We start from the raw sequence: 56694 nt of genomic DNA, 5'->3' as shown, positions 1-56694 counted from the left end.
CGTCACCAGGTTGGCGCGCAGCAGGACTTGGGTGTGCGGGGCGGAGAACACGGTGGCGTTCTCGACGAGTTCGGCCAGGAGATGGATGACGTCGGCGACGGCGTGGCCGCGCAGGGTGCCGGCGATCGGCGGCACCAGCTTGACCCGCGAGTACTGCTCGACCTCCGCGATGGCCGAGCGGAGCACCTCCGTCATGGGGACCGGCTTGCTCCACTGGCGGCGGGAGATGGCGCCGCCGAGCACGGCGAGGTTCTCGGCGTGCCTGCGGATGCGGGTGGCCAGGTGGTCGACGTGGAAGAGGCCCTTGAGCAGCTCCGGGTCCTCGACCTCGTTCTCCAGTTCGTCGAGGATCGAGATCTCGCGGTGTACGAGGGACTGCAGCCGCCGGGCCAGATTGACGAAGACCTCGACCTTCTGTTCGCTGCCCGCGTGGCTGGAGAGCTGCGAGGCCTGCACGACGGCGGTGACGGCGACGTCCTGGGCCCGGGACAGCTCGACGGCGAGCAGCCCGAACTCGTCGCCGTCCGGCGCCGTTGCGGCGGGGGCCTTGCGCGCGGGCGGGCCGTCGCCCCGGCGCAGCTTCTCGACGACTTCGCGCAGCTCGGCCTGTCCGCGCGCGGTGGTGCGGCGCAGGGTGCCGACGCGGTCGCGTACGGAGGTCGCGGTGCGGTCGGCCGCGACGGCGGCGATCACGACGCTGGCCAGGCTGATGGCACCGGCGGCGGCGAGCACGACGAGCAGCGCGGGGTCGAGCGGGCCGGGGGCCGACCGGACGAGGAACAGCACCGCGGCAGCGGCGCAGAGCACCACCGCCACGGCGGGCAGTACGGCGATGCGCAGGAGCTGGGGCCGTATCCGGGCCTCCGGCAGCGCCGTGCCGGGTCGGCTCCCGGGCCTGCCGTGCCGCCCGCCCTCACGGCGGTCTGCTCGGGCGGCCGGTGCACGGAGGTGAGACATCAGCGTCCTCGGTCGGGGAGCGGGCTCCGGCGGGCGCGCGATATGTGGCCTCGCGGCATCGCCGTGCCGGTCGGGAGGGCACAGACAAGATCGCTGCCCATGATCCCTGCGTCGACCGGCGGACACTCACGGTAGTCACCAACGCTTCATGTGCGGGAGGCAGTTGACAAAGTCGGGCACCCAGCGTCCCGCTCTGGTATGACACGTCGCACGGCCGCCCGAATTAAGCGCCGGGGAGGTGTCCGGCGGTCGGTGACAGCGATCCGGCAGGAGTCCGGCACTTCACGAACGTCCCCATGCGACACCTCACCCACCCGGGCTTCGCCGGGATAAGGACAACTGCGCATCCGTATCGGTGAAATACAGGTAAAACCCTGAGAGCCGCCCGTGTCGTACTGCAATATCCGTCAACACGAGAGTGACGAGCGACGTGGACCGCTCAGGTGCGGGGGAGTTGACTCTCTTGGCCCGGGTGCGGACGCGTCAGGTGAAGCGAGGCATCAGCGATGTCGGTGGAGAGGCTGCGGGACACCGGGAGCCAGCCGGGGTTCTTCCGGGAACTGGTCGAATCCTCACAGGACGCGATCCTCATGAAGACCCTGGACGGGCAGATCACCTTCTGGAACGCGGCAGCGCAACGGATGTACGGCTACACACCCGAAGAGGCCGTCGGCAGCCATGTCGGCGTGATCGTGCCCCCGGACCTGAAGGACGAGGAAGCGGGTCTGCTCGCGCGGATCGCCCGGGGCGTGCGGATCGAGCACTACGAGACCCGCCGGACGGCCGGCGACGGCCGGGTCCTGGACATCGACGTGACGCTGTGGCCGATCCGCGACCACGACGGGTCCATCACGGCCGCCTGCTCGATCATGCGCGACATCACCGCCCGCAAAAGAGGCGAGGCGGAGCTCACCAAGCTGCACGCGCAGCAGCGCCAGGTCGCGCTGGCCCTCAACCTCATGGGCAACGCCAAGCAGATTCCCGGCGCGTTGGCGGCCAGCCGCTATCTGCCCTCGACACAGGGGCAGGGGGTCGGCGGGGACTGGTTCGACCTGATCGACCTGGGCGCCGGCCGGGTCGGTGTCTTCGTCGGCGACGTGATGGGACGCGGTCTGGACGCGGCCGTGGTCATGGGGCAGCTGCGCTCCGCGGCCCGCGCCCTGGCCCTGGCGGGGCTCCCGCCGTGCGACCTGATGCGGACGCTGGACGCGTTCACGCGTGATCTGCCCGAGCCGTTCGTCACCTGCGTCTATCTGGAGGCCGATCCGGCCCAGGGCGAGGTGACCGTGTGCTCGGCCGGTCATCTGCCGGTGCTCCTCATCGAGCCGGACGCGACCGTCCGCGAGCTGCCGGTGCCGACCGGGATCCCCCTCGGGGTGGGTGGCGTGCCGCACCAGCAGGTCCGGCTGCCGTTGCGGGCCGGCACCACCCTGACCCTCTACACCGACGGCCTGGTGGAGACATCGAGCAGCGACATCGACCTGCGGCTGAAGCTGGTGACCAGCATGCTGGAGGACGTCTTCGCCACGGCCGCCGACCTGGAGAGCGCCGCCGACCGCGTCCTGCACGCGCTGCTGCCGGACACCGAGACGTACGCCGACGACGTGACCCTGTTGCTCGTCAGCTTTCCCACGGCGCCGCTGGACACCGCCGAGACGGGCCTCGCGTGCGAGACGGCCTCGATCCCGGCCGGGCGGCGGTTCCTGCGGGCGAAGCTGGCGGAGTGGGGGCTCACGGCACTGAGCGACACCGCTCTCCTGCTGGCCTCAGAACTGCTGACCAACGCGTACCGCCATGCGCGCGGGCCCATCGACCTCCGGGTGTGGCACAGCGTCCGTGAGCTGGGCGTGGAGGTCACCGACCACACCACGCCCCGGCCTCGGGCCCGGCTCGCGGAGAGCACCGAGGAGGACGGCCGCGGGCTGCTCCTGGTCGAGGCCCTCGCCGACGCGTGGGGCACCCGGCCCACCACCAGTGGCAAGACCGTCTGGTTCACCATGCTCGTGACGTCGGCCGACCAGGGGGCTTCCCCCGCGGCGGCGCTGGCGCCCGCGCCCGGCTGACGCGCCCGCGGGGCGGAACGTCAATGCGCAGCCGCCCCGCCTCCGGGGGTGTACCGCGAGCACCCGCGGCACCGCCCGACCGTTGTCCGTGTCAGCCGACCCGCGCCGCCTCGGGCTCTCCAGTGCCCTCCGTGGGCTCGGGGGGCTCGGAGGGCTTCGTGGGGGCGGAGAGCTCGGCGGCCGCGGCGGTGACATCTGGAAGCGACCAGCCGCCCGCCGGTTCGATCGCGACCCCGCGCCACCACGGCTGCGTCGGGATCGAGTCCGACGCGGGCTCGAACGGCTCGCCCGGGACCGGCAGCGCGATGCTCACGCCCGCGCGGCCCGCCGCGGCGACCGTGCCCTCGCCCGGCGCGGACCACGGGTGCGGCGCGAGATTGAACGTGCCCCAGTGGATCGGCAGCATCACGCCCGCGGGCTGCCCGCCCTGGAGGTCCAGGTGCGCGCGGACGCCCTCCTCGGGCGTCATGTGGATGTCAGGCCAGAACTCGCTGTACGCGCCGATCTGGATCATCGTGACGTCGAACGGTCCGTGCTCCGCGCCGATGTCCCGGAAACCGGTGAAGTAGCCGGTGTCCCCGCTGTGGTAGATCCGGTGCTCGGATCCCACGACGGCCCAGGAGGCCCACAGCGTGTGCTGCGGGTTGCGCAGGCCGCGGCCGCAGAAGTGGCGTGCGGGCGTCGCCGTCAGGGTCAGGCCGCCGACCTTCGTGGCTTCGTTCCAGTCGAGCTCGCGCAGCCGGTCGGCGGGGACACCCCAGCGCTCCAGATGCGCGCCGACGCCCAGCGGCACGGCGAAGACGGTGTCCGTGCCGGCCAGGGCCTGGATCGTCGGCATGTCGAGGTGGTCGTAGTGATCGTGCGAGATGACCACGATGTCCACCGGGCCGAGCGCGGCCAGCGGCACGGGCACGGGGTGCAGTCGCTTGGGCCCCACCCAGGAGAAGGGAGAGCACCGCTCGCCCCAGACCGGGTCGAAGAGCACGCGCTGTCCGTCGATCTCGGCGAGCACACTGGAGTGCCCCATCCAGGTGATGCGCAATCCGCCGACCGGAGGCTTGTCCAGGTCGGCGAGGGTCGTGGCATGCACGGGAACGGTGCTTCTGGGACCGCGCCGGACCCGCTCCTCCTTACGGAAGTAGATCTTCGCGAATTCGAGCGTCGAACCGGTGGGCCGGGTCCGCGCCCCCTCAGGGTTCTGAAAGGACCCGTCGGCGAAGTTCGGCGATCTGAGGATTCTCGCGAGCCGCTCGCCGGCCGGATCCGCGCCGAAGGCGGCGGTCCTGAGCGGACGGAGCCCGGAGCTCAGCGAACGGGACACAGCACCTCCTGGAAGGGGTAGGTCAGATCCCCATTATGTGCACCGCCGCCGACAGCGGCCGCCCGGAGGGGCCCGCGTCGGCCAATGCGGGCATCGGCGCGTGGTGTACTCCTACTGGTCCCCCATTCAGTAGGAGCGCGCTCCATGCCCCCGGTTCCCGCGATACCCGCCCCACCGGCCGTGCCCACCGCCCCCACGCCGCTCCTCTCCCTCACCTGGACCGACCACATCACCGGCCACCAGGGCTTCCTGGTCATCGACCGTCTCGTACGCGGTGTCTGCAGCGGCGGTCTGCGGATGCGCCCCGGCTGCACCCTCGACGAGGTCGCGGGGCTGGCCCGTGGCATGACGATGAAGGAGGCCCTGCACTACGACCCGAGGGCCCGCTGCATCCCGCTCGGCGGCGCCAAGGGCGGCATCGACTGCGATCCGCGCGCGCCGGAGGCGTACGACGTCCTGGTCCGCTATCTGCGGGCGATGCGCCCCTACGTCGAGAGCTCCTGGACGACGGGCGAGGACCTGGGGCTGACCCAGGACCTGGTCGACCAGGCGGTGGCCGAAGCAGGCCTGATCTCCTCCGTCCAGGCCGTCTACCCCCTCCTGGACGACGAGGCGGCGGCCCGCGGACGTCTGGCGGACGCGTTCGCCGTGGAGGTCGACGGAATCGGCCTCGCCGAGCTGGTCAGCGGCCACGGCGTCGCGGAAGCGGTGCTCGCGGCCCTGGACCGCGCGGGTCACGCGCACGCGGGCGCGCGCGTGGCCGTACAGGGCCTGGGCACCATGGGTGGCGCGACCGCCCGGTTCCTCACGCGTGCGGGGCTGACGACGGTGGCCGTCGCCGACATCAAGGGCACGATCGCCAACCCGGCGGGGCTCGACGTGGAGGCGCTGCTCGCCGCCCGCGACGCGCACGGCACGGTGGACCGCTCCGTCCTGCGCCCCGGCGACCGCGAGCTCCCGGGCGAGGCCTGGCTGTCCGCGGAGGCGGAGATCCTGGTCCCCGCGGCGGTGTCGTACGCCATCGACCAGACCAACCAGGCGCGGATCACGGCCCGTTGGATAGCGGAGGCGGCCAACATGCCAGTGCTGCCGGAGGCGGAGCGTCTCCTCGCGCGGCGCGGCATCACGGTCCTGCCGGACGTCGTCGTCAACTCCGGTACCAACGCCTGGTGGTGGTGGACGCTCTTCGGTGACATCGGGCCCGACGCGGACGAGGCCTTCGCGTACACGCGCCGCTCGATGCGGGCCTTGGTCGACGTGATGCTGGGGCGCGCGGAAGCGGACGGCACGACGCCGCGCGCGGCCGCCCACGCGCTCGCGGCCGATCGCCTGTCGGCTATCGGGGAGCGCTTTTGCTGGTACGCGAACGCGTAGCGGGCGTGGGTAGGCTGCCCGGCGTGGCGAGAGTGCGGTTGAGCGTGGCGGAACGGCGGGCGGAGATCCTTGCCGCCACCGTCGGACAGATCGAGGTGCGCGGGGTGGCGGCCGTACGCATCGCGGACGTGGCCGCGGCGCTGGGGGTGAGCAACGCGCTGGTCCTGTACCACTTCTCCACGAAGGAGAAGCTGGTGGCAGCGGCCTTCGCGCATGCCGCGGAGGCCGACCTGGCCCATCTGCGCGCCATCCTGAACCGCCGTACCACCGCCCTGCGCCGCCTGCGCGCCGCCGTCCGGTGGTACGCCCCCACCGGCCAGGCCAAGGGCTGGCGCCTCTGGATCGAGGGCTGGTCCGCCGCCCTGCGCGAACCCACCCTGCGCACGGTGACGCGCGACCTGGACCAGCAGTGGAAGGCCGCCCTCGCGGAGGTCATCGGCGAGGGCGTCGCCGCGGGCGAGTTCACCTGCGCGGACCCCCGGTCCACGGCCCTGCGCCTGACGGCCCTCCTTGACGGCCTGGCGGTGCAGATGACGGCCTACGAGGGCACGCTGCCCCGCGCCCGCATGCTGGCGTGGGTGGACGAGGCCCTGACCCGGGAGCTGAACCCGCCAAAGGCCCCGCCGCCGAGCTGACCGCGTCCTTCCGCGCTGAGCGCATCCTTCCGCGTGGGCGCCCCGTTCAGGACGCGGACTCGATGTGCATCCTGACGGTGTAGGGGTCCACGCTCCCCTTCGCCTCCACGTGGTCCCCCGACGACTCCCCCCGAAGCCGCCGCCCGAACCACGGAACCAGGTACTCGCGGGCCCAGTTGATGTCGTCGCGCCGCACCTCCAGGGTGCCGCGCGGCGGCTCCGGGGGCCACGGCTGGTCCGGGTCCGCGGGGATCTCCAGGCCCAGGACCTGCGCCGCGCGCAGTGCCACGCGGGTGTGGCCCTCGGCGGAGAGGTGCAGACGGTCGCCGTCCCAGGCGCGGCGGTCCTGGATGGTCTTGAGGGACCACAGGTCGAGGACCGGGCAGCCGTACCGGTCGGCGATCGCGCGGACATGTCCGTTGTACGTGGCGATCTTGCCCCGCAGGTGCTTGAGGACCGGGACCCCGCGGGTGTCGAACCCCGTGGTCACCATGACCGTGCCGACCGACGACGTGAGGTCGACGACGGCCCGCTCGAACCGCTCGGCGACCTCGTCCGGGTCGGTGCCGGGGCGGATGATGTCGTTGCCGCCCGCGCAGAACGTCACGAAGTCGGGGCCCAGCTCCTTGGCCAGGGGCACCTGGTCGGCGACGACCTGGTCCAGCAGCTTGCCCCGTACGGCGAGGTTGGCGTACCGGAAGGTGTGCTCCGGCATCCGGTCGTCGAGCAGCACGGCAAGGCGGTCGGCCCAGCCGACGAACGTTCCGTCGGGACCGGGGTCCCCCACGCCTTCGGTGAAGCTGTCGCCGACCGCTGCGTAGGAGGTGAATGTGTCAGGGATGAAGGATGTCGACTCTGCTCTCACGTCGTCACATCTTTCACCTCACCAAGTGACCTACGCCACCGTAGGGAGGGGTTGACGGGGGGTGAGATAAGCCACCGGTCAAGTTTCGTCCAAGCCAGGAATAGACGCCCAACGCGTAGCCGCGGCGGGGGGCTTCACCTGTGAGGCAGCCCTCATGCACGGGCAGTGATTGCCTCAGGTACCCATGTCGTATGGTCGAAGTCCCACCCCGACCGGCGAGTCGCGCCGGCGGCCGGACGGAGGAGCCCCCGTGACGCAGCAGGTGCCGCCGACAGCGCTGACGACGACCGAGCCGGCGGAGCCCGAGCTGACCGGGGTCCGCAACTTCCGTGACGTGGGCGGACTTCCGACCGTGGACGGCCGCCGGGTCCGCCACGGCAGGCTCTTTCGCAGCGGTCACCTCGCGCACGCCACCGCGTCCGACGCCGCGTTCCTCTCCACCCTGGGTCTGCACACGATCTACGACTTCCGCAACGCGGCCGACCAGCGGCTGGAGGGACCGGACGTCGAGCTGCCCGGCGTACGCAACGTGAACCTGCCGCTGACCGACCCCGCCCACGGCGCCGAGTTCTGGACGATGGTCCGGGACGGCGACCTGGACGAGCTGCGCGCGGCCCTCTCCGAGGGGCAGGCGGCGGGGCGCCTCTCCGACACGTACCGCGAGATCATCAGGGACCGTACGGCCGAACACAGCCGGGTGCTGCACGAGATGGCCGCGGACAGCGTGCCCGCCCTGATGCACTGCGCCGCGGGCAAGGACCGCGCGGGGCTCTCGATAGCGGTCACGCTCCTTGCCGTCGGCGTCGAGCGCGACGCCATCGAGGCCGACTATCTGGAGTCGAACGCCACGCACCGCCGCTACAAGGTGCGCCGCGGCGACAACTCCCCGGGCGCGATGTCCCCCGAGGTCATGGAGCTGCTCAGCCCGCTCTTCGAGGCCCGCGCCGAGTATCTGGCCGCGGCCTTCGAGACGATCGAGCAGACCTGGGGCGACACGGAGACCTACTTGACCGAGGGCCTCGAGCTGGCCCCCGAGACGCGCGAGCGGCTCCGCGAGCATCTCCTTGACTGACTCTTCACCGACTGGCTCTCCACCGGCCCCACGTCACTGGTTCTGCGCGCCCAGCGTGAACAGAAGGTAGATGAAGGCCGCGAACAGGTGGCCCACGGCGACATAGACGATCAGTCGGACCCAGAGCCCGCGGGGGAGCTTCTCCTCCATGGACATAACCTTCTTGGCGCGCGCGGGCGCGGGCTCCGCCTGGTCGGTCCGCTGCGCATCGGGTTCCGTCATCGCGTGTCTCCCATGGTGGGGCTGTGCGGGGTCCCGCCGAGGCACAGCGCGGTGGCGGGACTCTGCAGCAGGGTGTGGACGAAGAGAAGGTCGGTGCCGAGGTGGTCCGCGGCGGCGATCCGGTGCGGGGTCAGCGAGTCGAAATGCGCGCTGTCCCCGGGTTCGAGCGTGTACGTGGTGTCGCCGAGCCGCAGCCGAAGCCGCCCCTGGAGGACGTACAGCCACTCCTCGCCGGGGTGGACGCGCACGATGTCGCCCTGCGCCCCGTGCGGCACGTGCACCCGCAGTGCCTGCATGCCGCGGGCCTGCGCGCCCGCCTGCCAGTAGGTCCAGCCGCCGGCCCGCGTCGGTTCCATGTCCGGAGCGCGGACGATGGCGTCCCGGTCGGCGGGCTTCTCACCGAGGAGCTCCGAGACCGTCGTACCGTAGGTACGAGCGAGTGCGAGCAGCATCGGCAGCGACGGCTGGCGCTGCCCGGTCTCCAGACGGGACAGATGGGCGGGCGAGAGCCCCGCGGTGCGGGCCGCGGCCTCCAGCGTCAGCGCGGCACGGCGCCGCAGCTCACGCAGTTGCGGGGCGACGGCCGGCAGTGCTTCGGCTGCCTCCGGGTCGAGCGGTTCGGGCTCGGCATTGCTCATACCCTGATTGAGCCAGGCCCTTGCCCCCGAGGCAACTTTCTTGCCCCAGAGGCAAAAGCCCCCCGCCCTGTGGCGTACGCGGTGCTGCGGCCCCTCAGCGGTTCGCGACCGCCTGCTTCACCAGCGTCCTGCCGAAGTCCCACATCAGCGCGCCGCCGCTGTGCGCCTCGTCCATCACCTCGGTGAAGGCCTCCACGAACCGGTCGACCTCCCGCTCCCCCACGGTGAGGGGCGGAATCAGCTTGATGACCTCCAGATGGTCACCGGAGACCTGGGTGAGGATGCGGTGCTTCTGCAGCAGCGGCACGACGACCATCTGCGCGAAGAGCCCCTTGCGGGCCGCCTGCAGCATCGTCCAACGGCTGCGCAGCTTCAGTGACTTGGGGCGCCCGAACTCGATGCCGACCATCAGGCCCCGGCCGCGCACCTCGCTCAGGAGCTCGTAGCGGTCCACGAGCGCGCCGAGCCTCGACTTGAGGAGCTCACCGGTCAGGCGCGCGTTCGCGACGATCTCCTCGTTCTCCATGACGGACAGGACCGCGAGCCCGGCCGCCATGGCCTGCGCGTTCGACCCGAAGCTCGCCGAATGCACGAGCACCCGGTCCATGGACGAGTAGACCTTCTTGAAGATCCAGTCCTTGCCGAGGGTCGCGCCCACCGGCACATAGCCGCCGGACAGCGCCTTCGCGACGCAGACCAGGTCCGGCTCGACGCCTTCCTCGTGCTGGTAGGCGTAGAAGTCGCCGGTCCTGCCGAGACCCGTCTGCACCTCGTCCACGATGAGCAGCGCCTTGTGCCTGCGCAGCAGCTCCTGGGCGGCGAGCAGATAGCCGGGCGGGGTCTCGTGCACGCCCTTGCCCTGGATGGGCTCGACGATGAGCCCGGCCACGTCGCCCTTCGCCAGTTCCGCCCGCAGGGCGTTCAGGTCACCGAGGGGCACGGCGGTGTCGGGCAGCAGGGGTGCGAACCCGTCCCGGAAGCCCGACTCGCCGTTCACCGAGAGCGAGCCCGTGGTCAGGCCGTGGAAGGCGTGCGTGCAGTAGAGCACCCGCGGCCTGCCCGTCGCGTACCGGGCGAACTTCAGCGCGGTCTCGACGGCCTCCGTGCCGCTGTTGCCGAAGAAGACCCGGTCCAGGTGCGGGCTGTGGGCCAACAGTTTCTCGGCGAGGAGGCCGGGCAGCGGCTGGCAGTCGAAGCGCGTCAGATCCGCGAGCGAGGCGTCCAGGACGTCGTGCAGCGCCTTGCGCACGACAGGGTGGTGGCGGCCGAGGCCCATCACACCGAAGCCCGCGAGCATGTCGAGGTAGTCGTTGCCCTCCGCGTCCCAGAAGTACGCGCCCTCGGCCCGTTCGTAGACCTTGTCGAAGCCGATCGTGTGCAGCATGCGAGGCAGTTGGTGATTCAGATGCCGCGCGTGCAGTTCGTAGCGCTCGGCGCCCCGCTCGGCGAGGAGTCTGCCGAGGTCGAACTCCTTGGTCATGCTCCGTGCTCCTTGGTCATGCTCCATGCTCCTTGGCTGCCAGTGTGGCGCTGATCCGGCCCGCGATCTCGACGGGGGTGAGCCCGAGGTCCGCGAGCACCTCGGCCCGTTTGGCGTGCGCGAGGAACTGTTCGGGGATGCCGAACCGCCGTACGGGGACGTCGACTTCGGCATCACTCAGCGCGAGGGCGACTGCCGCGCCGACCCCGGACGCCCGGCTGTTGTCCTCGACGACCCCCACGACACGGTGCGCCGCGGCGAGGGCGGGCAGTTCGGCGTCGACCGGCTTGACCCAGCGCGGGTCGACCACGGTGCAGCCAAGGCCCCGCTCCCGCAGCAACTCCGCGGCCTGCAGGCAGACGGGCGCCATCACTCCCACGGCCACCAACAGCACGTCGGTGTCGGCGCCCTGCCGGTCCTGGCTCAGCACGTCCATCCCGCCGATCCGGTCCACCGCTGGAATCGAGGGCCCCACCGACTCCTTGGGGAAGCGCACGAGCGTCGGCGCGTCGTCCACGGCGACCGCCTCCCGCAGCTGCGCGCGCAGTTGGTCGGCGTCGCGTGGCGCGGCGATCCGCAGCCCTGGAACGACCTGGAGGATCGACATGTCCCACATGCCGTTGTGCGAGGCCCCGTCGACGCCCGTGATCCCGGCCCGGTCGAGGACGAAGGTGACACCGCACTCGTGCAGCGCGACATCCATCAGAAGCTGGTCGAAGGCGCGGTTGAGGAAGGTGGCGTAGACGGCGACGACGGGATGCAGGCCCCCTGTCGCGAGTCCGGCCGCGGACACCGTGGCGTGCTGTTCCGCGATCCCGACGTCCCACACCCGGTCGGGGTAGGACTGGGCGAACTTCGTCAGGCCGACCGGACCCGGCATGGCAGCGGTGATCGCGACCACGTCTTCGCGTTCGGCCCCGATGCGTACGATCTCGTCGCCGAACACCGAGGTCCAGGACGGGCCGTTGGAGGGCGCGAGCGGCTCGCAGGTCAGCGGGTCCATCACCCCGACGGTGTGGAAGCGGTCGGCCTCGTCGGCCAGGGCGGGCTCGTAACCGCGGCCCTTCTCGGTCAGGCAGTGGACGATGACGGGACCGTGGAAGCGTTTCGCACGTCGCAGTGCCGACTCGACGGCGCCGGTGTCGTGCCCGTCGATCGGCCCGACGTACTTCAGGCCCAGATCCTCGAACATGCCTTGCGGCGCGAAGGCGTCCTTGAACCCCTTCTTGGCGCCGTGCAGTGACTCGTACAGCGTGTGCCCGACGACGGGTGTGCGCTGGAGTATGTCCTTGCCCCAGGCCAGGACCTGTTCGTAGCTGTCGGTCGTGCGCAGCGTGGCGAGGTGGTTGGCGAGGCCGCCGATGGTGGGGGCGTACGAACGTTCGTTGTCGTTGACGACGATGATCAACGGCCGGTCCTTCGCGGCCGCGATGTTGTTGAGCGCCTCCCACGCCATGCCGCCGGTGAGCGCGCCGTCCCCGATGACGGCGATGACATGGCCCCGCTCCCGCAGGACCTGGCGCGCCTTGGCAAGGCCGTCGGCCCAGCCGAGCGCGGTCGACGCGTGGCTGTTCTCGACGATGTCGTGCTCGGACTCCGCGCGCGAGGGGTAACCGGACAGACCGCCCTTGCCGCGCAGCTTGGAGAAGTCCTGCCGGCCGGTCAGGAGTTTGTGTACGTAGCTCTGGTGTCCGGTGTCCCACACGATGCGGTCGACCGGCGACTCGAAGACCCGGTGGAGGGCGATGGAGAGTTCCACCACCCCCAGATTGGGGCCGAGATGGCCTCCGGTCCTGGCGACCGCGTGCACCAGGAACTCCCGGATCTCCTCGGCCAGTTCGTCGAGCTCGTCCTCGGTCAGCGCCTTCAGGTCACGCGGCCCCCGAATGGATTCCAGAATGGTCATGCTCGGCCCCCTCTCTGGTTGAACTCAGCTCACGGTGACGTCCGGCACCCCTGAGGCGACGCCGTCGTCCTGCATCTGCGCGGCGATCTTCAGCGCCTCTTCGATGAGGGTCTCCACGATCTTCGACTCGGGCACGGTCTTGATGACCTCGCCCTTGACGAAGATCTGCCCCTTGCCGTTGCCGGACGCGACGCCGAGGTCGGCCTCGCGGGCCTCCCCCGGCCCGTTCACGACACACCCCATGACGGCGACACGCAGCGGCACTTCCATGCCGTCCAGGCCTGCCGTGACCTCGTCGGCCAGCTTGTACACATCCACCTGGGCGCGGCCGCAGGACGGGCAGGAGACGATCTCCAGACGCCTCTGGCGCAGGTTCAGCGACTCCAGGATCTGTATCCCGACCTTGACCTCCTCCGCCGGAGGGGCCGAGAGCGAGACGCGGATCGTGTCGCCGATGCCCTCGGAGAGCAGCGCGCCGAAGGCGACCGCCGACTTGATCGTGCCCTGGAAGGCCGGACCGGCCTCCGTCACGCCGAGGTGCAGCGGGTAGTCGCACGCCGCGGCGAGCTGGCGGTAGGCGTTGACCATGACCACCGGGTCGTTGTGCTTGACCGAGATCTTGATGTCCCCGAAGCCGTGCTCCTCGAAGAGCGACGCCTCCCACAGCGCCGACTCGACCAGCGCTTCGGGGGTGGCCTTGCCGTACTTCTTGAGGAGACGCGCGTCCAGGGAGCCCGCGTTCACGCCGATCCGGATCGGCGTACCCGCCGCCGACGCGGCGCGCGCGATCTCGCGCACCTTGTCGTCGAACTGCTTGATGTTCCCGGGATTCACCCGCACCGCCGCACATCCGGCGTCGATCGCGGCGAAGACGTACTTCGGCTGGAAGTGGATGTCGGCGATGACGGGGATCTGCGACTTGCGCGCGATCGTCGCGAGGGCGTCCGCGTCGTCCTGCGTCGGACACGCCACCCGCACGATCTGGCAGCCGGACGCCGTGAGTTCGGCGATCTGCTGCAGCGTCGCCCCGATGTCGGACGTACGCGTCGTCGTCATCGACTGCACCGACACCGGTGCGCCGCCCCCCACGGCCACCGGACCGACCTCGATGCGCCGCGAGAGGCGGCGCTCCGCGATCGGCCGGACCGGCAGCTCAGGAAGGCCCAGTGCGACAGGCGTTCCAGGGGTCATGACGTCACCCCGCGCGGTTCGCGGAGACCGTCTCACGGGCGGCGCGGATGGACTCCTTCAGGGAGCCCATGGTGGCCAGGACGGCGGTCGGTTCGTAGCCGCAGTGCGCCATGCAGTTGGCGCACCGCGGGTCCTTGCCGCGGCCGTACTTGCTCCAGTCGGTCTCCTCGATGAGTTCCTTGTACGTCGGGACGTACCCGTCGCTCATCAGGTAGCAGGGGCGCTGCCAGCCGAAGAGCGAGTAGTTGGGGATCGCCCACGCGGTGCACGGGAAGTCCGCCTTGCCCTCCAGGAAGTCGAGGAACAGCGGCGAGTGGTTGAGGCGCCAGCGCCGCCTGTTGCCGCCCGCGAAGGCCTTCTTGAAGAGTTCGCGGGTCTGGTCGACGCCCAGGAAGTGTTCCTGGTCCGGTGCCTTCTCGTAGGCGTAGGCGGGCGACAGCATCATCTCGTCGACCTGCAACTCGTCGTTGAGGAAGTTGAGGACCTCGATGATGTTCTGCGGGGTGTCGTTGCTGAAGAAGGTCGAGTTGGTGGTGACCCGGAAACCGTGCTTCTTGGCTTCCTTGATGGCCTCCACCGCCTCGTCGAACACGCCTTCCTTCGCGACGGATTCGTCGTGCCGCTCCCGCATTCCGTCGATGTGCACGGCGAACGCGAAGTACGGGGAAGGGGTGAACTTCTCCAGCTTCTTGCGCAGCAGCATGGCGTTGGTGCAGAGGAAGACGTACTTCTTCTTCGCCACCAACTGCCGCACGATCTCATCGATGTGAGGGTGCATCAGCGGTTCGCCACCGGCGATGGACACCATCGGCGCACCGGATTCGAGCACGGCGCCCACGGCCTGGGCCACCGGCATGCGCTGCTTGAGCACTCCGGCCGGGTGCTGGATCTTTCCGCATCCCTCGCACGCGAGATTGCACGCGAAGAGCGGCTCCAACTCGACGATCAGCGGAAACTTCTCACGCTTGCGGAGCTTCTGTTCAAAGAGATACGTCGCGACCTTGATGGTCTGGCGCAGCGGCATGGCCATCTGGCTCACCTCCGAGGGAGCAAAGAAGAACGGTGCCATTCGAAAAATGCGGGAAGCACGGCACGAAGAACACGGAAAGCTGATATTCCACCGCGTACCGTGCCGATGCGGACGAGTTCGTGCTGTGGGGTGTCCACGACCACCCGGACGGCGGCAACGGGGCGGTCTCCCGCCCGCAGCGCGCTGTGCAGCGTCGCGGCGGACTCCATGTCCGCAGCGATCGCGCCCGTGGCGAGCAGGCCGGCGCGTTCATGTCCGCGGACGACATGGTCGGAGCCGGTGAGCGGTCCGGTGTGCACGGTGCGGCCTGGCATGGCCCGCTCCAGCTCCTTGACCAGGAGATCGGTGCCGACGCAGGGTGTGCTGCCGCGTGCGTCGCGGGTCTCGTCGGCCACGATCAGGTCGCCGGGGTGCATGCCGGGGGCGAGCCCGGCGCAGAAACCGGTGGCCACGACGGCGGCGTGGCGCAGCGGTTCCTCGCCGAGGGCGCCGGTGACGGCGCGCTCGGCGTTCTTGGGGCCCATGCCCGTACGGAGCAGGGCGACCCGCCCGTTCGCGCCCCCGCGGTCGCCCGTGCGCAGGGCGAGGCGCTCGATGCCGAGCGCGCAGGCGATCAGCAGCGGTGCGGGGTCCGGCACGGCCGGGGACCGGCCCATCAGCCCCCCTTGGTGGAGAGGCCGGCGAACGGCTCCCCGTTGACGTACCGGCCGAGGGCGGTGAGCGGGAACACTTGCCGGTAGAGGTGGTAGTTGATGGAGAAGTCCCAGGGGAAGCCGGTGCCGGTGAAGTACGGCTCGTCCCAGGAACCGTCGTCCCGCTGCGTCTCGGCGAGCCAGGCGACGCCCCGCTCCACGGCCTTGGAGTCCCGCTCCCCCGCGGCGAGCAGCGCGAGCAGCGCCCAGGCGGTCTGTGACGCGGTGGAGGCGCCGTGGCCCCGCCACTCCTCGTAGCGGTACGAGCGCAGGTCCTCGCCCCACCCTCCGTCGTCGTTCTGCACCGACTCCAGCCAGCCGACGGCGCGGCGCAGCGCGGGATGTGAGCCGGGCAGGCCCGCCGCTGCGAGCGCGGGCACCACGGACCCTGTCCCGTATACGTAGTTGACGCCCCAGCGGCCGAACCACGAGCCGTCCGGCTCCTGTTCCCCGAGCAGCCACTCGATGCCACGCCGGGTGCGCGGGTCGTGGGCCTTGCCCTCGATGGCGAGCATCTCTACGACGTGCCCGGTGACGTCGGCCGACGGCGGGTCGATGACCTCGCCGAAGTCGCAGAACGGCAGCCGGTTGGGAAACGGGCTCGTGTTGTCCGCGTCGAACGCCCCCCAGGCGCCGTTCTTCGACTGCATGCCGAGATTCCAGCGCACCCCGCGGCTGATGGCGTTCTCCAGGCGCGCGCGGTCCGGGTGGTCGACCCGGCGCAGGGCCAGGACGACCTCGGCGGTGTCGTCGATGTCCGGGTAGTTGTCGTTGTGGAACTCGAACGCCCAGCCGCCCGGGGCCAGTTGGGGCCTGCGGACGGACCAGTCGCCGGGTCGCGTGATCTCCTCGGCGAGCATCCAGTCCGCGGCCTTGATGAGCTGCGGGTGGTCGGCGGGCACACCCGCGTCGGCGAGCGCGATGGTCGCGAGGCAGGTGTCCCAGACCGGAGACTGGCATGCCTCGATCATCCGTGCGCCGTCCTCGCGCCACACCGCGAACCGGTCGAGCGAGGCCAGGCCCGCCTTGAGGACCGGGTGTTCCAGATCGTAGCCGAGCAGATGCAGCGCGATCACGGAGTAGACGGCGGGCGGCTGGATGCCGCCCCAGCAGCCGTCGTTCTCCTGGCGTTCGATGATCCAGCGAGCGGCACTGTTCATCGCGGCCTTGCGCACCTTGCGCGGGGCGACCTTGTGGTAGAGGTGCAGCGCCTTGTCCAGGCGCTGGAAGACGCCGTCCCAACTGCCCATAGGGGCCGGCGGCTTGTCGGGGTTCGGCAGGCGCGCGTCGCTGTGCAGCTCGTCCAGCGGGAAGGGGGCGGGGCGGACGGGGCGTTTGGCGGACACGATCGTGAGCGGCACGATCGTCTGCCGGGCCCAGCACCCGAAGTCGTAGATGTTGAGGGGCAGCCACTTGGGGAAGTAGATGAGTTCCGGCGGGAGTTCGGGCAGGTCTTCCCACTTCCACCAGCCGAACAGGGCGAGCCAGATGCGGGTGAAGACGCGGCTCTCGGCGATGCCGCCCTGGTCACGGATCCAGGCGGAGGCCTTCGCCATGTGCGGGTCGTCGGGGGCGTCGCCCGCCAAGCGCAGCGCGACGTATGCCTCGATGGTGGTGGAGAGTTCGCCGGGTCCCCCGAAGAAGGTGGCCCAGGTTCCGTCCTCAGACTGCTCGCCGCGGATGAAGAGCGCGGCGGCGCGCGTGGTCTCCTCGTCCCGGATTCCCAGGAACTGGCGGAGCAGCAGGTCTTCGGCGTCCATCGTCACGTTCGTGTCGAGGTCGCCCTTCCACCAGCCCTGGACGTCCTGCTGTCCGAGCAGGAACTCGGTGGAGCGTTGTATGGCGCGCGCGGCGGCGTCACGTGGCCCTGTGGTCGCGGCGGCGTGGTCGAGTGGCTTGCTGGCCGAGGTTGCGCGGGGCGTCGCCGCTCCGGTGCTTCCGTCGGTCGTCGCTGTCATGGCTTCCCCTTCGTGCAGTCGTCTTCTCTGCTGTGGGTCCGCCGTCGGCCGACGCGCTGGGCGCCGGCCGGCGACTGCGAGTCCTATATCTGCTCGATAGTGATCATCTCTTCCGTACGACGACGAAGTCGGCGAGCGCGACGAGCTGCGCCCGTACCCGGTCCGGCATCTGGACGGTGTCCAGGGCCTCGATGGCGATGGTGTGCTGGCGCCGGGCCTCCTCGGCGGTCCACTCACGGCCGCCCGCCTGCTCGATCAGGGCGGCGCGCGCGGCGAACTCCTCCTCGGAGAAGCTGTCGAAGTCATTGCTCTTGGCGTCGGCCGCGAGCAGTTCGCCGAGCTGCTCGGAGGCGGGCCCGCCCGCGGCGAGAGCGGCCACGACCGGCAGCGACTTCTTACGCTGGCGAAGGTCGCTCCAGGTCTGCTTGCCGGTGGCCTCCGGGTCGCCCCAGATGCCGAGCAGATCGTCCACGGCCTGGAAGGCGAGGCCGAGGTGGTAGCCGTACTTCTCCAGGACGTCGGCGGTGCGGTCGTCGGCACCGCCGAGTACCGCGCCGATGGAGACGGCGCAGGCGAGCAGAGCGCCCGTCTTGTTGCCCTCCATCTCCAGGCACTCCTCGACGGTGACCCGCTCGCGGTGCTCGTAGGAGATGTCCTGCGCCTGGCCGTCGATCAGGGCACGGGTCGCGGTGGTCAGACGGCGCGTGGCGCGGCCCGCCTCGACGGTGCCGATCTCCAGGAGGATCTCGTTGGCGAGCGCGAAGAGGGCGTCGCCGACGAGGATGGCCTGGGCCGGACCGTGCACCTTCCACACGGTGTCGCGATGCCGGCGCTGCTCGTCGCCGTCCATCAGATCGTCGTGCAGCAACGAGAAGTTGTGCACCAGTTCGACGGCGACAGCTCCGGGTACGCCGACTTCCGGCGCGGCGCCGGCCGCCTCCGCGGAGAGCAGGGCGAGCGCGGGGCGCACGGCCTTGCCGCCGTCGCCGTCCGACGGATTGCCCTCGGCGTCGATCCAGCCGAAGTGGTAGGCGGCGACGGTGTTCATGGGCGGCGCGAGGCGGTCCACGGCGGACCGCAGCACCGGGGTGGCCAGCGTCCTTCCGCGCTCGAGCAGCGAGGTCACGTCCACCGTGTCGGCAGCCGATTCGGCCGAGGGCACAGTCGGCACAGTCTCTCCTCTTGTTCCGGTGCTGGATTTCTGGGGACCTGACCCCAGAAGGTCTAGCGTCACGCGGCCTCCTCGACGTCGAAGAGGTGATCGCGTGGGCGGTCGAGTGTGGAGAGAGCTGCCCCGGCGGCACTGATGCCACTGCGGACGGCGCTCTCCATGGTCGCGGGCCACCCTGTGGCGGTCCACGCCCCGGCCAGGTAGAGGCCGGGAGCCTTGGTACGAGCACCGGGCCGCAGGCGGCCCACACCGGGAGTCGGCGCGAACGTCGCCGTGCGCTCCCGGGTCACGAAGAAGTCCCGCACCTCGGCGCCGTGCGCGGCGGGCAGCAGCCGCTCGAGTTCGGGCAGATAGCGCTCGCGCAGCGCGGCGACGGGAGCGTCGATCTCGTCCTGGGCGGCGGACTGGGACAGCGCGACGTACTGGCCCTCGGTGAGCCCGGAGGCGTCGGTCCGGTCGAAGACCCACTGCACCGGCGAGCCGATGGCCGCGAAGAAGGGCCGCTTGAGCACCTTGCGGTCGTACACGACGTGGATGTTGAGGATCGGCGCTGTGTCGATGTCGAGCAGCCGGTCGGGCTCGTCGAGGGCGCCGTCCGGGAGCAGATCGTGGGCCTCGTGCTGCGGCACGGCGAGCACGACGGTCTCCACCTCGATCGTCTCGCCGGGAACTTCGACCCGCCAACCACCGTTCCCCGTACGGGAGATGGAGGTGACTCGTGCCCTCAGTTCGGTTCGCACGCCCGCGGAGTCGAGCGCCTTGCGGGCGAGCGTGTCATGGAGATCACCGAGGGGCACATGGGCCCAGCCGATGTCGGCGGCGCCCGGCTGTGAGAGCAGCCCGGTCTTGAAGACCATCGCGGCGAGCCCCAGCGAGGAGTCCCCCGCGACGGCGTTCAACGTGGCCACACCGACCAGGTCCCACAGGGCCTCGATGGCGCGCGCCGACTGGCCGTGCGCGGCGAGCCAGCTCCCGAAGTCCTGTTTGTCCAGCTCGGGGTCGGCCGGGTCGAGTCCCTTCAGGGCGAGCGCGGCGCGCCCCACGTTGGCGCGCTCCGCGAGCGACAGATGCGGGTACGTGGCGAGGCTCGCCGCCAGGTGCAGTGGCACGGGCAGCGCGGTGCGGCGCAGGCGTCCGAGTCGGTTGCGGTCGGCGTCGAGTACGGGCACGTCGAGACGTTCCTGCAAGGGCGCGAGTTCCGCGCCCTCGACGCGGTCGAGGAACCAGCGGTAGGCGGTGCAGCAGCGCAGATAGACGTGCTGGCCGTTGTCGACGGTCAGTTCGCCGCGCTTGAAGGAGAAGGCGAGCCCGCCGAGGCGCGGCCGTCCTTCGAGCAGCGTCACACGCAGTCCCGCGTCGGCGAGGGACAGCGCCGCGGTGATGCCCGCGAGACCGCCGCCGACCACCACGGCGGCCCCCCGGCCCGCGTTCGCGTCGGACTCCGCGGCCGACCCGATGTCGTCCTGGCTCATGCGCTTTCCCCCTCGGCGGTTGCAGTCTGGGACGCCTGGGCACGGCGGAGGGTTGCCCACCGGTTGCAGGGGCTTGCCCTGCGTTCACCGCAATCGCCGTGGATGCCCATCACGTACGCCTCCTGACGGTCTGTCGGGAGATGGTGCGCGCGTCGAGACCGGAGAGCCCGCGCACGGCGACGTACGCCTTTTCGTGGCCCGGCAGCGAGACGCGACCGCGCAGCACCGCCTCGGGCTCCCGCTCGATGCGGTCGAGAAGCCGCCGGTAGATGCCCGCCATGGCGGCGACACAGGCCCCGCTGCGCCGGTCGAGCATGGGAAGGAGGCGGTACCCCTCGGCGAACAGCGCCCGCGCCCTGCGCACCTCGAAGTGCACGAGCCCGGCGAAGTCGGATCCGGCGGGCGGCTCGGAGCCCGAGAACCCGGCGGAGCAGCCGAACTTGGCGAGGTCGTCGGCGGGCAGATACGTACGGCCGCCCGCCGCGTCCTCGCGCACGTCACGGAGGATGTTGGTGAGTTGGAGCGCGAGCCCGAGCGTGTCGGCATACTCCGGCGCGCGCTCGGCATTCAGCGCCCCCCGCTCCGTGCCGAACACGCCGAGCGAGAGCCGCCCGATGGCCCCCGCCACACACCGGCAGTAGACCTTGAGGTCTTCCCAGGTCTCGTACGTCTCGCCGCGGACGTCCATCAGGACCCCGTCGATCAGTTCGTCGAGCCCGCCGAGCGGGATGGGGAAGTGGGTCGCGGCGTGCGCGAGCGCGACCGCCACGGGGTCGGTGTCGTCCTCGTCCACCTTGCCGTCGCGGATCCGGGCGAGGAGGGCCCGGGTCTCGTCGAGGCGGTCGGCCTTGACGTCCGGCGCGAGCGCGCCGTCGCCGATGTCGTCCACGCGCCGCGAGAGGGCGTAGAGCGCCGACATGGCGCGGCGCTTGGGCATCGGCAGCAGCCTGATGCCGTACGCGAAATTGCGTGCCTGCTGCCCTGTGACGGCCTCGCAGTAGCTGTATGCGGCGAGTACCGGCGCGGACACGTTCGGGCCTGACTCCACGGTCCGGCTCACCCCTCTCCTCGCAGAACCGCCCCCACCTCGCGCAGCAAACGCGCTTTGGTGGGCTTCGGCGGTCCAGGAAGTACGTCGTATCCGGCGGCGACGATCGCGGAGACCGCCGCCCTCCCCCCAGCCACGAAACCTGCAAGCAGCACCTTCAGCCTGCCGTGGACGCTACCCACCAGGGGGGTGCCTTCATTCAGGAGGCAGCGGGCGCGTTCTGCTTCATATGCAACCAGCGCGCGCACCGATGCGCCTGCTGTCGGTGCGGCCAGATCCCGCTCCGTGACATGGAATCGCTTCATGTCCTCGGCCGGCAGGTAGACGCGGCCTTGCGCCAGGTCCTCGGCGACGTCCTGCAAGTGCTCGATGATCTGGAGGGCGGTACACACCGCGTCCGAGCGGCGGATCCGCTCCGGCGTCGCGGTGCCGGTGATGCCGAGGACCAGCCGCCCCACGGGGTTCGCGGACAGCTCGCAGTAGGCGAGGAGGTCGTCGTACGTCTCGTAGCGCGCGACGAGCTGGTCCTGACGGTTGGCCTCGATCAATCCGAGGAAGGGTTCGGGCGTGAGGTGACAGCGCCGCACCGTGGGCTGCAGGGCGCGCATCAGCGGGTGCCGGGGCTGACCGGACGCCGAGTCGAAGACCCGGTGCAGATCGGCCTCGAAGGCGTCCAGGAGAGCCGACCGGTCCTCGGCGGCCTCGGGGTCCACGCCGAGATGGCGGGCGTCGGCGCCGCCGGGGGCCAGGTCGCCGTCGCCGATGTCGTCGACGAGACGGGCGTAGCCGTATACGGCCATGAGGTCGTCGCGCCAGGCGCGGGGCAGGAAGAAGGGCGCCACGGGGAAGTTCTCGTCCGCGGCCTTCGCTAGGACGGCGGATGCGTCGCGCAGCTGGAGATCCTCCGTAGCCATTGCCGTCACATCTCCCGTTCTACACTGCCGACCCAATACATCCCATTTCGGACACGCCGCCCGGAGCTCCGCGAGGCGGACCGTGCCACGAGCCGGGGCGCCGCGCGATATCGCCCCACTTGCCGCGAATCAGCACCGCTACAGCTTACGTTGTACAACGCAGCCTGCGTCGTCGGGGTGTTCCGCGCATCACAACAACACACCGATTGTCATCAAACTTCCCTCGGCGCAAGAGACTTGAGGCATCCAACGGGTCAGCCGAGTCTCAGGACGCGACAGGGCCCCGCCGGGTTGACTCCGGCGGGGCCCTGGTGCATTCGGGCGTACGGCAGGGGCCTACTTGCCCGTGAACTTCTCGTACTCCTTTATGACCTCGTCGGTCGGCCCGTCCATGCGCAGCTCGCCGCGTTCCAGCCACAGCACGCGGTCGCAGGTGTCACGGATGGACTTGTTGTTGTGGCTGACGAGGAAGACCGTGCCGGCCTCCTTGCGGAGCTCGCGGATGCGAGCCTCGGAGCGCTTTTGGAACTTGCGGTCGCCCGTCGCCAGCGCCTCGTCGATCATCAGTACGTCGTGGTCCTTGGCGGCCGCGATGGAGAAGCGCAGGCGGGCCGCCATGCCCGACGAGTACGTGCGCATCGGCAGGGTGATGAAGTCGCCCTTCTCGTTGATGCCGGAGAAGTCGACGATCTCCTGGTAGCGCTCCCTGATCTGCTCGCGCGTCATACCCATCGCGAGCCCGCCGAGTATGACATTGCGCTCGCCCGTCAGGTCGTTCATCAGGGCCGCGTTCACGCCGAGCAGCGAGGGTTGGCCGTCGGTGTAGACCTTGCCCTTCTCCGCGGGCAGCAGACCCGCGATGGCACGGAGCAGGGTCGACTTGCCGGAGCCGTTCGAGCCGATCAGGCCGATGGCCTCGCCACGGTAGGAGGTGAAGCTGACGCCGCGCACGGCGTGCACCTTGCGTACGCCCCGCTCCTCGCCGCGCCTGATGATGCGGCTCAGGGCGGAGGTGGCACTGCCCTTGCCCGTCTTCGCGCCGTTCACGCGGTAGACGATGTGCAGCTCGTCGGCGATGACGGTGGGGATGTGCGTCCTGTCGCCCTTGTCGACCTTGTGGAGGGGGGTCTCATCAGCCACGGCCGTAACGCTCCTCAGCCTTCCAGAAGTACACGAAGCCGCCGACGGCGACCAGCACGGCCCAGCCCGCGGCGATCGCCCAGGTCCAGTAACCCAACGGGAGGTACTCCTTGCCGTACCCGTCGATGAGCGCGAAGCGCATCAGGTCCATGTAGATGGCCGCCGGGTTCCACTGCAGGATGTCGGCGATCCACGCGGGCTTGCCCTCGAGCATGACCGGGATGGAGAACATCACGCCGGATGCGTACATCCACGTACGCATCACGAACGGCATCAGCTGAGCGAGGTCGGGAGTCTTGCTTCCCAGCCTGGCCATGATCATTGCCAGGCCCGTGTTGAACAGGAACTGCAGGGCCAGGGCGGGCACGATCAGCAGCCACGTCAGCTTGGGGTAGCTGCCGAAGCCGATCGTGATCACGAACAGCACGATCATCGAGAACAGCAGCTGCTGGAGCTGCTGCAGCGAGAACGAGATCGGCAGCGAGGCCCGCGGGAAGTGCAGGGCGCGCACCAGACCGAGATTGCCCGCGATCGCCCGGACACCCGCCATCACCGAGCTCTGGGTGAAGGTGAAGACGAAGACACCGGTGACCAGGAACGGGATGTAGACCTCGCGTTCGAAGCCCCGGTCGGCCTCCAGGATCAGACCGAAGATCAAGAAGTAGACGAGCGCGTTCAGGAGCGGCGTCGCCACCTGCCACAGCTGGCCGAGCTTGGCCTGGCTGTACTGGGCGGTCAGCTTGGCCTGCGAGAAGGCGAGGATGAAGTGGCGCCGTCCCCAGAGCTGGTGGACGTACTCGAAAAGTCCGGGCCGCGCGCCGCTGACGGTCAGACCGTACTTGGCGGCGAGATCGGCCCGGGAGAGCCCGTCATCGGGCGGCGGTGTCGACGGGGACGCTGTCACCGCGACTCCACCGTCATGCGTTGTCTCACTCACGAGTGGAAACTTTCGTCTTCAGATGCGCAGCCGGTCGGGCGTAGGCGTGGGCCAGGGACCGGGGTATGGCCCAGATGTTCTCAGACCCGAGCTTGTCAGATGACAGGAGGTCGGCCCAGTCGGGTCAGGCGCCACACCGTACGCCACTTCATCGGCCTGCGCGGTCCGCAAGGCGTCGTCCAGCCCTCCTTGAAGCCGCCGAACCAGGCCTTGAGCGCGGGGCCCGAGGGCTTCCTGGCCAGGGTCAGGAGCATCCACACACCAAGGTAGACCGGGACCAGGAGCGCGGGCAGGTTGCGGCGGGCGAGCCAGACGCGGTTGCGGGCGACCATCCGGTGGTAGACCGCGTGCCGCGAAGGGGCGGTCGTCGGGTGGAGGAGCACCATGTCGGCGCGGTAGTCGATCATCCAGCCCGCGTTCAGGGCGCGCCAGGCGAGGTCGGTCTCCTCGTGGGCGTAGAAGAACTCGTCGGGCAGTCCGCCGACCTCGGCCATGACCTTCGTACGGACAGCGTTGGCGCCGCCGAGGAAGGTCGTCACGCGCGAGGAGCGCATCGGGTCGGCCGCGCGCAGGCGTGGGACGTGGCGGCGCTGGGTCTCCCCGGTGTCCGGGTCGGCGATGCGGAAGCTGATGATGCCGAGCTTCGGGTCGGCGGCGAAGGCCTCGCGGCACAGCTGGGCCGTGTCCGTGTTGGCCAGCAGGCCGTCGTCGTCGAGGAAGAGAAGGACGTCGACGTCCGTGCCGCCGGGGCCGAACGCCTCGATGCCGACGTTGCGGCCGCCCGGGATGCCGAGGTTCTCGGGCAGTTCGACGGTGCGTACGCCCTCGGGGACGTCGGGCACGGGAGCGCCGTTGCCGACGACCACCACCTCGACCGGGTCGCCGTCCTGCTTGGCGACCGAGTCGAGCAGGGCGCGCAGCTCCTGCGGCCGGTTGCCCATGGTGATGATGACCGCGCCGACCTTCAGGGGCCGGCTCCCCGCCGCACTCACTTCAGCCTGCTGGAGGCGAGGATGGACACGAGGTGCAGCAGGGTCTGGAGCAGGGCGATGCCGGCGAGGACGGCGACACCGATCCGGGAGAAGAGCAGGTCGCCGCGGACCGAGTCCACGATCGCGAGGACCAGGATCAGCAGGGACGCCTCGATGCCGAGGACCAGGCGGTGGAACTTCAGCGCGCCCGCTGCCTTGCGGGCCAGGGCCATGCCGGACGAGCGCGGCTCGGAGGCCGACTCCTTGACCGGCGCCAGGCCCTGCTGGTGGCGGGCGACACCGACGAGGTCGGTCTCCGCCTTGATCAGGATGGCGCCGAGCGCGGCGAGCGTGCCGAGGAAGGCCCACAGCCAGTCGATGCGGCCCGAGCCCCACAGGTCCGCCGCCCGCAGGCCGAAGCCGACCAGGACCGCGGCGTCGCACAGGTAGGCGGCGACCCGGTCGAGGTATACCCCGGCCATGGAGTACTGCTTGCGCCAGCGTGCGATCTCGCCGTCGACGCAGTCGAGCAGGAGATACAGCTGGACCATGATCACGCCGAGCACGGCGCCCGTGATCCCCGGCACCAGAAGCGCCGGGGCGGCGAGGGCGCCGGCCACGGTCATCAGATACGTGAGCTGGTTGGGCGTGATCCTGGTGTTCACCAGGTAGCGGTCGCAGCGCAGCGAGATCTCTCGCATGTACAGGCGTCCCGCCCAGTGCTCACCGCTGCGCCGGTCCTTCACCCCTGCGGGGTGAACGACGGGGCGGAGTTCAGCTACCGATGGCCTTGGCATAGTCGGCGTATGCGTCCTTGATCTGGTCGGAATTCAGATTGAGGTGCTCGAGGATCGTGTAGCGCCCGGGGCGCGTCTGCGGGGCGTACTCCACGACCTGGACGAACTCGTCCACGGTGAAGCCGATCTCCTCCGGAGTCACGGGGAGGCCGTGCCTGCGCAGCACCTCCACCATGTACAGCGACTCCTCGCGCGCTCCACGCAGGAACATCGCGAAGGCCGCGCCCAGGCCGCACTGCTCGCCGTGGCTGGCGGCGCGCTTGGGGAAGAGGAGGTCGAAGGCGTGGTTGATCTCGTGGCAGGCGCCGGACGCCGGGCGGGAGTCGCCCGACACGGACATCGCGATGCCGGTGAGGACCAGACCCTCGGCGAGGACCTGCAAGAAGGCGTCGTCGCCGACGCCACCGGGGTGGCGCAGGACCGCTTCGCCCGCCTGGCGCGCCATCGCGGCCGCGAGACCGTCGATGTCCTCGCCGCGCTCACGGGCGGCGAGCTCCCAGTCCGCGATCGCGGAGATGTTGGACAGGGCGTCGCCGATGCCGGAGCGCACGAACCGTACGGGGGCCTCACGGATCACGTCGAGGTCGATGACGACCGCGATGGGGTTCGGCACTCCGTACGAGCCGCGGCCCGCGTCGTTGTCGAGCGTGGCGACCGGCGAGCACAGGCCGTCGTGCGACAGGTTCGTCGCGACGGCGACCAGCGGCAGGCCGACGCGCGCGGCGGCGAACTTGGCGCAGTCGATGATCTTGCCGCCGCCGAGGCCCACGACCGCGTCGTAACGGCCCTTCTTGATGGCGTCGGCGAGCTTGATGGCGTCATCGAGCGTGCCACCGCCCACCTCGAACCACTCGGCGGTGGGCAGCTGCGGTTCGAGCCGCTGACGGAGCACCGCGCCGGAGCCCCCGCTGATGGCGATGGCGAGCTTGCCGGTTGACGAGCAGATCCGCTGGTCGGCCAGGACACCGGCCAGGTCGTTGAGCGCCCCCGGCCGGATGTCCACGACGACCGGCGAGGGGATGAGCCTCGTCAGTACTGGCACGCGATCTCCCGGCCCTTGGCGAGGTCGTCGTGGTTGTCGATCTCGACCCACTTGATGTCGCCGATCGGCTCCACGTCGATCTTGAAGCCGCGGTTGACGAGCTCCTGGTAGCCGTCCTCGTAGTAGAGGTCGGGGTCGCGCTCGAAGGTCGTCTTCAGGGCGTCGGCCAGCTGCTCGGCGGCGTCGCCCTCGATGAGCGTGACACCGATGTACTCACCGGTGGCGGACGCCGGGTCCATCAGCTTGGTGATCTTCTGGACGCCCTTCTCGGGGTCCACGATGACCTTCATCTCCTCGTCGGCGAGGTTCTTCACCGTGTCGAGGGCGAGGATGATCTTCTTGCCGTCGCCGCGGGCGGCGAGCAGCGTCTTCTCGACGGAGACGGGGTGCACGGTGTCGCCGTTGGCGAGGATCACCGTGTGCTTGATCGCGTCACGACCGCACCAGAGGGAGTAGGCGTTGTTCCACTCCTCGGCCTTGTCGTTGTCGATCAGCGTGAGCTTGAGGCCGTACTTCTCCTCAAGGGCCGCCTTGCGGTCGTAGACCGCTTCCTTCTTGTAGCCGACGATGATCGCGACCTCGGTCAGACCGATCTCCGCAAAGTTGCCGAGGGTCAGGTCGAGGATGGTGGTGTCACCGTCGACCGGCACCAGGGCCTTGGGAAGCGTGTCGGTGTAGGGGCGAAGACGCCGTCCGGCGCCGGCCGCCAGCACAAGGCCGATCATGCGGGTTCTCCTTCATCGTGTACGGCGGGTGCTCCGCGTTTATGGGCGGTCACCCAGAAGCGGATGCTCTCGACGAGCACCACAAGTGCCACGGCCACGGCGAGCGCCGTGAGCGCGACGGTGAAATCTGTGTCGGTGAGCAGCGTGGCGGCGAGAGCGACCACGAGCGTCCTGCCCTCATGCCCGCCGATCGCCCGCACCAGCCACTGCGGCGGCGCGCCCGCGTCGCCGCGAATGCGGTACACCGTGTCGTAGTGATGGTAGGCGACAGCGGACACCAGTCCGAAAGCCGCGGGCAAAGCGCCGTTCACGTCCGCGTTGGCGGCGAGCAGCAGGATCGTGCCGTACTCGGCCGCGCGGAAGAACGGCGGCACCAGCCAGTCGAGGGCGCCCTTGAGGGGGCGGGCGACGGCGAGCCCCGAAGTGACGACGTAGATCACCGCGGCGACGACCACCCACGGGCTGCCGTACGACGTGAGTCCCGCCACGCACGCGACCACGGCGCCGCCGGTGAGGGCGAGGACCGGCGCGGGCAGCGAGAGGCCGCCGAGCCTGAGTGCGGCGAAGGAGGACGCGAGCGGCCCGGTGTCGGCCAGGTCCGCGAGTGCCTGTGCGGCGCGGTCGGTGCGGGTGGCCCTGCGGGTGAGCGAGCGCAGGACACGGCCCGCCGTGGTGTAACAGGCGGCGAGGCCGCAGCCGATGAGCAGCACGATCAGGGTGATGCGCGGGGTGGTCACCGCGGTGAGTACGGCGATCAGCGCCCAGCGCTCGCCGATCGGCAGCACGATCATCCGGCGCAGCCAGACGGTCCAGCCGACGCTGTCGAGCTTGTCCGAAAGGGCTGCGGTGGGGCTGGTGTTGGCGGTGGCGTCGTGATTCGCCTCGTTGAAGGAGAAGTCCACGACGTGGCGGCCGGTCTGCAGGACCATCGCGCCGAGCGCCAGCGCCCATACGTCGTCACCGCCTTGGGCGGCGCCGAGCGCGAGGCCCGCGTAGTAGGCGTACTCCTTGGCCCGGTCGAAGGTCGCGTCGAGCCAGGCGCCCAGCGTCGAGTACTGCAGGGAGTAGCGGGCGAGCTGCCCGTCCGTGCAGTCCAGGACGAAGGAGAAGAGCAGCAGCAGGCCGGCCGCGACGAAGCCGCCGCGGGTACCGGTGGCCGCGCAGCCCGCCGCGATCAGGGCGACGAGCAGCGAGGCGGTGGTGACCTGGTTCGGGGTGAGACCGCGGCGCGCGCACCAGCGGGCGATGTAGCGCGAGTAAGGAGAGATGCAGTACGTCGTGAAGAAGCCGTCCCGCGACTTGACGGCCGTGCGCAGGCGTACGGCTTCGTCGTCGACGGCGGCGACCGCCTGGCGTGCCTCGTTCCGCGCCTGCGGATCGCTGGGCACGGTGGCGACGAGGGTGCCGAGGTCGGGGCGGTGGAGCGCGCGGCCTTCGGCTTCGACGGCCTCGGCCACGTGGTCCGCGAGCGCCTCCACCGTCACGGCGGAGCCGCCGCCGTTGCCGGAGCCGGTGGTGGCCCGCAGCGCGCGCGTCAGGTCGGCGCGGGCCTCGGGCTGCGCGGTGACGGCGCCGGGGACGGCCGACGCGGCGAAGCGCGGGTCCGTCAGACCGAGGCGGAGCGCGTGGACGTGGCCCACGAAGCGCGCGTCGACGACCGCGACGCGCTGCCCGGCCGGGACGGCGGCGAGCAGCGTCTCGGTGTCCGCCGCGTCGGACGCGACCCGGACGTCAAACCCCAGGGACCGCAGATCGCCTTCGAGCGGCGACCCGGGGACCGGCTGACCGGTCAGGATGGCGGTCGACAGACGAACTCACTCCTTGATTGCCGGCGCGGCTCGCGCCGGGCACGTGCGTGATGAGGGGCGCCCCTGGCCGGCAGCGGCCGGGCGGCACGTCGGCAGAGGCTATCGGATGTTGGGAAGCGGGCGTTCACCGCCCGTTTACGGCCCCATAAGCGGGACCTGCAGAGGCCTCCGCCAACTCGATCATCATGGTCGATCGGAGGCGGCACCCACAAACCGCACTTCATGCGACCGGCACAAACGACATAAAGTCGACGCCCATGACATGGATGATCACAGGTGGAGCGGGATATATCGGGGCACATGTGGTGCGGGCGATGGCCGGCGCCGGGGAGCGGGTCGTCGTCCTCGACGACGTCTCGGCCGGGGTGCCCGCGCGGCTCCCCGCGGACATCCCTCTCATTAGGGGCTCTTCCCTCGACGCCGAGCTGTTGCGGCGGGTGTTCGCCGAGCACGAGGTGACGGGTGTGGTGCATCTCGCGGCCCGCAAGCAGGTCGGCGAATCCGTGGAGCAGCCGCTGCGCTACTACCGGGAGAACCTCGGCGGCCTGGTGACGCTGCTCGACGCGGTGGCCGAGGCCGGCATCAAGCGGTTCGTCTTCTCCTCGTCGGCCGCGGTGTACGGCAACCCGCCCGACGTCGACCTGGTGACGGAGGACACTCCCTGCGTGCCGATCAATCCCTACGGTGAGACGAAGCTCGCCGGGGAGTGGCTGGTGCGGGCCGCCGGGCGGGCGCACTCCATCGCGACCGTGTGCTTGCGCTACTTCAACGTGGCGGGCGCCACGGCCCCCGAGCTCGCGGACACCGGGGTCTACAACGTGATCCCGATGGTCTTCGACCGGCTCACGCGCGACGAGGCGCCGCGGATCTTCGGTGCCGACCACCCGACCCCGGACGGCACCTGCGTCCGCGACTACATCCACGTCGCCGACCTCGCCGACGCCCATCTCGCCGCGGCCCGTCGCGTCGAGGCCCATCCCGAGGGCGACCTGACGGTGAACATCGGCCGCGGCGAGGGCGTTTCCGTACGCGAACTCGTCACGCTCATCGGCGAGATCTCCGGCGACACCCGCCCGGCGCTCGTCGAGCCGCGCCGCGAGGGCGACGCGCCGCGCGCCGTGGCGGACGCGCGCCTGGCCGCCGAGAAGCTGGGCTGGAAGGCTCGGCGCGGGGTGCGCGAGATGGTCGAATCCGCATGGGCGGGCTGGTGCCTCCACCATCCCGAGGCGCGCCACCCCTGATCACGTCAGGACCCCGTCAGCGCTCTGACCTGCGATCATTTCCGCAGGTCAGAGCATATGACAACGGTGTTCAGTGCCGTGTTGCCGGATACCCCCCGCCCGTAGTTCACTGTGATCGCGACAGACGCGCGGCCAGGGAACAGACGACCGATACCGAGCACACGGAGGCGGCTTCCATGGGGGCTGGGCACGACCACGGACACACACACGGGGGGACGGCGACAGCGGCGTACCGGGGGCGGCTGCGCATCGCGCTCTCGATCACGCTCACCGTCATGGTGGTCGAGATCGTCGGCGGACTCATGGCGGATTCGCTCGCGCTCATCGCGGACGCGACGCACATGGCGACCGACGCCCTCGGGCTCGGCATGGCGCTCCTTGCGATCCAGTTCGCCGGCCGTCCGGCGACGGAGAACCGCACCTTCGGCTACGCCCGCGCCGAGATCCTCGCGGCGCTCGCCAACTGTCTGCTGCTGCTCGGAGTGGGCGGCTACGTCCTGTTCGAGGCGGTCCAGCGGTTCATCACGCCCGCCGAGACCGAGGGCGGACTGACCATCGTCTTCGGCGCCATCGGCCTGGTGGCGAACATGATCTCCCTCTCGCTCCTGATGCGCGGCCAGAAGGACAGCCTGAACGTGCGGGGCGCCTTCCTGGAGGTCATGGCCGACGCGCTGGGCTCCCTGGCCGTGATCGTCGCGGCGGTGCTCATCCTGACGACCGGCTGGCAGGCGGCGGACCCGATCGCCTCGCTGGTCATCGGCCTCATGATCGTTCCGCGTACGGTGAAGCTGCTGCGGGAGACCCTGAACGTGCTCCTGGAGTCCGCGCCGAAGGGCGTCGACATGGCTGAGGTCCGCTCACACATACTGGATCTGCCGGGTGTCGAGGACGTCCACGACCTGCACGCCTGGACCATCACATCGGGGATGCCGGTCCTCTCCGCGCACGTGGTCGTCAGCACCGAGACGCTGAACGCGATCGGCAACGAGAAGATGCTGCACGAACTTCAGGGCTGCCTGGGCGATCACTTCGACGTCGAGCACTGCACCTTCCAGCTGGAGCCGGTCGGCCACGCGGAGCACGAGGCGAAACTCTGCCACTGACACCGGTGCGGGTGGCTTCCGGTGGTTCCTTGCCGGGAGGGCCCCTCACGTGCGGCAGACTTGAGGCTCGAAGACCGAAGCGAAGGATGGGTATGCCGACCACACCTGCCACCGCGGCGAACAGCTCGTCGAACGGCACCGGAGAAGCGATCTTGCTGGAACTCGTCGACGAGGACGGCAGGACGATCGGCACAGCGGAGAAACTCTCCGCGCATCAGGCGCCCGGGCAGCTGCACCGGGCGTTCTCCGTTTTCCTCTTCGACGAGCAGGGCCGGCTCCTGCTGCAGCAGCGCGCCCTGGGCAAGTACCACTCCCCCGGCGTCTGGTCGAACACCTGCTGCGGCCACCCGTACCCCGGCGAGGCGCCGTTCGCGGCCGCCGCGCGCCGGACGTACGAGGAGCTGGGCGTCTCGCCCTCGCTGCTCGCGGAGGCGGGCACGGTCCGCTACAACCACCCGGACCCCGACTCCGGTCTGGTGGAGCAGGAGTTCAACCACCTCTTCGTGGGGATGGTGCAGGCGGAGCTGCGCCCCGATCCCTCCGAGGTCGGCGAGACCGCCTTCGTGACGGCGGACGAGCTGGCGCGGCGCCATGCGGAGGGGCCGTTCTCCGCGTGGTTCATGACCGTCCTGGACGCGGCCCGGCCCGCGGTCCGCGAGCTCACGGGGCCTTCCGCCGGTTGGTGAGACCCGGCTGGTGAGACCCGGCTGGTGAATCAACTGCCGTTCGGGTCGGCTCCGTCGGGCTTCAGGGGCAGGGCCGCCCAGATGACCTTGCCCCCGCTCGCGGTGTGTTCGACGTCGCAGGCTCCGCCCGCCTCCTGGGTGATCTCGCGCACCAGGAGAAGGCCCCGCCCGCCGGTCTGGCCGTGGTCGGCCACCAGGGCGGTGGGGCGGTAGGGGTGGTCGTCCTCCACGGAGACCCGCACCCACTCGGCGCCGACCGCCACCTCCACCGCGAGCATCGGCGAGAGCAGGGCCGCGTGCCGCACCGCGTTGGTGACCAGTTCGGAGACAATCAGGAGCAGGCCCTGCACGAGGTCGTCCGACACGGGCACGCCCTGCCGGGCAAGGAGGTCACGCACCGCGTGCCGTGCCTGGGGCACCGAGGCGTCCACGGCGGCGGCGGTGAACCGCCACACGCCTTCGTACGGCACTTTTCCGGGCTCCCGAGGGAGAGGGCCTGGCCCCCTCCCGTCATCGTCCATCGTCCGGTCGCCGTCCCTGCGCTCGATTGTCACCACGTGTCGAGTGTTGGGAACGCCTTGGCCCGGACCCTATGACTGACCAGAAGTCAGCGACTATCGACGGCATTTGATCACTGACGCCCGAGCGCGTCAGTTGACTGACTGATCCTGTTCTCGCCGTTTCGCTTCAAGCGTTCTTCGGGTTGTACGGGTTGTTCGGGCCGTCAGCGTCGTTCGCGTCGTCCGGGCCGTTCGCGTCGTCCGGCCCGTTCGCGTGACCCGGCGGCCGGTCCTCCGCGACCATGCTCACGATCCGGCGCCCGCCCAGGCCCGTGGCGAGCAGGCCGAGGCCGTCGAAGAGCAGCGCGAGGGAGAAGAAGCAGCCGATCACGTACTGGCTGCTGCTGGGCCAGTTGCCGAGCACCAGGATGCCGAGCAGGAGCCCGAAGGCACCTTGCACGAGCGTCCAGCCGAACTGCGGGCCGCGCACCACCAGGCTGCCGACAAGCCGGAAGACACCACCGGTCAGGAAGAGCAGCGCGGCGAACATCGTCAGCGCCTCCGCCGCCACATCCGGGCTGCGGATGATCACGACACCGGCGGCGAGGTTCAGGGCGGCCACGACCACGCCGAGCCAGAAGAAGTTCGTGCCGCGCGACTGCACCGCGTGCAGCAGACCGACACAGCCACCCACCAGGAGCAGCCAGCCGAAGAGGAGCATGGAGGTGAGGGTGGCGACGCCCGTGTAGACGAGGCCCACGAGCCCGGCGACCGCCAGGATCGCACCCAGCAGGGCCAGCCAGCCGAGGCTGCGGTTGAGCTGCTTGGCGCCCTGGGCCCGGGGTGCGGCGGCCTTGGCGCTCTTGGATCGGGCCATCAGCGTCTCCGTCCTGCTGCCCCCACTGCTCAGCGTTCTCCGGGCCGCCCCTTCTTGATCGTACGTTCGAGTAGTGCGGATAGCATCCCGCACATGGAGCCGCAGCTGAGGCAGGCCGTCACCCACGGCGTCGCCACCGTCGTCATCGACCATCCGGCGAAGCGCAACGCCATGACGGCGTCCATGTGGCGTCAGGTGCCGCCGCTGCTCGCCGGGCTCGCCGCCGACCCGGCCGTGCGGGCGGTCGTACTGACCGGAGAGGGCGGCACCTTCTGCGCGGGCGCCGACATCTCCTCGCTGCGGGAGTCACCCGGCGAGGCGCAGGAGCTGGCGGTGCGGGCCGAGGAGGCACTCGCGGTCTTCCCCAAGCCGACGCTGGCCGCGGTGCGCGGCTACTGTGTGGGGGGCGGAAGCCAGCTGGCGGCGGCCTGCGATCTGCGGTTCGCGGACGAGGGCGCCCTGTTCGGGATCACTCCGGCGAAGCTGGGGATCGTCTATCCGTCCTCGTCGACGCGGCGCCTGGTGTCGCTCGTGGGCCCCGCGTCCGCCAAGTACCTCTTGTTCTCGGGCGAGTTGATCGACGCGGGGCGTGCGCTGCGTACCGGCCTGGTGGACGAGGTGCTGCCCGCGGGCGAGCTCGACAAGCGGGTGGCGGAGTTCACCGCCGTCCTCGCCGCACGTTCGCAGCTGACACAGGCCGCGGCCAAGGAGTTCGCGGCCGGGCGCCTTGACCGGGATGCCCACTGGGGCGAGCAGGCGCAGGCCGGCGGCGACACCGCCGAGGGGGTCGCCGCCTTCCTGGAGCGCCGAGAACCGCGCTTCACCTGGACGCCGCCCGGCGACGGCGCCCCCCAGAACGGCGCTACTGGCTGAAACGGCTGCCCGCGCGGAACTCCTCGACGAGGTGCGCGGGGGCCTTCTGCGGGGAGCCGGCGTCGTAGGGCGGCTGAGGGTCGTACTCCGTGAGGAGCTGCACGGACTGGGCCTGCTCCTCGCCCGCGATCCGGCCGACCAGGGCGAGCCCCATGTCGATGCCGGAGGAGACCCCGGCCGCCGTGACGTACTTGCCGTCGAACACCACCCGCTCCCCCGTCGGCTTCGCGCCGAACCTCTCCAGCTCCGCGAGGGCCAGCCAGTGCGAGGTGGCGCGGCGCCCCTTGATCAGCCCCGCGGCGGCGAGCAGGAGGGAGCCGGTGCACACGGACGTCGTCCAGGTGCTCGTGGCGTCGGCGGAGCGCAGCCGGCCCAGGAGCACCTCGTTCTCCATCTGGGCGCTCTGGCCCGGGCCGCCCGGGACGACCAGGACGTCCGGCTCGGATACGTCGGCGAAGGCGCGGTCGGCGACGAGAGCGAGGGAACCGTTGTCGTTGCGCACCGGGCCGGGGCGCTCCGCCACGAAGACGGTCTCGGCGCCCGGAAGGCGGCTGAGGGTCTCGTACGGACCGACCGCGTCCAGGGCCGTGAAGCGGTCGAACAGGACGATGGCGATCTGCATGGCTCGCCTATCCGTCGAGGGCGGGTGCCGGCTGAGGGGTGAGTGGGGCGTGGAAGCGCCGCCGGTACTCGGCGGGCGCCGCGCCGAGGGTCTTGATGAAGGCCCGGCGCATCGCCTCCGGTGTGCCGTAGCCGCAGGCGCGCGAGACCTCCCCGATCCCGTGGGAGGTGTCCTCCAGGAGGCGGCGCGCGTGCTCGACGCGTACGCGCTCGACGTACTTGCCCGGCGTCATGCCCGTCTCCGTCTGGAACGCGCGGGCGAAGTGCCGCGGTGAGAGCCGGGCGCGAGCGGCGAGCGACTCGACGCGGAGGTTCTCGTCCGGGTGCTCGCTGATCCACTGCTGGACCTCGCGCAGGGGTTCGCGCAGGGCCGTCTGCGCGGAGAGCTGCGCACTGAACTGCGCCTGGTTCCCCGGTCGCCGCAGGAAGACGACGAGATAGCGCGCGATCAGCAGCGCCTCGTCCCGGCTCAGGTCCTCCTCCACCAAGGCCAGGGCCAGGTCGATGCCCGCGGTCACGCCCGCGGACGTCGCGACGTGACCGTCACGGACGAAGATCGGATCGGGGTCGACCTCGACAGCGGGGTGATCACGCGCGAGCTCGGCACAGAACGCCCAGTGGGTCGTCACCCGGCGACCGTCCAGGAGCCCGGCCTCGGCGAAGAGGATGGCGCCCGTGCAGACGGACACCAGGCGCCGCGCGCGCGGGGCGTTCGTCCGGAGCCAGTCGATCAGGCGGGGGTCGGCCGTGCGGCTGCCGATGCCGCCCGGGACGAGGAGGGTGTGCGGCGTGGGGGCGTCGGCGAGGGAGGAGTCCGGTACGAGCGTGAGGCCGCTGGATGTGCGTACGGGGGCGCCGTCGAGGGAGGCGGTGCGGATGCGGTACGCCGGCTCTTCACCGCCGTGGCAGGCGGCGGCGCCCGCGAAGACCTCCACGGGCCCCGTGACGTCGAGGCTCTGGACGCCGTCGTAGAGGACCACCAGGACAGTTCGCTGCTCCATGCCCTGATTCTTGGCCTCGCGCGGGATGGCCGCAATGACGAATGGCCCCCTTTTCCTGCCATCGACCGAGACTACGCGGGCGCGGTCCCGGCGGGTGGGCGCCCTGGGCTTCACGTCATACCAACCAGTCGGTAGCGTGCGGTCATGACTTCTCTCAAGCCCCCCTCGCCGGCCGCGGCGCTCCACCCGCGCGCGGGACGTCGGTGTCACAACGTGCTCAATTCGCTGCACTCGACGCACTACTTCTCGCCCGACACGGGGCGCGAGCTGGCCGGGATCGGGATCGCCCACCCCAGGGCCGTCAATTTCGCCGTGCGGACGGCGGCGATGGGGCCGGTCGGCGCCGGAGTGGTCTCGGCGGCGTTCTACAACTACAAGCACGAGACCGTCGCCCGGCACGTGCCCGGCATCTGGCGCACCGCATCCCCCGAAAACGTCCTCGCGGCACGCGCGCGTGCCGTCGACTCGACGCTGCGGCGCCTCCTCGGAGAGGAGGCCCTCGCGTCGCCGGAAATGGCGGAGGCGGCCGAGCTCGCGCTGCGCGCCACCGAGGCCTGCTCCCGTTCGGCACGGCCGCTCTACGCGGCCCACGCGGACCTGCCCGTCCCCGAGCAGCCGCACCTCGCGCTCTGGCACGCCGCGACGCTGCTGCGCGAGCACCGGGGCGACGGGCACCTCACGGCTCTCCAGCACGCCGAACTCGACGGCATCGAGGCCCTGGTGAGCCACACGGCGACCGGCAAGGGCATGCGGCCGAAGTGGAACTTCCACACGCGCGGCTGGACCCAGGAGGACTGGGACGCGGCGGTGGAGCGGCTCCGCGCCCGCGGACTGCACGACGGCAAGGCCGAGTTGACGGAGGCGGGCGTCGCGCTGCGCAAGGACGTCGAGGAGGCCACGGACCGCCTCGACCGGGCTCCGTACGAGCACCTGGGCGCGGCCGGTGTGGAGCGCCTGACGGAGCTGGGCACCGTGTTCGCGGGCGCGGCTCTCCAGGCAGGCGCGTTCCCGGCGGATCTGCTCGGCAAGGAGTAGCCGGCCCCCGGCGCGGGCCGAACCACGGCGCAGGCGGCGCAGTCGACGCAGGCATGGACGGCGCCGTGCGAGGTACCCGTTCGTCTCCGGCCCCGCGCGCTTCGCGCCGGACCGGCGACGAAAGGGGAAATCCCGTGTTCCGAGCGATCGCAGATGTCCTGCGTCAGATCGGCGCGGCACTCGCCACCGTGGTGACGCTGCCGTTCCGCGCCGTTGCCCGGCTCTTCGGCGGTGCCTCCAGCTCCACGCGGCGAACGGGGCGCCGGTCGGGAGGCCGCCCGGGGCGGGCACGCCGGGTCTGATCCCCCCGCTGTCGGTGCCACCTGCCACAATTGCCCCGCAACCCCAGTGAGAAGGCGGGAAACGTGGCACCTCTGCAGACGTCCACAGCATCGATCGAAGGCAGGATCGCCGAAGAACTCGGCGTACGGGAGCGGCAGGTGAAGGCCGCCGTCGACCTGCTCGACGGCGGCTCGACGGTGCCCTTCATCGCTCGCTACCGCAAGGAAGCGACCGAGATGCTCGACGACGCGCAGCTGCGCACGCTCGAGGAGCGGCTGCGTTATCTGCGGGAGCTCGAGGAGCGGCGCGCCGCGATCCTCGAATCGGTCCGCGAGCAGGACAAGCTCACCGACGACCTCGAGGCGCGGATCCGCGCGGCGGACACCAAGGCGCGGCTCGAGGACATCTACCTGCCGTTCAAGCCGAAGCGCCGTACGAAGGCGCAGATCGCCCGCGAGGCGGGGCTCGAGCCGCTGGCCGACGGACTGCTCGGCGACCCTTCCGTGGAGCCGCTCGCCGCGGCCTCCGCCTTCGTGGACGCCGACAAGGGCGTCGCCGACCCGCAGGCCGCGCTGGACGGCGCCCGCTCGATCCTCGCCGAGCGGTTCTCCGAGGACGCCGACCTCATCGGTGAGCTGCGTGAGCGCATGTGGGTGCGCGGCCGCCTCGCCGCGAAGGTCCGCGAGGGCAAGGAGGAGGCGGGCGCCAAGTTCGCCGACTACTTCGACTTCGCGGAGCCCTTCAAGGACCTGCCCTCGCACCGCATCCTCGCGATGCTCCGCGGCGAGAAGGAGGACGTGCTCGACCTCGTCCTCGAACCGGAGGAGGCCAGGGAAGGCCCGTCCTCGTACGAGGGGATGGTCGCCCATCGCTTCGGCGTCGTGGACCGCGGCCGCCCGGCCGACAAGTGGCTGCAGGACACGGTGCGCTGGGCCTGGCGGACCCGCATCCTGGTGCACCTGGGGATCGACCTGCGGCTGCGCCTTCGCACGGCGGCCGAGGACGAGGCCGTCCGGGTCTTCGCGTCGAACCTGCGCGACCTGCTGCTCGCCGCACCGGCGGGCACGCGCGCGACGCTGGGGCTCGACCCCGGTTTCCGTACGGGCGTGAAGGTCGCCGTGGTCGACGCGACCGGCAAGGTCGTCGCGACGGACGTCATCCACCCGCACGTCCCGGCGAACAAGTGGGACCAGTCCCTGGCCACGCTTGCGAAGCTCGCCAAGGAGCATTCGGTCGACCTGATCGCGATCGGGAACGGCACGGCGTCGCGCGAGACGGACAAGCTCGCCGGTGAACTCATCACGAAGCACCCGGAGCTGAACCTCACCAAGGTGATGGTCTCCGAGGCGGGCGCCTCGGTGTACTCCGCGTCGGCCTTCGCCTCGCAGGAGCTGCCCGACATGGATGTGTCGCTGCGCGGCGCCGTCTCCATCGCCCGGCGCCTTCAGGACCCCCTCGCCGAGCTGGTGAAGATCGACCCGAAGTCCATCGGCGTCGGTCAGTACCAGCACGACCTCTCCGAGGTGAAGCTGTCCCGCTCGCTGGACGCGGTCGTCGAGGACTGTGTGAACGGCGTCGGCGTGGACGTGAACACGGCGTCCGCCCCACTGCTCGCCCGAGTCTCCGGCATCGGCGCGGGCCTCGCCGAGAACATCGTGTCGCACCGCGACGCGAACGGCCCCTTCTCCTCCCGCAAGGGCCTCAAGGACGTGGCACGGCTCGGCCCCAAGGCGTACGAGCAGTGCGCGGGCTTCCTGCGCATCCGTGGCGGCGACGACCCGCTGGACGCGTCCAGCGTGCACCCCGAGGCGTATCCGGTGGTGCGCAAGATGGCGAAGAAGACGGGCGGCGAGGTCGCCTCGCTCATCGGCGACACGGCGACGCTGCGCTCACTCAAGGCCGACGAGTTCGTGGACGAGTCCTTCGGTCTGCCCACGGTGACCGACATTCTCAAGGAACTGGAGAAGCCCGGACGCGACCCGCGTCCGGCGTTCAAGACGGCGACCTTCAAGGACGGCGTCGAGAAGATCTCCGACCTCGCGTCCGGGATGGTCCTGGAGGGAGTCGTCACGAACGTGGCGGCGTTCGGTGCCTTCGTGGACATCGGCGTCCACCAGGACGGGCTCGTGCACGTCTCCGCGATGTCCAAGACGTTCGTCAAGGACCCGCGGGACGTGGTGAAGCCGGGCGACATCGTCAAGGTGAAGGTGATGGACGTCGACATTCCGCGCAAGCGGATCTCGCTGACGCTGCGCCTGGACGACGAGGCGAGCCCGGCCGACGGCGAGCAGCCCAAGCGGGGCGGGCGTCCGCCGCAGCAGCGGGGGCAGCGGCCTCCGCGTCAGCAGGGCGGCCAGGGCCAGAGCGGTCAGGGCCAGCGGCAGCAGAAGCGGCAGGGTCCGCCGCCGGCCAATGACGCGATGGCGGACGCGCTGCGACGGGCCGGGCTCCTGAACCCCAAGCAGCGCTGATCCAGGGTGAGTCGGCGGAGGTCAGGGTGACAGTTCGGTCACCTTGCCCTCCGTCACCTCCAGGCGCCGCGTGACCCGCACCGCGTCGAGCATCCTGCGGTCGTGCGTGACCAGCAGCAGCGTGCCCTCGTACGCGTCGAGGGCGGACTCGAGCTGCTCGATCGCGGGCAGGTCGAGGTGGTTCGTCGGCTCGTCCAGGACCAGGAGGTTGACGCCACGGCCCTGGAGCAACGCGAGGCCCGCCCGGGTACGTTCGCCCGGGGAGAGCGTGGCCGCGGGGCGCAGGACGTGCGCGGCCTTCAGGCCGAACTTGGCGAGCAGCGTGCGGACGTCCGCCGGTTCGGTGTCGGGCACGGCCGCGCAGAACGCGTCCAGAAGTGACTCCGGGCCGTGGAACAGCGCGCGTGCCTGGTCCACCTCGCCGACGAGCACTCCGGAGCCGAGGGCCGCGTGGCCCGCGTCCGTGGGGACGCGGGTGAGCAAGGTGCCGAGCAGCGTCGACTTGCCCGAGCCGTTCGCGCCGGTGATGGCCACCCGGTCCGCCCAGTCGATCTGCAGCGTCACGGGCCCGAGCGTGAACTCGCCGCGGTGCACCTCCGCGTCGCGGAGGGTGGCGACGACGCTGCCGGAGCGCGGCGCGGACGCGATCTCCATCTGCAGCTCCCACTCCTTGCGGGGCTCCTCGACGACATCGAGCCGTTCGATCATGCGCTGCGTCTGACGTGCCTTCGCCGCCTGCTTCTCGCTGGCTTCGCTGCGGAAGTTCCGGCCGATCTTGTCGTTGTCGCCCGCCTTGCGACGGGCGTTCTTGACGCCCTTGTCCATCCATGACCGCTGCATCTGGGCGCGGCCCTCCAGAGCGGACTTCTTGTCGGCGAATTCCTCGAACTCGTTACGTGCGTGCCGGCGCGCGACGTCACGCTCCTCCAGATACGCCTCGTATCCGCCGCCGTAGAGGTTGACCTGCTGCTGGGCGAGGTCGAGCTCCAGGACCTTGGTGACGGTCCGGGCGAGGAACTCGCGGTCGTGGCTGACGACCACCGTGCCGGCGCGCAGACCGCGGACGAAGCTCTCCAGGCGTTCCAGGCCCGCGAGGTCGAGGTCGTTGGTCGGCTCGTCCAGGAGGAACACGTCGTAGCGGGACAGGAGCAGTGAGGCGAGGCCCGCTCGGGCGGCCTGGCCGCCGGAGAGCGAGATCATGGTCGTGTCGAGGCCGACGTCGAGGCCGAGGGAGGCGGCGACCTCCTCCGCCCGCTCGTCCAGGTCGGCGCCGCCGAGCGCAAGCCAGCGCTCCAGACTGGACGCGTACGCGTCGTCGGCGCCCGGGGTTCCGTCGACCAGGCCCTGGGTGGCCTCCTCCATGGTCCGCTGGGCCTCGTCGACGCCGGTGCGGCGGGCCAGGAAGGCACGGATGGTCTCGCCTGGGCGGCGGTCGGGCTCCTGCGGCAGGTGGCCCACGGCGGCACTGGCCGGGGCGAGGCGGAGCTCGCCGGCCTCCGGGGTGTCCAGGCCCGCGAGGAGGCGCAGGAGGGTCGACTTGCCGGCGCCGTTGGCACCGACCAGGCCGATGACGTCGCCGGGCGCGACGACCAGCTCCAGGGCGGAGAAGAGGGAGCGGTCGCCGTGGCCGGCGGCGAGATTCTTGGCGACGAGGGTTGCGGTCATCAGGTGGTCGAGTTTAGGCGAGGACGGGGGCTGCCTGTCCGGCAGCACGGGTATGGCGGGCCCGAGGCGTCACGAGGGGTACAAGCCGTTCAGTTTGTCCGGGTTGAACTGGAAACGCATGGTGTGCAGCAAGCCGTCCGCGAGGTCGTAGGTCAGGCACCCACCGATGTAGTCGCCCAGTCTGAACAGGACGCCCAGTTCGCCGTTGATGGTGGCGGGCTCGCAGGTGACGCCGGTCATCACGGGTTTCGCCAGGACGCCGAGAAACCAGCGCGCCACATGGTCCGCGCCGTACAGCGGGCGGCGGGCCGCCGTGACCTTGCCGCCGCCGTCGGACCAGGCGGTGACATCGGGGGCCAGGAGTTCCATGACCGCGTTCAGGTCGCCGCCCGAGCAGGCGGAGAGGAAAGAGGCGGTGACCTGCCGGCGCTGGTCCACGTCCGTGTCGAAGCGGGCGCGGCGCGCCTGGACGTGGGTACGGGCGCGGCGCGCGATCTGCCGGACCGTGGCCTCGGGGCGCTCCACGGTCTCGGCGATCTCCGCGTGGGAGTAGCCGAAGACCTCGCGGAGCAGGAAGACCGCGCGCTCCACCGGGCTGAGGGATTCCAGGACGACGAGCATCGCGGTGGAGACGGTGTCGGCCAGCTCGCTCTCCTCGGCTACGTCGGGCGTCGTCAGCAGGGGCTCGGGAAGCCACGGTCCGATGTACGTCTCGCGGGTGGCACGCGCCGAAGTGAGCCGGTTCAACGACAGGTTGGTGACCGTGCGCACGAGGTAGGCCTTGGGGTGGCGGACCGATTCGCGCTCCACCGAGTTCCAGGCCAGCCAGGTGTCCTGCACGATGTCCTCGGCGTCGGCGACGCTGCCCAGCATCCGGTAGGCGGTGGAGTGCAGCAGCCGCCGGTGCTCGAAGAACGGGTCGGGCGCGGGCTCGACGCGGGTCATCGGCACATGGTCCCAGCGCGCCGATCGGGGCGACAAGGCATCCACGGCCGCGCACCACCTCTCTTCACTTGCGGAGGCGGTGCGCCCTCATTTCCTCATGTGCGGCGCGCCCTCACCGCGTGGTCCTCGCGGGCCTGGTCGCGCGCCCGCCGTGGGACAGGGTGGCGGTGACGTAGACGCGCTTGCCCAGGCGGTACAGGGTGACCGGGCTGCCGCTGACGAACTCCTTGTAGGCGACGGCGGGCTTTCCGCTCAGGAACCAGCGGCGCGGGGTGTCGTCAGCGTAGGTGAACTGGATGACCGCGTCACGGCGGCCGAGGCTGACGGGCTGGTGGAAGTAGCCGAAGCGGAACGGCTTGACGCTCTTGCCGCGCAACCTCCTGGCCAGGGCGTCGGCGGTGTACTGGGCGGTGGGCAAGCCGCTCTGGCAGGTGCCGTGGACCTGGCCCCAGGCCTGGTGGACGGCTGCGGCGTCACCGATCGCGTGGACCTGGGGGTGCGAGGTGGAGCGGAGGGTCGCGTCGACCAGGATCAGGCCACGCTTGTCGACGGCGATGCCCGCGTCCGCGGCTAGGGCCGGGACCCGTACACCGGTGGTCCACAGACACGCGTCGGCCGGGACAACCGTGCCGTCGGCCAGCTCGACTCCGCCGGGCAGAACTTCGCTGATGGCGCAGCCGGTGCGCAGGGTGATGCCGAGGCGCTCGAACGCGGCGTACAGATGGGCGCGCGCTTTCGCGTTCATCAGGGGGCCGGGTTCACTCCGGCTGATCAGGGTGACGCGCAGGCCGGGGTGGCTCTCGGCGATCTCGGTGGCGGCCTCGGCGCCGGTCAGGCCGCCGCCGCAGACGTTCACCGTGCCGCCTCGGGCGGCGAGTCGGCTGATGCGTTCCGCGAAGTGCCCGGCGGCGTCCTGGCCGTTCAGGGTCCAGGCGTGTTCGGAGGCGCCGGGGACCGTGCCCGTGTCGGTGGAGCTGCCGAGGGCGTAGACCAGGCTGTCATAGGGGAGTTCGACCGGCCCTTCCGGCGTTTCGACGGTGACCGTCCGGCCCTCGGCGTCGACGGCCGTCGCTGTGCCCTGTACGAACGCGACGCCTGTCCCGTCGAGGAGATCGGTGATCGGATGGTGTGCCAACTCCTGTCCGGCGACGACCTGATGCATCCGCAGCCGCTCGGTGAAGCGGGGTGAGGGGTTGACCAGCGTGACGCGGATGCCGGTACGCCGGGTGCGGCGGGCCAGCCGGATCGCGCACAGCATGCCGGTGTAGCCGGCGCCCAGGACGAGGACATGGTGGTTGATCTTCATGTTCGGCTCCTGTGTTGATGCCCCGCGTTCAGGAGGCGTCGTGTCGATGACGCCCATGGGACAAACACATCGGCCCCGCCGTGACAGGCCACCACTGTGTGCTGAATCACACGACGGAAGCCCGCGCGGTCTATCGCGCTATCGGCGCCACCAGCACGCTGTCCGTCGTCCGTGCCACCACGAACGACTCCCCCTTCGTCGCCTTGGCGTCGAGATCTACGCGATGCTCACCCGGTTCCAGGACGCCGTCGAAGACCTCTCGGACCTGGGTGCGGGAGAGCCGGTCAAGGCGGTACGCGATGAGCTGGACCCGGCACGTCGAGGTGATCTCCACGTCCGCCGAGCCGTCGGCCGCCGCGAGCCGCGTCAGGCGCCGCAGCTCCAACGGGCTGCTGTCGAGGGCGTGTTCTATCTGCGCGACCAGGAGCGGGATGATGGGGGCCAGACCGTCGACGTACGCGACCCGGAGCCCCGCCCCCTCGAAGGCCGCGCGCACCCCGTCGCGTGTCGCCGCCGGGACGGACCGGCCGAAGGCCACCGCCCCGTACGTCCGCAGCTCGTCCGGCGGCACGCCCGCCGCGTCCGCCGCGATCTCGGCGCCGACACCGATGGTGCGCAGCGCCGCCGCGAGCTTGGCCAGGACGGCGACGCGGGCGCCGATCAGCAGGACCCTGCGGCGCGGCGCCGGTTCGCCGTCGGCCAGCAACTGCCGCAGCGCCTCGCGGTATCCGGCGCCCTGGAAACGGAAGGGCCCTATGCCGTGGTAGCCGTTGAGCTCCAGGTCCACCCGTTCGGTCGTCTGCCAGGCGAAGTCCCGCCATACGTAGGTGTCGGTGCCGTCCGGTGCCCGCTCGATGACCGCGGTGACGGCGCCGCAGTCCAGGTCTTCGCACTCGGGGCAGCCGTAGATGACGTGCCGGTCGTCGAGCAGGGGCGCTCGGGCCTCCAGGAGGAGTCCGCGCACATGGTGGGTGAAGATCGCGGGTGGTACGTCGGAGGCGAGCGGGGAGACGGCGTCGAGGTCGGAGAGCTGGAACAGCAGCGGGCGCCCGTTCACGATGAAGTCGACGAAATCCCGGTGGACTTGGAAGTCACCGTTGGCGAGAACTCCACCGGCGCGCATGGCCGGTGCCAGACCGAAGGTCGCGTACTCGGCAGACATGGTGTGAGTATCCCCATCTGGGGGGTGATGTGAGCACGGCATGACGTATTCCGTCACGTTCTCGGGGCGGACGGGGTGCCGGTCAGTGAGGCGGGCGGCACGGGTGGGCGTACGCATGGTCGATGGCGTACAGGTCGAGACGCGGCTGGACGACCCGCGGCGCCCGCGGCCGGTGCCGGGGGTGCCGGTACGCGCAGGAGGCGGCGCGCCTCGCGAACGAAGCGGCCGCCTCCGGAGAGTGGTGCGAGTGGTACGACGTCAGACCGTCTTGGGCGGACTCTCCTCCTCGTCCGCGTTGTCGGACGGGCCGATGCGGATCTCGAAGTCGCCGGCGTACTGCTCGTGGCCCGCGATCACGGCCTTCTCGACGGCCTCCGTGCCGTGCTCGCCCCGGACGATCAGCGGGTCGTGGCGCAGGTCCCGCATCAGGGCCACGCACATCCCGATCATCACCAGGGTGAAGGGTGCCGCGACAAGGATCGTGAGATTTCGCAGGCCGGTCAGGGCGTCGTCGGAACCGTCACCGATCAGCAGCATGATCGCTGCGACGGCTCCCGTCACCATGCCCCAGAAGACGACGACGAGTTTGCCCGGTTCGAGCGCGCCCTTCTGCGAGAGCGTGCCCATCACGATCGAGGCCGCGTCGGCACCCGACACGAAGAAGATGCCCACGAGGATCATCACGAGCAGGCTCGTGATCGTGGCGATCGGATACTCGTGCAGGAGACCGAACAGCTGGGCCTCGGGCGTGGTCTCGCCCTCCAGGCCGCCCCGGTCCTTGACCGTGATGGCGGTGCCGCCGAAGACGGCGAACCAGATCAGGCTGACCGTGCTGGGCACCAGGATGACGCCGCCGACGAACTGACGGACCGTACGTCCGCGGCTGATCCTGGCGATGAACATGCCCACGAAGGGCGTCCAGGAGATCCACCAGGCCCAGTAGAAGACGGTCCAGCCGCTGAGCCAGTCCGCGACGCCCTTGCCGCTGGAGGCTTCGGTACGGCCGATCAGTTGCGGGAGGTCGTTGAGGTAGGCGCCGAGGGACGTCGGCAGCATGTCCAGCATGATGACCGTGGGGCCCGCGATGAAGACGAACAGCACGAGCAGTCCGGCGAGCACCATGTTGATGTTGGACAGCCACTGGACGCCCTTCTCCACACCGGAGACGGCGGACGCCACGAAGGCGAGGCTCAGCACGGCGATGATGGCGACGAGCAGGCCCGTGCTCGCATCGTCCATCCAGTCGAGCACCTCGAAGCCGCTGCCGATCTGCAGGGCGCCGAGCCCCAGCGATGCGGCCGAGCCGAAGAGCGTGGCGAAGATGGCCAGGATGTCGATGACCCTGCCCCAGCCGCCGTTGGCGCGCTTCTCGCCGATGAGGGGCGTGAACACGGCGCTGATCGTCTGGCGCCGGTTGCGCCGGAAGGTGCTGTACGCGATCGCCAGGCCCACCACCGCGTAGATCGCCCACGGGTGGAGCGTCCAGTGGAAGAGGGTGGTGGCCATGGCCGTTTCCATCGCCGCCGCCGAGTCGGAGGGGTCGGTGCCCGGCGGTGGCGTCGTGAAGTGGGCGAGCGGCTCGCTCACGCCGTAGAACATCAGGCCGATGCCCATGCCGGCGCTGAACATCATCGCCACCCAGGACACCGTGCGGAACTCCGGAGCCTCGCCCTCCTTACCCAGGGTGATCTTCCCGTACCGGCTCATGGCGAGCCAGAGCGCGAAGACCACGAAGCCGGTGGCGGTCAGCATGAAGAACCAGCCGCCGTTGTGCATGAGGCCGTTGAGCATGTCCGTGGAGATGTCCTGCAAGGAGTCCGTCGCCACGGCGCCCCAGACCACGAAGGCCAGGGTGAGCACGGCCGTCACTCCGAACACGACCCGGTCGGTCCGTGGAGTCCGGCCGGCGGGGGCGGGGGTCATGATCACTCCCCCTCCCCCGTCGTCCGATTTCTGCTGGTCTTGCGTCACAAGTGCACCTTTCGCGGATGTCGATGACGTGCATATCTGTACTCCGCTACCCCCTACCACATGTGACGCACCTCTCACCTACTGACAACTGGTGTCGGGCCGAGCTGTGACGAGGTGATACGGGGCGCGCTCGTCGAGAAGCAACGGTACGAGAGAACGCGCCGACTGCCGCATCGGCACGTAGGCTCCCTTGCCGTCCCTCTTGACCTTTACTCCGTGCAAGGCGAGTTCGTCCCTGATGTCGCCGAACTGGTCCGCGTCGAGCCGGTACCCGCACGGCGGGTCCTGGATCACTTCGGCCGGCTCGGCGGGGTCGTTGTCGGCGCCCCCGATATAGACCGGCCCGCGGTCACGGAAGCCTTCGAGGCGGGCGGCGCCCGTGGCCGCTTCCAGCTGTCCGCGCCGCTCGTCGGCGTAGGTGAACAGGCCGCCGACCGCCGCCAGTTGGGAGTTGACGCGGCGCCGGTTGTTCAGCGCCTCGTCCTTCTTCTCCGCTTCGGTGAGCGGGTCGACGCGGCTCTCGATGAGCAGACCGGCCGCGTGCTTGATGCCGGAGACGTTGCGCAGGATGCGTTCCTGGCCGTCGCCCGCCGTCTGCTTGATGGGTTCACCGGTCACCGGATCGGTCCAGATTCCGTACGTCCCGGTCGTGTGGCCCGCCTTGTTGGCGGCGGGCCTGACGTACGCCTTGGACAGGGTCTGTGCCTCCTTGTGAACCGCCTCGTCGGTGTTGAGGTTGCGGGGCCAGAGGTCGAACAGGTCCTTGTCGTAGTACTTCGGGGTAGCTCCGTACTCGTGCAGGTCGTAGATGGAGTCGGGCTGTTTGTCGCGGATGACGGCGGCCATGGCGCGGGCCTCCGCGGTCCGCAGGGAGATGTGGTCGCGGTTGATGTCGACACCGTCGGAGTTGCCGCGGGTGTTGGCGGCGCGGCCGTCCGGGTTGGCGGTGGGTATGAAGAGGAGCGTGGTGCGCGAGAGGAACTTCCGGGTCTTCTTGTCCTTCGCGTACGCCAGGTCGCGGATGGTCGACAGGCAGGCGTCGCGGCCCGACGGCTCGTCGCCGTGCTGGCTGCAGATCAGCAACACCGTGTTCTTCGTGGGGCGTTCACCGATGCGGACCAGCTGGACGGGCCGGTCCTGCTTGGTGGTGCCGATGCGGGACACCGAGACCCGGTCGGTCGCCCGGTCGACGGCGGCGAGCAGCTTCAGCTCCTCCGGCTGACTGGTCCAGCGCGCGCCGTCGCTCTCCTCGAATCCGGTGCGGGGCGGGGACGGCGTCGCCTGCGCGGGCACCGTCAGGAGCGGTGCGGCGAGCGCGGCGGTGGCGCAGGCGAGCGCCAGGGTGCGGACACGGGGCGTGAGGCCGGTGCGGGGTCTCATGAAGTGCTGCCTCCAGGTACGGGGCGGAACGGACGCGGTGGGGCCACGCCGTCGAGACGGGACTCGCGGGGGGTGACGGTCTCGGAGGTGCGGAACGCGTCGGCGCCGCCGACCAGCGGGACCTTCGCCGACGTACGGGACAGGTCGATGGCGAGGGTCGGGGTGTCGGCGGGAGGGTCGATGAGGTCCTTGTCCGTGCCCGCGATGATCAGCGCGAGGCGGTGGCCCTTGGGTACGACGTGGTCGCTCGCGGCGAGGTCGAGGGTGATGGTGTGCTTCTTGCCCGGCGTGAGGGGGCGGCCCTTGTGGGCGTCGGCCCAGTTGCCGAGATCGGCCCAGCCGCGGCTGAAGATCGTGTAGTCGACGTCGGCGGTCTTGGCCTTGGTCTCCTTGAAGCAGGAGCTGTCACCGCCGGTGCTCGGGCCCCAGCAGGTGCGCTCGGGGAGCGTGGTGATGCCCTCGCCGGCACTCGCGTAGTCACGGATGGTGTCGGGACCGAGGTCGACGAGGACCGCGGAGAGGTGGGCGGTGCGGGTCGTCGGTGTCGCCGTGACGGTCACCTCGGAGGAGCCGGACAGGCGCAGGTCGCGGCCGAGGGGCTTGCTGATGAACCCGGCCTTCGACGGGGTGGAGGTGTCGATCTGCGCGGCCCAGTCGGTCTCGCTCAGCCTCGGGTCGTCGGTGAAGGTCTCGCTGCCGGAGCCGTGGCGTGTGCCGAGGGTGCCGACGCCGGGTGAAGTGCCCTTGCCGGGGCGGAGCTTGACCGTGTCCGTGGCGCGCGGGGGCCAGACGCGGTCGGTGGTCCACTGGTCGGGGGCGCGCTCGATGTCGGCCATCGGCTCGCGGTCGATGCCGTTGTCGTAGCCGAGGAGTTCGTGGTCGAACCAGCGGTGCAGGGTGCGTACCCACTCGCCGCGGCGGAAGTCGAACGGGTCGACGTGGCCGGTCTGGCTGAGCCACACCTTGCGGTCGACGCCCGCGTCGGCGAGGGCGTCCCACCACTGGCCGAAGTGCTTCATCCGGACGTTCAGGTCCTGCATGCCGTGCACGGCGAAGACGCTGGCCCGCACCTTGTCGGCGTCCGGGGTGTGGTCGCGCTCGCTCCACAGCCGGGTCCAGTCGCCGGTGCGGGGCGCCTCGTCGACGAGACGTTTCTGCACGGCGGCGCAGCGGGCCCGCGCCTCGGGGCTCTCCACGTAGTCCGAGAGCCACTCGGGGCCACTGTCGTAGAGCGGGGCGCCCTTGGCGAAGTAGTAGTCGTACCAGGAGGAGATGGCGCCGATCGGCACGATCGTCTTCAGGCCTTTGACGCCGGTGGCCGCGACGCCGTTGGCGACGGTGCCGTCATAGCTCTTGCCGATCATGCCGGTGGCGCCGTTCGTCCAGGACGCCTTGGTGCTCTTGCCCCCGGTACGGGTGGTGTAGCCGTGGGCCCGGCCGTTCAGCCAGTCAACGACGGCCTTGGCGGACTGGACGTCGGAGCGGCCGCCGACGTCCACGCAGCCGTCGGAGCGGTTTGTTCCGGCGAGGTCGACGGCGACGAATCCGTAGCCGCGGGGGACGAAGTAGTTGTCGTAGTAGAGCGGGAACTGGACGGGGTTGCCGTCCGCGTCGTACGTCTTCTTCTGGCTCTCGTTGCCGCGCCCGCAGCAGGAGTAGTACGGGCTGGCGTCCATGATCACGGGTATCTTCCGGCCGTGCTGCGCCGGTTCGCGGGGCCGGACGATGTCGACGGCGACCCGGTCGGTCTTCCCGTCACCATCTCCGTCGATCTTCGTGTCGACCCAGACGGATTCGCGGATCGCGCTCTCGTACGAGTAGACGGGCTTACTCTCACGCGGGGCGCTCGGCACCCCTTGTGCGGCTCCCGGGGTCACGAGCGTGGCCAGCAGGGCGGCGATGGCCGCCGTCAGCAGGGATCTCCATATCAAGCGCGTGCGTCGCGCACGTATCGGCATGGCGCGGAAGGTACACCGGTCAACTCCCGCGCGACAGAGGGCCGTACACACCGATGACAGGCTCGTGGGGCGTTTTGGCACATGTCGGCCGAATGGCGATCGTGTGACAGTAGTGACCATGGACATGACGCGTGGCCGCAGGGCTCAATATGGTCGGACCCATCTACGGACCTGTCCCTACGACTCGTACGACTTGGAGCTCTTGTGCACCGCAGACTCATCGCCCCGGGCGCGCTCGCGGCCTCTCTGCTGCTGGCGATCCCGGCATCGGCGGCCGACTTCACCCCTGGGGCGCCGGGCATCGGCGATCCCTATTACCCGGCGAGCGGCAATGGCGGCTACGACGTCTCGCACTACGACCTGCGGCTGAAGTACCAGCCGAAGACCGACCTGCTCGAAGGCACGGCGACCATCAACGCCACCACGACGCAGAACCTCTCCCGCTTCAACCTCGACCTGGGCCTGAAGGTCAGCGAGGTACGTGTCAACGGCAAGAAGGCCGCTTTCAAGAAGTCCGGCGAGCAGGAGCTGGAGATCACTCCGGCGGCCGGTCTGCCCAAGGGCACGCCGGTCACGGTGGTGGTCCGTTACGCGGGCAAGCCGTCCGAGGTGAAGATCAACGGCTATACGGCCTGGGCGCGTACGCCGGACGGTGGCGTGGCGGCGCAGGAGCCGGAGTCGGCGGCCTGGTGGTACCCGTCCAACGACCACCCGCTGGACAAGGCGACGTACGACGTCTCGGTCTCCGTGCCCGACGGCTCGCAGGCCATCTCCAACGGCGTTCTGCAGTCGCAGAGTTCGAGACTCGGCTGGACGCGCTTCAACTGGCGCTCGAACAAGCCGCAGGCCAGCTATCTGACGACCCTCGCCGTCGGCAAGTTCGACATCACGACGGACAAGACCGCGGACGGCCTGCCGGTCCTGAACGCCTACAGCAAGGACCTCGGCGACAACGCGGGGGCCGCGCGGGCGAGCATCGAGCGCTCCACCGAGGTCGTGGAGTGGCTGGAGACGGTCTTCGGCAAGTATCCCTTCAACGCCCTGGGCGGTTACGTCCCGAACGTGACGAGCGGCTTCGCCCTGGAGACGCAGACGCGGCCGTTCTACAGCCCGAGGCAGTTCGCGAACGGCTCCAACGTGTCCGTCGTGGTCCATGAGCTGGCCCACCAGTGGTACGGCGACAGCGTGTCCGTCGACGGCTGGAAGGACATCTGGATCAACGAGGGCTTCGCGCGGTACAGCCAGTGGCTGTGGTCGGAGAAGGAGGGCGAGGGGACGGCGCAGGAACTGGCCGACTACGTGTACGCCCAGCACCCCGCCGACGACCCGTTCTGGAAGGTCAAGCCGGGCGACCCCGGCCCGGAGAACCAGTTCGACATCGCCGTGTACGACCGCGGGGCGCTGGCCCTGCAGGCGCTGCGCAACGAGATCGGCGAGAAGTCCTTCTCGGCGATTCTCAAGGGGTGGCCGAAGGAGCATGCGTACGGGAACGCGAAGGTGAGTGACTTCGTGAAGTACGCGGAGAAGGTCTCCGGCAAGCCGCTGGCTTCGCTCTTCGACGCGTGGCTGTTCCAGCCGTCCCGGCCGGACGCTCCCGCCGCGCGGGAGGCCGGGATCGCGCGCAGCGCGGGGGTTCCGGCCGCGCCGAAGTCGTGGAAGTCGATCGCTGCGACGAATGGTGTGCACGACCACGGCCACTGATACTGAGCCACCGGTGCGCGGCGGATGTATCGCGCCCACCCACCCGTTGGCCCGGCGTCAAGAGGGTGGTTGGGCGCGGCGTCGCGCCTCGTACGCCATCGGCAGGTACCGCAGGCGCTCCGGGAGCAGCGGGACCACCGTGCGTACGACCCGGCCGAAGCGGCGCAGGCGGCGCTCCTGGAGAGGTGTCCAGGGCAGGCCTATGGCCGACCTCGCGTCCGGAGGCATCAGGCCGATCGTGATGAAGCGGCGGAAGCGGGCCATCGGCGGCAGGAGCAGCGGCCACAGGGCGCGCAGCGTCACCCGCAACAGGTAGGGGCCCCGGTCCGGCGGCGGGACGGGGCGGTCCGTGGCGATGAGGTCGCGGACCACCTCGGTCTCTTCGAGCTCGTCGGCGAGGACCTTCGCGTAGTACGGCCAGAACTCCTCGAGCGTCTGCGGCATGTCCCGGTCGTGGATGCCGAGGATTCGGCCCACCTGGAGCCACTCCGCGTACAACTGCCGCTCCTGCGCCTCGGTGAAGGGGCGGCCCAGGTATTTCTGGGCGTGGCGGTAGACGGGGAACCCGGTGGCGTGGACCCACGCGTAGTAGGCGGGTGTCAGCGCGTGGTACTCACGGCCGTGCGCGTCCGTGCCCCGGAAGTGCTTGTGCAGCTCGCGCAGCCTGCGCCCCTCCTCGGCCGCGCTCTCGCCGCCGTACACCCAGGTCTGCAGCGACCGCAGCGACCGCTCGCCGCGCCCCCAGGGGTCGGTCCGGAACACGGAGTACGTGTCGACGCCCGCGCCCACTGCGGGGTGCGCGACCTGCATCGTGAGCGCGGCGGGCAGGGCGAGCAGGGCGCGGACGTCGCCCGCGATGTCCCACAGGATCCCGCCGGGCGGGGGCGGCTCGGGCGCCTGACGGCGGCTTCGCATGACGGGGCTCCCTCCCAGGGTCGGCGGCGCCCGGTTTGTGTGTGTTCCAGTATGCGACGGCCCAGGTCAGGGTGGTGCGCGGCGGGGGCTACAGAGGGCGGCGGCCACAGGGGGCGTGCCTGACGGGGGCGCGGCACAGGGCGCGCTCCTGACGCGGAGCGCGACGCAGGGCGCGTCCTGACGTAGGCGACATAGGGATCGCCCCTGACGCGGGCGCGACACTCGGCACGTCCTGACGCGGGGCGCGCTCCTGACGTAGGGCCCAGGCCAACCGAGCCGCTTAGGAAGTCCCGGCACCGACGCAGGACACACGGGACACCCCTTGAGGCCCCTCCCTGAGAGCCTGCAGCCTTCGCACCCGCCCCCCTACGCGCACGCCACCCGCACCCCGCGCCACGCCGGACTCACGATGGGGGCGCGGAACTGCCGTTGCCCCTCAGCCCCCACACTGTCACCGCCCACCGAGAGGCACATACCCGAGATCCCCAAGCCACCGTGCCCGCAGCACACCAAGCGCCCGCCAAGAAGCCCCTCCCGAAGAACCCGCGGCCTGCCTTCGCACCCGCCCCACCCACGCGCACGCCACCCGCACCCGTCGCTAAGCCGAGCCACAAGAGCCTTCCCGCAGCTGCGACCGCTGTCCCACTGGGTGCGCTGCGCCGCCTATCGCGCGGCCTCGTACGCCTCCAGGATCAGGGCGGCGACCGCGTCCGGCTCGCGCAGGGTCGGGAAGTGGTCGCTGTTCCGCAGGCGCACGAGACGGCAACCCGGGATGCGTGCCGCCATCTCCTCGTTGCAGCGGACCACCTCGGGGTCGTCGCGCTCCCCGAGGGCGAGCACGCACGGCACGGCGAGCTCGGCGAGGCGGTCGAAGGCGGGCGGGTCGGGTACGTGGTGAGGGTGGACGGCGAACCAGGACGGGATCACGCCCCTGATGAGCTCGTCCGCCACGGGGTCGTCCCCGGTGCCCGCGGCGGCCGATGTGCGCCTCGCCAGAGCCACGATGCCCTCCACGTCACCCGCCTCCGCGAGCCGGCCCACCTCGGCGGTGAACTCCGCCATGGCGAACTCCGGGTTGCCGGTGATCCCGGGGACCAGCAGGGCGAGCCCGGCCACCCTGGCGGGGTCGCTCAGCGCGAGGCCGATGGCCGTGGCGCCGCCCATGCTCGATCCCGCGAGGAAGGCGCGGGCGACGCCGAAGTGGTCGAGGACCGCGGTCAGGTCCTCGACGAGGGTGAACGACGCGGTGGGGGCGGGAGACCTGCCGTAACCCCGCGCGTCGTAGCGGATGACCCGGCGGCCCTCCGACAGACGCGGCAGGATCCCGTCCCAGACGCGGGAGTCGGCGACCCCCGGGTGCAGCAGGACCAGCGGCAGTCCTTCGCCACCGAAGTCCTGCGCCCAGACTTCGCCGTCCTTGACCGGCACCATGAGTTCCATGGTGCGAGCGTGCCGCGGGGACGCCCCGAGCGCCAGACGGAACTCGGCCTGCCTCTCGCGGGGCGGCCGTCCGCCAGAAGGGCCCGAGCGGGGCGCCGTCCGTCTAGCGGCCCGAAGCCGTCGCCGTCGGGAGCGGCTCTCCCACGATCCTGCTCGCCAGCACCGACGCCAGCTCGGGGACCTGCGACCGCAGCTCCGCCTCCGTCGACGCACGTTCCGTCACGATCGTGGCCTGACCCGCGGTGAGAATCTCGTCGCGCTCGCGCAGGCCGTCCGCACGGGCCGCTGCGATCAGAACAGCGCCTTGCTCCCGGGCCTGCTGCCGCGTCCGCGCGGCCTCGTGACGGGCCTCCGCCAGCGTGGCCTCACGCTCGGCCCGTATCCGCTCGGCCTCGCGGCGAAGCTCCGCCGCCGGCCCGCCGGTGACCCCTTCGAGGATCGTGGCGCGCTCTTCGAGTACGCGGTTGACGCGGAAAATCATGCGCCTGACGAAGACATAGAGGGAGCCGAACAGCACGGCTCCGACGGCTAGATGTTCGACTTCCGGGTTGATCGGCCCTAGCGGCATGGGGATGAGCTGCATGCCGCTGATCTACCCGCTCATACGTGCGCAACAACGCGCATCTGCAAGGGGGTTGAGTGAGCCGCGTCACGCCCGCCCTTCTCGGCGGCTCAGCGCGAACCGGACGGGTGTGGCACGTACCTGAAGGTACGTACTTGATCAAGAAGCCGTGTCCGGGGAGTCTGATGAAGGCGCGCCAAGTCCCTCGTCCGTCACCACCCCTGCCCTTGCGGTCAGGTGGTCCCGACCCCAGGCGGAGAGCAGTTCCAGCAGGTCGTAGAGCCGACGTCCCTGCTCGGTCAGCGAGTACTCGACCCGAGGCGGCATCTCCGCGTAGTCCTCGCGGTGCACGATCCCGTCCGCCCGGAGCTCACGGAGCTGCTGGTTCAACACCTTCTCACTGATGCCGGTGACCAGTCGTCTGGTCTCCCCGAAGCGGCGCGGACCGTCGGCGAGCGCCCACATGACGAACGACTTCCACTTGCCCTCGAACACCCCGACGGCCACGCCCATCCCGCACGTGTGCGGGTCGGTCACCGTCACAACCTCGGAGTTCCCCATGTCTGCTTCCCCCGTCACCGTTCTCGGCCTGGGCCCGATGGGCCGGGCCCTGGCTGCCGCGTTCCTGGCCGCAGGGCACCCCACAACCGTGTGGAACCGTACCTCCGGCCGGGCGGACGGCCTCGTGGAGAACGGCGCCGTCGAAGCCGCGACCGCCGCCGAGGCGATCGCGGCGAACGACCTCGTGGTGGTCTGCGTCCTCGACTACGACGCCGTCCGCGCCGTCACCGCTCCGCACACCGCGGCCCTCGCGGGCCGCACTCTGGTCAACCTCACCGCCGGTACCCCCGACGACGCCCGCGCCACCGCCGAGTGGGCCGCCTCGCACGGCATCGGCTACCTCGACGGGGCGATCATGGTTCCGACGTACCTTGTCGGCGGCCCGTCCACCCTGGTCCTCCACAGCGGTCCGGCCGACCTGTACGAACGCCACCGGGACACCCTGCGGGCCGTCGGCGGCACCTGCGTGCACCTGGGTTCCGACCCGGGCCGTGCGGGGGCGCACGACGTCGCGCTACTCGACATCTTCTGGACGGCACTGACCGGAGTCGTCCACGCCTTCGCCCTCGCCAGGGCCGAGGGCGTCACCGCCGCCGATCTGGCCCCCTACGCCAAGGGAATCACCGGTCTCCTGCCCGAGGTGATCGACGCCTTCGCCGAGCAGGTCGACACCGGCAGCTACCCCGCCGGTGGCTCCAACCTCCGCTCGGCGGCGGCCATCATGTCCCATGTCCTCGACGCCTCCCGCAGCAGGGGCGTCGACAGTACGGTCATCTCCGCCGCCCACGACATCGCCGGCCGCGGCATGAAGGCCGGCTACGCGGACGACTCCTACGCCCACGTCGCCGAACTCCTCCGCAGCTGAACCGGCCTCTCGGCCGGGACGGGCGGGCGCAGTCGTCGGTTCGAAGCAGCAATGAGCTGGGACGCCTCTGCCGAACGGCGCGGTGGCGTCACCTCGGGGGACGAGGCGTCCGTGTAGTACAGCGGCTGCAGGAAGTTCTGGATC

At 70.5% G+C, this 56694-nt stretch carries 51 protein-coding genes (1 of these 51 only partly in view); 14 read left to right on the top strand and 37 right to left on the bottom strand.

Annotated elements, in window-relative coordinates; genetic code table 11:
- On the bottom strand, positions 1–957 hold the 5' portion of the coding sequence (locus AB0I94_RS37235) for an ATP-binding protein (protein WP_363314228.1). The gene continues 825 nt to the left of window position 1, outside the view; the window shows 957 of its 1782 coding nt (coding positions 1–957); its start codon is at positions 955–957; the stop codon falls past the left edge of the window.
- A 506-nt stretch (positions 958–1463) separates the two neighbouring features.
- Between AB0I94_RS37235 and AB0I94_RS37230 the strand changes: the two genes are divergently transcribed.
- Positions 1464–3020 carry a SpoIIE family protein phosphatase gene (locus AB0I94_RS37230; protein ID WP_363314227.1) on the top strand — a complete coding sequence of 519 codons (1557 nt, stop codon included), beginning with the start codon at positions 1464–1466 and terminating at the stop codon, positions 3018–3020.
- 91 nt (positions 3021–3111) lie between these two features.
- Here AB0I94_RS37230 and AB0I94_RS37225 read toward each other — a convergent pair whose 3' ends face one another.
- Positions 3112–4341 (bottom strand): MBL fold metallo-hydrolase, encoded by a 1230-nt coding sequence (locus tag AB0I94_RS37225; RefSeq protein ID WP_363314226.1) that lies wholly within the window; start codon positions 4339–4341, stop codon positions 3112–3114.
- Positions 4342–4485: 144 nt separating this feature from the next.
- Here AB0I94_RS37225 and AB0I94_RS37220 point away from each other — a divergent pair, with 144 nt between their 5' ends.
- Both AB0I94_RS37220 and AB0I94_RS37215 read left to right on the top strand, forming a co-directional pair.
- Positions 4486–5715, top strand: coding sequence for a Glu/Leu/Phe/Val dehydrogenase dimerization domain-containing protein (locus AB0I94_RS37220; protein ID WP_363314225.1), 1230 nt, complete (start codon positions 4486–4488; stop codon positions 5713–5715).
- 23 nt (positions 5716–5738) lie between these two features.
- A complete protein-coding gene (locus tag AB0I94_RS37215) occupies positions 5739–6350 on the top strand; it encodes a TetR/AcrR family transcriptional regulator (RefSeq protein WP_363314224.1) in 612 nt (203 codons plus the stop codon).
- Between the two features lie 46 nt (positions 6351–6396).
- Here AB0I94_RS37215 and AB0I94_RS37210 read toward each other — a convergent pair whose 3' ends face one another.
- Complete coding sequence (locus AB0I94_RS37210; protein ID WP_363314223.1) at positions 6397–7215, bottom strand: SGNH/GDSL hydrolase family protein; 819 nt, start codon at positions 7213–7215, stop codon at positions 6397–6399.
- 250 nt (positions 7216–7465) lie between these two features.
- On the opposite strand from AB0I94_RS37210, the gene AB0I94_RS37205 reads away from it, so the two are divergent.
- The gene (locus AB0I94_RS37205) at positions 7466–8287 is read left to right on the top strand and encodes a tyrosine-protein phosphatase (protein WP_363314222.1); all 822 of its coding nucleotides are present in this window, start codon (positions 7466–7468) and stop codon (positions 8285–8287) included.
- 33 nt (positions 8288–8320) lie between these two features.
- Here the strand turns inward: AB0I94_RS37205 and AB0I94_RS37200 are convergent, their stop codons facing one another.
- From AB0I94_RS37200 to AB0I94_RS37110, 19 genes are all read right to left on the bottom strand, one after another.
- Positions 8321–8509, bottom strand: coding sequence for a DUF6126 family protein (locus AB0I94_RS37200; protein WP_363314221.1), 189 nt, complete (start codon positions 8507–8509; stop codon positions 8321–8323).
- Positions 8506–9147, bottom strand: a complete 642-nt coding sequence (locus AB0I94_RS37195; RefSeq protein ID WP_363314220.1) for an XRE family transcriptional regulator — start codon at positions 9145–9147, stop codon at positions 8506–8508. Before AB0I94_RS37195 ends, AB0I94_RS37200 begins: the two co-directional genes overlap by 4 nt.
- Positions 9148–9241: 94 nt before the next feature.
- A complete protein-coding gene (locus AB0I94_RS37190; protein WP_363314219.1) occupies positions 9242–10627 on the bottom strand; it encodes an aspartate aminotransferase family protein in 1386 nt (461 codons plus the stop codon).
- A 16-nt stretch (positions 10628–10643) separates the two neighbouring features.
- The gene (dxs, locus tag AB0I94_RS37185; protein ID WP_363314218.1) at positions 10644–12533 is read right to left on the bottom strand and encodes a 1-deoxy-D-xylulose-5-phosphate synthase; all 1890 of its coding nucleotides are present in this window, start codon (positions 12531–12533) and stop codon (positions 10644–10646) included.
- A gap of 24 nt (positions 12534–12557) precedes the next feature.
- Positions 12558–13724 carry a flavodoxin-dependent (E)-4-hydroxy-3-methylbut-2-enyl-diphosphate synthase gene (ispG, locus tag AB0I94_RS37180; RefSeq protein ID WP_363314217.1) on the bottom strand — a complete coding sequence of 389 codons (1167 nt, stop codon included), beginning with the start codon at positions 13722–13724 and terminating at the stop codon, positions 12558–12560.
- Positions 13725–13728: 4 nt separating this feature from the next.
- Positions 13729–14754, bottom strand: a complete 1026-nt coding sequence (hpnH, locus tag AB0I94_RS37175) for an adenosyl-hopene transferase HpnH (RefSeq protein ID WP_363314216.1) — start codon at positions 14752–14754, stop codon at positions 13729–13731.
- A gap of 5 nt (positions 14755–14759) precedes the next feature.
- Positions 14760–15410, bottom strand: coding sequence for a 1-hydroxy-2-methyl-2-butenyl 4-diphosphate reductase (locus AB0I94_RS37170; RefSeq protein ID WP_363314215.1), 651 nt, complete (start codon positions 15408–15410; stop codon positions 14760–14762).
- The gene (gene shc / locus AB0I94_RS37165; RefSeq protein ID WP_363314214.1) at positions 15410–17404 is read right to left on the bottom strand and encodes a squalene--hopene cyclase; all 1995 of its coding nucleotides are present in this window, start codon (positions 17402–17404) and stop codon (positions 15410–15412) included. Before shc ends, AB0I94_RS37170 begins: the two co-directional genes overlap by 1 nt.
- Positions 17405–17507: 103 nt before the next feature.
- Positions 17508–18638: a polyprenyl synthetase family protein gene (locus AB0I94_RS37160; RefSeq protein ID WP_363314213.1), complete on the bottom strand. Its 1131-nt coding sequence runs from the start codon at positions 18636–18638 to the stop codon at positions 17508–17510.
- Positions 18635–20107: a hydroxysqualene dehydroxylase HpnE gene (gene hpnE, locus AB0I94_RS37155; RefSeq protein WP_363314212.1), complete on the bottom strand. Its 1473-nt coding sequence runs from the start codon at positions 20105–20107 to the stop codon at positions 18635–18637. The genes AB0I94_RS37160 and hpnE overlap by 4 nt, the downstream gene beginning before the upstream one ends.
- Before the next feature lie 49 nt (positions 20108–20156).
- On the bottom strand, positions 20157–21107 hold the full coding sequence (gene hpnD / locus AB0I94_RS37150; protein WP_363314211.1) for a presqualene diphosphate synthase HpnD: 951 nt from the start codon (positions 21105–21107) through the stop codon (positions 20157–20159).
- Complete coding sequence (gene hpnC, locus AB0I94_RS37145; protein ID WP_363314210.1) at positions 21104–22009, bottom strand: squalene synthase HpnC; 906 nt, start codon at positions 22007–22009, stop codon at positions 21104–21106. Before hpnC ends, hpnD begins: the two co-directional genes overlap by 4 nt.
- A gap of 336 nt (positions 22010–22345) precedes the next feature.
- Entirely contained in the window at positions 22346–23149 is an 804-nt protein-coding gene (locus AB0I94_RS37140) for an ABC transporter ATP-binding protein (protein ID WP_363314209.1), read from the bottom strand.
- Positions 23142–24086, bottom strand: coding sequence for an ABC transporter permease (locus AB0I94_RS37135; RefSeq protein ID WP_363314208.1), 945 nt, complete (start codon positions 24084–24086; stop codon positions 23142–23144). The genes AB0I94_RS37140 and AB0I94_RS37135 overlap by 8 nt, the downstream gene beginning before the upstream one ends.
- A gap of 95 nt (positions 24087–24181) precedes the next feature.
- Positions 24182–25054, bottom strand: coding sequence for a glycosyltransferase (locus tag AB0I94_RS37130; protein ID WP_363314267.1), 873 nt, complete (start codon positions 25052–25054; stop codon positions 24182–24184).
- 20 nt (positions 25055–25074) lie between these two features.
- Entirely contained in the window at positions 25075–25854 is a 780-nt protein-coding gene (locus tag AB0I94_RS37125) for a CDP-alcohol phosphatidyltransferase family protein (protein WP_363314207.1), read from the bottom strand.
- Entirely contained in the window at positions 25832–26896 is a 1065-nt protein-coding gene (locus tag AB0I94_RS37120; protein ID WP_363314206.1) for an iron-containing alcohol dehydrogenase family protein, read from the bottom strand. Before AB0I94_RS37120 ends, AB0I94_RS37125 begins: the two co-directional genes overlap by 23 nt.
- On the bottom strand, positions 26884–27621 hold the full coding sequence (locus AB0I94_RS37115) for a phosphocholine cytidylyltransferase family protein (protein WP_363314205.1): 738 nt from the start codon (positions 27619–27621) through the stop codon (positions 26884–26886). Before AB0I94_RS37115 ends, AB0I94_RS37120 begins: the two co-directional genes overlap by 13 nt.
- The gene (locus tag AB0I94_RS37110) at positions 27618–29261 is read right to left on the bottom strand and encodes a DUF5941 domain-containing protein (protein ID WP_363314204.1); all 1644 of its coding nucleotides are present in this window, start codon (positions 29259–29261) and stop codon (positions 27618–27620) included. Before AB0I94_RS37110 ends, AB0I94_RS37115 begins: the two co-directional genes overlap by 4 nt.
- Here AB0I94_RS37110 and AB0I94_RS37105 point away from each other — a divergent pair.
- The 4 genes from AB0I94_RS37105 to idi all read left to right on the top strand — a co-directional run bounded on the left by AB0I94_RS37105 (position 29253) and on the right by idi (position 32459).
- Positions 29253–29480 (top strand): hypothetical protein, encoded by a 228-nt coding sequence (locus AB0I94_RS37105; RefSeq protein ID WP_363314203.1) that lies wholly within the window; start codon positions 29253–29255, stop codon positions 29478–29480. The genes AB0I94_RS37110 and AB0I94_RS37105 overlap by 9 nt on opposite strands.
- Before the next feature lie 206 nt (positions 29481–29686).
- Entirely contained in the window at positions 29687–30670 is a 984-nt protein-coding gene (gene galE / locus AB0I94_RS37100) for a UDP-glucose 4-epimerase GalE (RefSeq protein ID WP_363314202.1), read from the top strand.
- Positions 30671–30846: 176 nt separating this feature from the next.
- Positions 30847–31773 (top strand): cation diffusion facilitator family transporter, encoded by a 927-nt coding sequence (locus AB0I94_RS37095; RefSeq protein WP_363314201.1) that lies wholly within the window; start codon positions 30847–30849, stop codon positions 31771–31773.
- A 92-nt stretch (positions 31774–31865) separates the two neighbouring features.
- On the top strand, positions 31866–32459 hold the full coding sequence (gene idi, locus AB0I94_RS37090) for an isopentenyl-diphosphate Delta-isomerase (protein ID WP_363314200.1): 594 nt from the start codon (positions 31866–31868) through the stop codon (positions 32457–32459).
- Positions 32460–32488: 29 nt separating this feature from the next.
- Here idi and AB0I94_RS37085 read toward each other — a convergent pair whose 3' ends face one another.
- Together AB0I94_RS37085 and AB0I94_RS37080 are read right to left on the bottom strand one after the other, a co-directional pair.
- A complete protein-coding gene (locus AB0I94_RS37085; protein ID WP_363314266.1) occupies positions 32489–32980 on the bottom strand; it encodes an ATP-binding protein in 492 nt (163 codons plus the stop codon).
- A 166-nt stretch (positions 32981–33146) separates the two neighbouring features.
- Positions 33147–33836: a DUF308 domain-containing protein gene (locus AB0I94_RS37080; protein WP_363314199.1), complete on the bottom strand. Its 690-nt coding sequence runs from the start codon at positions 33834–33836 to the stop codon at positions 33147–33149.
- Between the two features lie 93 nt (positions 33837–33929).
- Here AB0I94_RS37080 and AB0I94_RS37075 point away from each other — a divergent pair, with 93 nt between their 5' ends.
- A complete protein-coding gene (locus AB0I94_RS37075) occupies positions 33930–34709 on the top strand; it encodes an enoyl-CoA hydratase-related protein (protein WP_363314198.1) in 780 nt (259 codons plus the stop codon).
- Here AB0I94_RS37075 and AB0I94_RS37070 read toward each other — a convergent pair.
- Both AB0I94_RS37070 and AB0I94_RS37065 read right to left on the bottom strand, forming a co-directional pair.
- Positions 34699–35331 (bottom strand): DJ-1/PfpI family protein, encoded by a 633-nt coding sequence (locus tag AB0I94_RS37070; RefSeq protein ID WP_363314197.1) that lies wholly within the window; start codon positions 35329–35331, stop codon positions 34699–34701. The two genes, AB0I94_RS37075 and AB0I94_RS37070, sit on opposite strands and share 11 nt — an antisense overlap.
- Positions 35332–35338: 7 nt before the next feature.
- Positions 35339–36331 (bottom strand): GlxA family transcriptional regulator, encoded by a 993-nt coding sequence (locus AB0I94_RS37065; RefSeq protein ID WP_363314196.1) that lies wholly within the window; start codon positions 36329–36331, stop codon positions 35339–35341.
- Positions 36332–36475: 144 nt separating this feature from the next.
- Here AB0I94_RS37065 and AB0I94_RS37060 point away from each other — a divergent pair, with 144 nt between their 5' ends.
- The 3 genes from AB0I94_RS37060 to AB0I94_RS37050 all read left to right on the top strand — a co-directional run bounded on the left by AB0I94_RS37060 (position 36476) and on the right by AB0I94_RS37050 (position 40119).
- Positions 36476–37366 (top strand): hypothetical protein, encoded by an 891-nt coding sequence (locus AB0I94_RS37060; protein WP_363314195.1) that lies wholly within the window; start codon positions 36476–36478, stop codon positions 37364–37366.
- Positions 37367–37500: 134 nt separating this feature from the next.
- A complete protein-coding gene (locus tag AB0I94_RS37055; RefSeq protein ID WP_363314194.1) occupies positions 37501–37668 on the top strand; it encodes an LPFR motif small protein in 168 nt (55 codons plus the stop codon).
- A 63-nt stretch (positions 37669–37731) separates the two neighbouring features.
- Entirely contained in the window at positions 37732–40119 is a 2388-nt protein-coding gene (locus tag AB0I94_RS37050) for a Tex family protein (RefSeq protein WP_363314193.1), read from the top strand.
- Positions 40120–40140: 21 nt separating this feature from the next.
- On the opposite strand, the gene AB0I94_RS37045 is transcribed toward AB0I94_RS37050, so the two are convergent.
- The 7 genes from AB0I94_RS37045 to AB0I94_RS37015 all read right to left on the bottom strand — a co-directional run bounded on the left by AB0I94_RS37045 (position 40141) and on the right by AB0I94_RS37015 (position 50506).
- Positions 40141–41784 (bottom strand): ABC-F family ATP-binding cassette domain-containing protein, encoded by a 1644-nt coding sequence (locus AB0I94_RS37045; protein ID WP_363314192.1) that lies wholly within the window; start codon positions 41782–41784, stop codon positions 40141–40143.
- Positions 41785–41853: 69 nt separating this feature from the next.
- Positions 41854–42729 carry an RNA polymerase sigma-70 factor gene (locus tag AB0I94_RS37040; RefSeq protein WP_363314191.1) on the bottom strand — a complete coding sequence of 292 codons (876 nt, stop codon included), beginning with the start codon at positions 42727–42729 and terminating at the stop codon, positions 41854–41856.
- A 112-nt stretch (positions 42730–42841) separates the two neighbouring features.
- Positions 42842–44035, bottom strand: a complete 1194-nt coding sequence (locus AB0I94_RS37035) for an FAD-dependent oxidoreductase (protein ID WP_363314190.1) — start codon at positions 44033–44035, stop codon at positions 42842–42844.
- Between the two features lie 130 nt (positions 44036–44165).
- Positions 44166–45197, bottom strand: a complete 1032-nt coding sequence (locus tag AB0I94_RS37030; RefSeq protein WP_363314189.1) for an oxidoreductase — start codon at positions 45195–45197, stop codon at positions 44166–44168.
- A gap of 258 nt (positions 45198–45455) precedes the next feature.
- Positions 45456–47120, bottom strand: a complete 1665-nt coding sequence (locus AB0I94_RS37025) for a BCCT family transporter (protein ID WP_363314188.1) — start codon at positions 47118–47120, stop codon at positions 45456–45458.
- Between the two features lie 126 nt (positions 47121–47246).
- Entirely contained in the window at positions 47247–48548 is a 1302-nt protein-coding gene (locus AB0I94_RS37020) for a M14 family metallocarboxypeptidase (RefSeq protein WP_363314187.1), read from the bottom strand.
- Complete coding sequence (locus AB0I94_RS37015; RefSeq protein ID WP_363314186.1) at positions 48545–50506, bottom strand: Xaa-Pro dipeptidyl-peptidase; 1962 nt, start codon at positions 50504–50506, stop codon at positions 48545–48547. The genes AB0I94_RS37020 and AB0I94_RS37015 overlap by 4 nt, the downstream gene beginning before the upstream one ends.
- A gap of 204 nt (positions 50507–50710) precedes the next feature.
- Between AB0I94_RS37015 and AB0I94_RS37010 the strand changes: the two genes are divergently transcribed.
- Positions 50711–52207 carry a M1 family metallopeptidase gene (locus AB0I94_RS37010; RefSeq protein WP_363314185.1) on the top strand — a complete coding sequence of 499 codons (1497 nt, stop codon included), beginning with the start codon at positions 50711–50713 and terminating at the stop codon, positions 52205–52207.
- Positions 52208–52264: 57 nt separating this feature from the next.
- Here the strand turns inward: AB0I94_RS37010 and AB0I94_RS37005 are convergent, their stop codons facing one another.
- From AB0I94_RS37005 to AB0I94_RS36990, 4 genes are all read right to left on the bottom strand, one after another.
- A complete protein-coding gene (locus AB0I94_RS37005; protein ID WP_363314184.1) occupies positions 52265–53122 on the bottom strand; it encodes an oxygenase MpaB family protein in 858 nt (285 codons plus the stop codon).
- A 663-nt stretch (positions 53123–53785) separates the two neighbouring features.
- Positions 53786–54562, bottom strand: coding sequence for an alpha/beta hydrolase (locus AB0I94_RS37000; protein WP_363314183.1), 777 nt, complete (start codon positions 54560–54562; stop codon positions 53786–53788).
- Between the two features lie 103 nt (positions 54563–54665).
- Positions 54666–55145: a hypothetical protein gene (locus AB0I94_RS36995; RefSeq protein ID WP_363314182.1), complete on the bottom strand. Its 480-nt coding sequence runs from the start codon at positions 55143–55145 to the stop codon at positions 54666–54668.
- A gap of 138 nt (positions 55146–55283) precedes the next feature.
- Entirely contained in the window at positions 55284–55685 is a 402-nt protein-coding gene (locus tag AB0I94_RS36990) for a helix-turn-helix domain-containing protein (RefSeq protein WP_363314181.1), read from the bottom strand.
- On the opposite strand from AB0I94_RS36990, the gene AB0I94_RS36985 reads away from it, so the two are divergent.
- A complete protein-coding gene (locus AB0I94_RS36985; RefSeq protein WP_363314179.1) occupies positions 55684–56550 on the top strand; it encodes an NAD(P)-binding domain-containing protein in 867 nt (288 codons plus the stop codon). The two genes, AB0I94_RS36990 and AB0I94_RS36985, sit on opposite strands and share 2 nt — an antisense overlap.
- Positions 56551–56694 lie beyond the last annotated feature (144 nt).

It is taken from the genome of Streptomyces sp. NPDC050147 (assembly GCF_040660195.1).
Classification (GTDB): Bacteria; Actinomycetota; Actinomycetes; order Streptomycetales; family Streptomycetaceae; genus Streptomyces.
This window is presented reverse-complemented; position numbering and strand designations above follow the sequence as displayed.

Coding starts and splice junctions, on each gene's coding strand:
- AB0I94_RS37115 (WP_363314205.1), bottom strand. CDS start 27,621: ATGATCGGCCTTGTGCTGGCGGCCGGCGCCGGACGGCGTCTTCGCCCC.
- AB0I94_RS36990 (WP_363314181.1), bottom strand. CDS start 55,685: ATGGGGAACTCCGAGGTTGTGACGGTGACCGACCCGCACACGTGCGGG.
- AB0I94_RS37190 (WP_363314219.1), bottom strand. CDS start 10,627: ATGACCAAGGAGTTCGACCTCGGCAGACTCCTCGCCGAGCGGGGCGCC.
- AB0I94_RS37030 (WP_363314189.1), bottom strand. CDS start 45,197: ATGTCTGCCGAGTACGCGACCTTCGGTCTGGCACCGGCCATGCGCGCC.
- AB0I94_RS37170 (WP_363314215.1), bottom strand. CDS start 15,410: ATGGGCCGGTCCCCGGCCGTGCCGGACCCCGCACCGCTGCTGATCGCC.
- shc (WP_363314214.1), bottom strand. CDS start 17,404: ATGACAGCGACGACCGACGGAAGCACCGGAGCGGCGACGCCCCGCGCA.
- AB0I94_RS37125 (WP_363314207.1), bottom strand. CDS start 25,854: ATGCCAAGGCCATCGGTAGCTGAACTCCGCCCCGTCGTTCACCCCGCA.
- AB0I94_RS37220 (WP_363314225.1), top strand. CDS start 4,486: ATGCCCCCGGTTCCCGCGATACCCGCCCCACCGGCCGTGCCCACCGCC.
- AB0I94_RS37230 (WP_363314227.1), top strand. CDS start 1,464: ATGTCGGTGGAGAGGCTGCGGGACACCGGGAGCCAGCCGGGGTTCTTC.
- AB0I94_RS36985 (WP_363314179.1), top strand. CDS start 55,684: ATGTCTGCTTCCCCCGTCACCGTTCTCGGCCTGGGCCCGATGGGCCGG.
- ispG (WP_363314217.1), bottom strand. CDS start 13,724: ATGACCCCTGGAACGCCTGTCGCACTGGGCCTTCCTGAGCTGCCGGTC.
- AB0I94_RS37045 (WP_363314192.1), bottom strand. CDS start 41,784: ATGACCGCAACCCTCGTCGCCAAGAATCTCGCCGCCGGCCACGGCGAC.
- AB0I94_RS37015 (WP_363314186.1), bottom strand. CDS start 50,506: ATGCCGATACGTGCGCGACGCACGCGCTTGATATGGAGATCCCTGCTG.
- dxs (WP_363314218.1), bottom strand. CDS start 12,533: ATGACCATTCTGGAATCCATTCGGGGGCCGCGTGACCTGAAGGCGCTG.
- AB0I94_RS37035 (WP_363314190.1), bottom strand. CDS start 44,035: ATGAAGATCAACCACCATGTCCTCGTCCTGGGCGCCGGCTACACCGGC.
- AB0I94_RS37020 (WP_363314187.1), bottom strand. CDS start 48,548: ATGAGACCCCGCACCGGCCTCACGCCCCGTGTCCGCACCCTGGCGCTC.
- AB0I94_RS37065 (WP_363314196.1), bottom strand. CDS start 36,331: ATGGAGCAGCGAACTGTCCTGGTGGTCCTCTACGACGGCGTCCAGAGC.
- AB0I94_RS37095 (WP_363314201.1), top strand. CDS start 30,847: ATGGGGGCTGGGCACGACCACGGACACACACACGGGGGGACGGCGACA.
- hpnH (WP_363314216.1), bottom strand. CDS start 14,754: ATGGCCATGCCGCTGCGCCAGACCATCAAGGTCGCGACGTATCTCTTT.
- AB0I94_RS37040 (WP_363314191.1), bottom strand. CDS start 42,729: ATGACCCGCGTCGAGCCCGCGCCCGACCCGTTCTTCGAGCACCGGCGG.
- AB0I94_RS37070 (WP_363314197.1), bottom strand. CDS start 35,331: ATGCAGATCGCCATCGTCCTGTTCGACCGCTTCACGGCCCTGGACGCG.
- AB0I94_RS37000 (WP_363314183.1), bottom strand. CDS start 54,562: ATGGAACTCATGGTGCCGGTCAAGGACGGCGAAGTCTGGGCGCAGGAC.
- hpnC (WP_363314210.1), bottom strand. CDS start 22,009: ATGGCTACGGAGGATCTCCAGCTGCGCGACGCATCCGCCGTCCTAGCG.
- AB0I94_RS37075 (WP_363314198.1), top strand. CDS start 33,930: ATGGAGCCGCAGCTGAGGCAGGCCGTCACCCACGGCGTCGCCACCGTC.
- AB0I94_RS37195 (WP_363314220.1), bottom strand. CDS start 9,147: ATGAGCAATGCCGAGCCCGAACCGCTCGACCCGGAGGCAGCCGAAGCA.
- AB0I94_RS37005 (WP_363314184.1), bottom strand. CDS start 53,122: ATGCGAAGCCGCCGTCAGGCGCCCGAGCCGCCCCCGCCCGGCGGGATC.
- AB0I94_RS37200 (WP_363314221.1), bottom strand. CDS start 8,509: ATGACGGAACCCGATGCGCAGCGGACCGACCAGGCGGAGCCCGCGCCC.
- AB0I94_RS36995 (WP_363314182.1), bottom strand. CDS start 55,145: ATGCAGCTCATCCCCATGCCGCTAGGGCCGATCAACCCGGAAGTCGAA.
- AB0I94_RS37060 (WP_363314195.1), top strand. CDS start 36,476: ATGACTTCTCTCAAGCCCCCCTCGCCGGCCGCGGCGCTCCACCCGCGC.
- AB0I94_RS37085 (WP_363314266.1), bottom strand. CDS start 32,980: ATGGACGATGACGGGAGGGGGCCAGGCCCTCTCCCTCGGGAGCCCGGA.
- galE (WP_363314202.1), top strand. CDS start 29,687: ATGACATGGATGATCACAGGTGGAGCGGGATATATCGGGGCACATGTG.
- AB0I94_RS37025 (WP_363314188.1), bottom strand. CDS start 47,120: ATGACCCCCGCCCCCGCCGGCCGGACTCCACGGACCGACCGGGTCGTG.
- AB0I94_RS37080 (WP_363314199.1), bottom strand. CDS start 33,836: ATGGCCCGATCCAAGAGCGCCAAGGCCGCCGCACCCCGGGCCCAGGGC.
- idi (WP_363314200.1), top strand. CDS start 31,866: ATGCCGACCACACCTGCCACCGCGGCGAACAGCTCGTCGAACGGCACC.